Source organism: Chromobacterium sp. Rain0013 (assembly GCF_015291765.1).
In the GTDB taxonomy this organism is placed as follows: domain Bacteria; phylum Pseudomonadota; class Gammaproteobacteria; order Burkholderiales; family Chromobacteriaceae; genus Chromobacterium; species Chromobacterium haemolyticum.
Map to the genome: position 1 here is coordinate 56978 of NZ_CP031514.1, position 55332 is coordinate 112309.

General features: G+C 60.9%; 65 protein-coding genes (2 of these 65 only partly in view). 16 read left to right on the plus strand and 49 right to left on the minus strand.

Going from position 1 to position 55332, the window contains the following annotated elements:
• On the plus strand, positions 1-231 hold the 3' portion of the coding sequence (locus DXT74_RS00275) for a carbonic anhydrase (RefSeq protein ID WP_194427072.1). 405 nt of this gene lie to the left of the window's left edge; 231 of the gene's 636 nt are visible here — the last part of the coding sequence; the start codon falls outside the window, past its left edge; it ends in the stop codon at positions 229-231.
• A 41-nt stretch (positions 232-272) separates the two neighbouring features.
• The gene (cynS, locus tag DXT74_RS00280) at positions 273-743 is read left to right on the plus strand and encodes a cyanase (protein WP_043636276.1); all 471 of its coding nucleotides are present in this window, start codon (positions 273-275) and stop codon (positions 741-743) included.
• Positions 744-869: 126 nt separating this feature from the next.
• On the opposite strand, the gene tpx is transcribed toward cynS, so the two are convergent.
• The 9 genes from tpx to DXT74_RS00325 form a co-directional block, all read right to left on the minus strand.
• A complete protein-coding gene (gene tpx / locus DXT74_RS00285) occupies positions 870-1367 on the minus strand; it encodes a thiol peroxidase (protein WP_194427073.1) in 498 nt (165 codons plus the stop codon).
• Positions 1368-1464: 97 nt separating this feature from the next.
• Positions 1465-2292: an ABC transporter permease gene (locus DXT74_RS00290; protein WP_081555076.1), complete on the minus strand. Its 828-nt coding sequence runs from the start codon at positions 2290-2292 to the stop codon at positions 1465-1467.
• A 52-nt stretch (positions 2293-2344) separates the two neighbouring features.
• Positions 2345-3604: an ABC transporter permease gene (locus tag DXT74_RS00295; RefSeq protein ID WP_194427074.1), complete on the minus strand. Its 1260-nt coding sequence runs from the start codon at positions 3602-3604 to the stop codon at positions 2345-2347.
• Between the two features lie 61 nt (positions 3605-3665).
• Complete coding sequence (locus DXT74_RS00300; protein WP_196783804.1) at positions 3666-4700, minus strand: ABC transporter substrate-binding protein; 1035 nt, start codon at positions 4698-4700, stop codon at positions 3666-3668.
• 65 nt (positions 4701-4765) lie between these two features.
• Positions 4766-5794 (minus strand): ABC transporter substrate-binding protein, encoded by a 1029-nt coding sequence (locus DXT74_RS00305; RefSeq protein WP_194427076.1) that lies wholly within the window; start codon positions 5792-5794, stop codon positions 4766-4768.
• Positions 5795-6027: 233 nt separating this feature from the next.
• Positions 6028-6330, minus strand: coding sequence for a hypothetical protein (locus tag DXT74_RS00310; protein ID WP_114153117.1), 303 nt, complete (start codon positions 6328-6330; stop codon positions 6028-6030).
• 31 nt (positions 6331-6361) lie between these two features.
• Positions 6362-7465 carry an ABC transporter ATP-binding protein gene (locus DXT74_RS00315; RefSeq protein WP_043636300.1) on the minus strand — a complete coding sequence of 368 codons (1104 nt, stop codon included), beginning with the start codon at positions 7463-7465 and terminating at the stop codon, positions 6362-6364.
• Positions 7466-7611: 146 nt separating this feature from the next.
• Positions 7612-8241, minus strand: coding sequence for a response regulator transcription factor (locus tag DXT74_RS00320; protein ID WP_043636303.1), 630 nt, complete (start codon positions 8239-8241; stop codon positions 7612-7614).
• Positions 8238-10625, minus strand: coding sequence for a transporter substrate-binding domain-containing protein (locus tag DXT74_RS00325; RefSeq protein ID WP_196783805.1), 2388 nt, complete (start codon positions 10623-10625; stop codon positions 8238-8240). Before DXT74_RS00325 ends, DXT74_RS00320 begins: the two co-directional genes overlap by 4 nt.
• A gap of 30 nt (positions 10626-10655) precedes the next feature.
• Here DXT74_RS00325 and DXT74_RS00330 point away from each other — a divergent pair, with 30 nt between their 5' ends.
• Positions 10656-10880 carry a hypothetical protein gene (locus DXT74_RS00330; protein ID WP_194427077.1) on the plus strand — a complete coding sequence of 75 codons (225 nt, stop codon included), beginning with the start codon at positions 10656-10658 and terminating at the stop codon, positions 10878-10880.
• Between the two features lie 68 nt (positions 10881-10948).
• Entirely contained in the window at positions 10949-11497 is a 549-nt protein-coding gene (locus DXT74_RS00335; RefSeq protein ID WP_043636315.1) for a cupin domain-containing protein, read from the plus strand.
• Positions 11498-11647: 150 nt separating this feature from the next.
• Here DXT74_RS00335 and DXT74_RS00340 read toward each other — a convergent pair whose 3' ends face one another.
• The 3 genes from DXT74_RS00340 to DXT74_RS00350 all read right to left on the minus strand — a co-directional run bounded on the left by DXT74_RS00340 (position 11648) and on the right by DXT74_RS00350 (position 15841).
• A complete protein-coding gene (locus DXT74_RS00340) occupies positions 11648-13084 on the minus strand; it encodes a sodium:solute symporter family protein (protein ID WP_043594085.1) in 1437 nt (478 codons plus the stop codon).
• 319 nt (positions 13085-13403) lie between these two features.
• Positions 13404-14624: a DUF2399 domain-containing protein gene (locus tag DXT74_RS00345; RefSeq protein WP_081555069.1), complete on the minus strand. Its 1221-nt coding sequence runs from the start codon at positions 14622-14624 to the stop codon at positions 13404-13406.
• Positions 14625-14797: 173 nt separating this feature from the next.
• Positions 14798-15841 carry a GGDEF domain-containing protein gene (locus DXT74_RS00350; protein WP_052370458.1) on the minus strand — a complete coding sequence of 348 codons (1044 nt, stop codon included), beginning with the start codon at positions 15839-15841 and terminating at the stop codon, positions 14798-14800.
• A gap of 194 nt (positions 15842-16035) precedes the next feature.
• On the opposite strand from DXT74_RS00350, the gene DXT74_RS00355 reads away from it, so the two are divergent.
• The 9 genes from DXT74_RS00355 to kynA all read left to right on the plus strand — a co-directional run bounded on the left by DXT74_RS00355 (position 16036) and on the right by kynA (position 24149).
• Positions 16036-16551 carry a GNAT family N-acetyltransferase gene (locus DXT74_RS00355; protein ID WP_052370459.1) on the plus strand — a complete coding sequence of 172 codons (516 nt, stop codon included), beginning with the start codon at positions 16036-16038 and terminating at the stop codon, positions 16549-16551.
• Between the two features lie 104 nt (positions 16552-16655).
• Positions 16656-17048 carry a hypothetical protein gene (locus DXT74_RS00360; RefSeq protein ID WP_052370460.1) on the plus strand — a complete coding sequence of 131 codons (393 nt, stop codon included), beginning with the start codon at positions 16656-16658 and terminating at the stop codon, positions 17046-17048.
• 76 nt (positions 17049-17124) lie between these two features.
• Entirely contained in the window at positions 17125-18459 is a 1335-nt protein-coding gene (miaB, locus tag DXT74_RS00365; RefSeq protein ID WP_019102978.1) for a tRNA (N6-isopentenyl adenosine(37)-C2)-methylthiotransferase MiaB, read from the plus strand.
• Positions 18460-18513: 54 nt separating this feature from the next.
• Positions 18514-18831: a YciI family protein gene (locus tag DXT74_RS00370; RefSeq protein ID WP_317647295.1), complete on the plus strand. Its 318-nt coding sequence runs from the start codon at positions 18514-18516 to the stop codon at positions 18829-18831.
• 82 nt (positions 18832-18913) lie between these two features.
• Positions 18914-19900 (plus strand): PhoH family protein, encoded by a 987-nt coding sequence (locus DXT74_RS00375; protein ID WP_043636328.1) that lies wholly within the window; start codon positions 18914-18916, stop codon positions 19898-19900.
• Positions 19881-20387, plus strand: a complete 507-nt coding sequence (ybeY, locus tag DXT74_RS00380; protein WP_194427078.1) for an rRNA maturation RNase YbeY — start codon at positions 19881-19883, stop codon at positions 20385-20387. Before DXT74_RS00375 ends, ybeY begins: the two co-directional genes overlap by 20 nt.
• Before the next feature lie 3 nt (positions 20388-20390).
• Positions 20391-21242, plus strand: a complete 852-nt coding sequence (locus DXT74_RS00385) for an HlyC/CorC family transporter (RefSeq protein WP_019102982.1) — start codon at positions 20391-20393, stop codon at positions 21240-21242.
• A gap of 415 nt (positions 21243-21657) precedes the next feature.
• A complete protein-coding gene (gene lnt / locus DXT74_RS00390; RefSeq protein ID WP_052370464.1) occupies positions 21658-23142 on the plus strand; it encodes an apolipoprotein N-acyltransferase in 1485 nt (494 codons plus the stop codon).
• 164 nt (positions 23143-23306) lie between these two features.
• Positions 23307-24149 carry a tryptophan 2,3-dioxygenase gene (gene kynA, locus DXT74_RS00395; RefSeq protein WP_043636336.1) on the plus strand — a complete coding sequence of 281 codons (843 nt, stop codon included), beginning with the start codon at positions 23307-23309 and terminating at the stop codon, positions 24147-24149.
• A 44-nt stretch (positions 24150-24193) separates the two neighbouring features.
• On the opposite strand, the gene DXT74_RS00400 is transcribed toward kynA, so the two are convergent.
• The 4 genes from DXT74_RS00400 to DXT74_RS00415 form a co-directional block, all read right to left on the minus strand.
• Positions 24194-25831 carry a methyl-accepting chemotaxis protein gene (locus DXT74_RS00400; RefSeq protein ID WP_194427079.1) on the minus strand — a complete coding sequence of 546 codons (1638 nt, stop codon included), beginning with the start codon at positions 25829-25831 and terminating at the stop codon, positions 24194-24196.
• A 197-nt stretch (positions 25832-26028) separates the two neighbouring features.
• Positions 26029-27516: a CoA-acylating methylmalonate-semialdehyde dehydrogenase gene (locus DXT74_RS00405; protein WP_194427080.1), complete on the minus strand. Its 1488-nt coding sequence runs from the start codon at positions 27514-27516 to the stop codon at positions 26029-26031.
• A gap of 41 nt (positions 27517-27557) precedes the next feature.
• Positions 27558-28874: an aspartate aminotransferase family protein gene (locus tag DXT74_RS00410; RefSeq protein WP_043636346.1), complete on the minus strand. Its 1317-nt coding sequence runs from the start codon at positions 28872-28874 to the stop codon at positions 27558-27560.
• A 322-nt stretch (positions 28875-29196) separates the two neighbouring features.
• Positions 29197-31074: a methyl-accepting chemotaxis protein gene (locus tag DXT74_RS00415; protein ID WP_194427081.1), complete on the minus strand. Its 1878-nt coding sequence runs from the start codon at positions 31072-31074 to the stop codon at positions 29197-29199.
• Positions 31075-31346: 272 nt separating this feature from the next.
• Here DXT74_RS00415 and DXT74_RS00420 point away from each other — a divergent pair, with 272 nt between their 5' ends.
• From DXT74_RS00420 to DXT74_RS00430, 3 genes are read left to right on the plus strand one after another with little or no spacing between them, the layout of a single operon-like run.
• Positions 31347-32720, plus strand: a complete 1374-nt coding sequence (locus DXT74_RS00420; RefSeq protein ID WP_194427082.1) for a PLP-dependent aminotransferase family protein — start codon at positions 31347-31349, stop codon at positions 32718-32720.
• Between the two features lie 35 nt (positions 32721-32755).
• On the plus strand, positions 32756-33553 hold the full coding sequence (locus DXT74_RS00425) for an MOSC domain-containing protein (RefSeq protein ID WP_194427083.1): 798 nt from the start codon (positions 32756-32758) through the stop codon (positions 33551-33553).
• 51 nt (positions 33554-33604) lie between these two features.
• Positions 33605-34516, plus strand: a complete 912-nt coding sequence (locus tag DXT74_RS00430) for a glutaminase (RefSeq protein ID WP_194427084.1) — start codon at positions 33605-33607, stop codon at positions 34514-34516.
• A 112-nt stretch (positions 34517-34628) separates the two neighbouring features.
• On the opposite strand, the gene rplQ is transcribed toward DXT74_RS00430, so the two are convergent.
• The 33 genes from rplQ to rpoC all read right to left on the minus strand — a co-directional run.
• Positions 34629-35024 (minus strand): 50S ribosomal protein L17, encoded by a 396-nt coding sequence (gene rplQ / locus DXT74_RS00435; protein ID WP_019102992.1) that lies wholly within the window; start codon positions 35022-35024, stop codon positions 34629-34631.
• Positions 35025-35049: 25 nt separating this feature from the next.
• The gene (rpoA, locus tag DXT74_RS00440; protein WP_039755788.1) at positions 35050-36033 is read right to left on the minus strand and encodes a DNA-directed RNA polymerase subunit alpha; all 984 of its coding nucleotides are present in this window, start codon (positions 36031-36033) and stop codon (positions 35050-35052) included.
• Positions 36034-36056: 23 nt separating this feature from the next.
• Entirely contained in the window at positions 36057-36677 is a 621-nt protein-coding gene (rpsD, locus tag DXT74_RS00445) for a 30S ribosomal protein S4 (RefSeq protein ID WP_043594097.1), read from the minus strand.
• A gap of 18 nt (positions 36678-36695) precedes the next feature.
• A complete protein-coding gene (gene rpsK / locus DXT74_RS00450; protein WP_008955659.1) occupies positions 36696-37091 on the minus strand; it encodes a 30S ribosomal protein S11 in 396 nt (131 codons plus the stop codon).
• A gap of 19 nt (positions 37092-37110) precedes the next feature.
• Positions 37111-37473 (minus strand): 30S ribosomal protein S13, encoded by a 363-nt coding sequence (rpsM, locus tag DXT74_RS00455; protein ID WP_019102771.1) that lies wholly within the window; start codon positions 37471-37473, stop codon positions 37111-37113.
• 70 nt (positions 37474-37543) lie between these two features.
• On the minus strand, positions 37544-37657 hold the full coding sequence (gene rpmJ, locus DXT74_RS00460) for a 50S ribosomal protein L36 (RefSeq protein WP_011137711.1): 114 nt from the start codon (positions 37655-37657) through the stop codon (positions 37544-37546).
• A 261-nt stretch (positions 37658-37918) separates the two neighbouring features.
• Positions 37919-39238 carry a preprotein translocase subunit SecY gene (gene secY / locus DXT74_RS00465; protein ID WP_039755684.1) on the minus strand — a complete coding sequence of 440 codons (1320 nt, stop codon included), beginning with the start codon at positions 39236-39238 and terminating at the stop codon, positions 37919-37921.
• A gap of 11 nt (positions 39239-39249) precedes the next feature.
• Entirely contained in the window at positions 39250-39681 is a 432-nt protein-coding gene (rplO, locus tag DXT74_RS00470; RefSeq protein WP_043636363.1) for a 50S ribosomal protein L15, read from the minus strand.
• Between the two features lie 3 nt (positions 39682-39684).
• On the minus strand, positions 39685-39870 hold the full coding sequence (gene rpmD, locus DXT74_RS00475) for a 50S ribosomal protein L30 (protein ID WP_011137715.1): 186 nt from the start codon (positions 39868-39870) through the stop codon (positions 39685-39687).
• The gene (rpsE, locus tag DXT74_RS00480) at positions 39863-40381 is read right to left on the minus strand and encodes a 30S ribosomal protein S5 (RefSeq protein ID WP_043594101.1); all 519 of its coding nucleotides are present in this window, start codon (positions 40379-40381) and stop codon (positions 39863-39865) included. The genes rpmD and rpsE overlap by 8 nt, the downstream gene beginning before the upstream one ends.
• 13 nt (positions 40382-40394) lie before the next feature.
• A complete protein-coding gene (rplR, locus tag DXT74_RS00485; RefSeq protein ID WP_019104497.1) occupies positions 40395-40748 on the minus strand; it encodes a 50S ribosomal protein L18 in 354 nt (117 codons plus the stop codon).
• 13 nt (positions 40749-40761) lie between these two features.
• Positions 40762-41295, minus strand: coding sequence for a 50S ribosomal protein L6 (rplF, locus tag DXT74_RS00490; RefSeq protein ID WP_019104496.1), 534 nt, complete (start codon positions 41293-41295; stop codon positions 40762-40764).
• A gap of 9 nt (positions 41296-41304) precedes the next feature.
• Positions 41305-41700: a 30S ribosomal protein S8 gene (gene rpsH / locus DXT74_RS00495; RefSeq protein WP_019104495.1), complete on the minus strand. Its 396-nt coding sequence runs from the start codon at positions 41698-41700 to the stop codon at positions 41305-41307.
• Between the two features lie 14 nt (positions 41701-41714).
• A complete protein-coding gene (rpsN, locus tag DXT74_RS00500; RefSeq protein ID WP_081546296.1) occupies positions 41715-42020 on the minus strand; it encodes a 30S ribosomal protein S14 in 306 nt (101 codons plus the stop codon).
• A 4-nt stretch (positions 42021-42024) separates the two neighbouring features.
• Complete coding sequence (gene rplE / locus DXT74_RS00505; protein ID WP_019104493.1) at positions 42025-42564, minus strand: 50S ribosomal protein L5; 540 nt, start codon at positions 42562-42564, stop codon at positions 42025-42027.
• 10 nt (positions 42565-42574) lie between these two features.
• Complete coding sequence (gene rplX / locus DXT74_RS00510; protein WP_019104492.1) at positions 42575-42889, minus strand: 50S ribosomal protein L24; 315 nt, start codon at positions 42887-42889, stop codon at positions 42575-42577.
• Positions 42890-42898: 9 nt separating this feature from the next.
• The gene (gene rplN, locus DXT74_RS00515) at positions 42899-43267 is read right to left on the minus strand and encodes a 50S ribosomal protein L14 (RefSeq protein ID WP_019104491.1); all 369 of its coding nucleotides are present in this window, start codon (positions 43265-43267) and stop codon (positions 42899-42901) included.
• A gap of 203 nt (positions 43268-43470) precedes the next feature.
• Positions 43471-43734, minus strand: coding sequence for a 30S ribosomal protein S17 (gene rpsQ, locus DXT74_RS00520; protein WP_043594104.1), 264 nt, complete (start codon positions 43732-43734; stop codon positions 43471-43473).
• Position 43735: 1 nt separating this feature from the next.
• Complete coding sequence (gene rpmC / locus DXT74_RS00525) at positions 43736-43924, minus strand: 50S ribosomal protein L29 (protein WP_011137725.1); 189 nt, start codon at positions 43922-43924, stop codon at positions 43736-43738.
• A complete protein-coding gene (gene rplP, locus DXT74_RS00530) occupies positions 43924-44340 on the minus strand; it encodes a 50S ribosomal protein L16 (RefSeq protein ID WP_019101458.1) in 417 nt (138 codons plus the stop codon). Before rplP ends, rpmC begins: the two co-directional genes overlap by 1 nt.
• A complete protein-coding gene (gene rpsC, locus DXT74_RS00535; protein ID WP_043594108.1) occupies positions 44324-45025 on the minus strand; it encodes a 30S ribosomal protein S3 in 702 nt (233 codons plus the stop codon). The genes rplP and rpsC overlap by 17 nt, the downstream gene beginning before the upstream one ends.
• Before the next feature lie 10 nt (positions 45026-45035).
• Positions 45036-45365 carry a 50S ribosomal protein L22 gene (rplV, locus tag DXT74_RS00540; RefSeq protein WP_019099946.1) on the minus strand — a complete coding sequence of 110 codons (330 nt, stop codon included), beginning with the start codon at positions 45363-45365 and terminating at the stop codon, positions 45036-45038.
• Between the two features lie 9 nt (positions 45366-45374).
• Positions 45375-45653: a 30S ribosomal protein S19 gene (gene rpsS, locus DXT74_RS00545; protein ID WP_019099947.1), complete on the minus strand. Its 279-nt coding sequence runs from the start codon at positions 45651-45653 to the stop codon at positions 45375-45377.
• Positions 45654-45659: 6 nt separating this feature from the next.
• Complete coding sequence (gene rplB, locus DXT74_RS00550) at positions 45660-46493, minus strand: 50S ribosomal protein L2 (protein ID WP_043594111.1); 834 nt, start codon at positions 46491-46493, stop codon at positions 45660-45662.
• Between the two features lie 11 nt (positions 46494-46504).
• Entirely contained in the window at positions 46505-46813 is a 309-nt protein-coding gene (rplW, locus tag DXT74_RS00555; protein WP_019100830.1) for a 50S ribosomal protein L23, read from the minus strand.
• Positions 46810-47430: a 50S ribosomal protein L4 gene (gene rplD, locus DXT74_RS00560; protein ID WP_019100829.1), complete on the minus strand. Its 621-nt coding sequence runs from the start codon at positions 47428-47430 to the stop codon at positions 46810-46812. The genes rplW and rplD overlap by 4 nt, the downstream gene beginning before the upstream one ends.
• On the minus strand, positions 47430-48074 hold the full coding sequence (gene rplC, locus DXT74_RS00565) for a 50S ribosomal protein L3 (RefSeq protein WP_043594113.1): 645 nt from the start codon (positions 48072-48074) through the stop codon (positions 47430-47432). The genes rplD and rplC overlap by 1 nt, the downstream gene beginning before the upstream one ends.
• Positions 48075-48232: 158 nt before the next feature.
• Positions 48233-48544, minus strand: a complete 312-nt coding sequence (rpsJ, locus tag DXT74_RS00570; protein WP_011137734.1) for a 30S ribosomal protein S10 — start codon at positions 48542-48544, stop codon at positions 48233-48235.
• A gap of 15 nt (positions 48545-48559) precedes the next feature.
• Complete coding sequence (gene tuf / locus DXT74_RS00575; RefSeq protein ID WP_081555062.1) at positions 48560-49750, minus strand: elongation factor Tu; 1191 nt, start codon at positions 49748-49750, stop codon at positions 48560-48562.
• A 77-nt stretch (positions 49751-49827) separates the two neighbouring features.
• Positions 49828-51924, minus strand: coding sequence for an elongation factor G (gene fusA, locus DXT74_RS00580; protein ID WP_043594665.1), 2097 nt, complete (start codon positions 51922-51924; stop codon positions 49828-49830).
• Between the two features lie 27 nt (positions 51925-51951).
• On the minus strand, positions 51952-52422 hold the full coding sequence (rpsG, locus tag DXT74_RS00585) for a 30S ribosomal protein S7 (RefSeq protein ID WP_019103492.1): 471 nt from the start codon (positions 52420-52422) through the stop codon (positions 51952-51954).
• 109 nt (positions 52423-52531) lie between these two features.
• Positions 52532-52903: a 30S ribosomal protein S12 gene (rpsL, locus tag DXT74_RS00590; RefSeq protein ID WP_019103491.1), complete on the minus strand. Its 372-nt coding sequence runs from the start codon at positions 52901-52903 to the stop codon at positions 52532-52534.
• 208 nt (positions 52904-53111) lie between these two features.
• Positions 53112-55332: the 3' portion of a DNA-directed RNA polymerase subunit beta' gene (gene rpoC, locus DXT74_RS00595; protein WP_043594667.1), read on the minus strand. It continues 1976 nt past the right edge of the window; the window shows 2221 of its 4197 coding nt (coding positions 1977-4197); its start codon lies beyond the right edge, outside the window — the gene reads right to left on this strand; the stop codon is at positions 53112-53114.

Genomic DNA, 55332 nt, shown 5'->3' on the forward strand with positions numbered 1-55332 from the left:
CGCCGGCACGACGACGCCCGCCAGCGGCTGGACTACATGGTGAAAGAAAACGTCATCGCCCAACTGGCCAACCTTAAAACCCATCCTTCGGTGGCGCTGGCGACGCGCCAGGGCCGGCTGACCCTGCACGGCTGGGTCTACAACATCGAAACCGGCGCCGTCCTGGCCCTGGACCATGCCAGCCAGCGCTTCGTTTCCCTGGCGGATTTTCCGCTCACCCACGCCGCCTGAAAGCGGCGCGTCTCCCGCAAACCCAAAGAAAGGACCATCCCATGCAACACTCCAATATCCATCAGGACCTCCGTGTAGAACTGACTGCACGCGCCCTCGCCGCCAAGGCCTTGAAAGACCTGAGCTGGGAGCAAGTGGCCGCCGACACCGGCCTCAGCCTGGCCTATGTCACCGCCGCCGTGCTGGGCCAGCATGCGCTGCCCAAGCCCGCCGCGGAGCTGGTCTGCCAACGGCTGGGCCTGAACGCGGCCGACGCCTTGCAGCTGCAAACCATTCCCTTGCGCGGCAGCATTCCCGGCGGCATTCCCACCGATCCCACCATTTACCGCTTCTATGAAATGATCCAGATCTACGGCACCACGCTGAAGGCGCTGGTGCACGAGAAATTTGGCGACGGCATCATCAGCGCCATCAACTTCAAGCTGGACATCCGCAAAGTGGAAGACCCGGACGGCGGCGAGCGTGCGGTGATTACTCTGGATGGCAAGTTCCTGCCCAATAAACCCTACTAAGAACCTGATCAAAGTCTGCTGCGCTTCGTGAAGCATTGCACGAGGACATGGATACTGACCCCCATGGCTGGGCGCAAAAAAACCCGCCGACGCGATGTCGGCGGGTTTTGTCTGCGGCGGCGCAGCTTACAGCACGGCCAGCGCGGCGTCGTAGTTCGGCTCTTCGCCGATCTCGGCCACTAGCTCGCTGTGCAACACCTTATTGTCCTTGTCCAGCACCACCACCGCGCGGGCGGTCAGGCCGGCCAGCGGGCCGGAAGCCAGCTTGACGCCGTAGTCGGCGGCAAACTGCGGGTTGCGGAAAGTGGACAGGGTGACCACATTTTCGATGCCTTCTGCGCCGCAGAAGCGCTTCTGAGCGAACGGCAGGTCGGCGGAAACACACAGCACCACGGTGTCGGCCAGCTTGGCGGCGCGCTCGTTGAACTTACGCACCGACATCGCGCAGGTGGGGGTGTCCACGCTGGGGAAAATGTTCAGCACCTTGTTCTTGCCGGCGTAGTTGTCCAGTTTGACTTCGGCCAGCTCGGCGGAGGTCAGGGTCAGCGCCGGGGCTTGCTGGCCCTTGGCCGGCAGCGCGCCGGCCACTTCAACGGGATTGCCGCGCAAAGTAACGGTAGCCATGTGGGAATTCCTTATTTGGGTTCAGGGTGAGTGACTCCGCTAGTGTGCGGCACACTGGCCGAATTTCAACCCCTCCAAAAGTAGGGCCAAGCCCCCGTTAGCCCGCCGGCCGGCTGCGCAGCCGCTCGGAACGGCCGCGCAGCCACTCCAGCGTCAGCAGCATCAGCACTGAAAAGCCGATCAAGAGCGTGGCCGCAGCGGCGATGGCGGGGCTGAGGTTTTCGCGGATGCCGCCAAACATCGCCCGCGGCAGTGTCGCCTGCCCCGGCCCGGCGACAAACAACGTCACCACCACCTCGTCGAAGGAGGTGCCGAAGGCGAACAGCGCGCCTGAAATCACACCCGGCGCAATCAGCGGCAAAGTCACCTTGAAGAAGACCCGCAGCGGCGACGCGCCCAGGCTTGCGGCGGCGCGCACCAGATTGCGGTTAAAGCCCTGCAGCGTGGCGCTGACGGTGATCACCACGAAGGGCACGCCCAGCGCCGCGTGCAGCAGCACCAGCGTCAGATAGCTGTTGTCCATGCCCAAGGGCGCGAAAAACAAATAGCCGGCCACACCGACGATCACCACCGGCACCACCATGGGCGAGATCAATACCGCCATCAGCAGGCCCTTGCCGGGAAACTCGGCGCGGGTCAGCCCGATGGCGGCCAGCGTGCCCAGGGTCATCGCCAGCACGGTGGCCAACGGCGCGACGATCAGACTGTTCTGCAAGGCCCGCATCCATTCCGCCGAGGAGAAGAACTCCTGATACCAGCGCAGGGAGAACCCGTTGAGCGGATAAACCAGAAAAGCGCTGCCGTTGAAGGACAAGGGGATGATCACCAGCACCGGCAGCACTAGGAACAGCAGCGTCAGGCCGCCCAGCAAGCGGTGCAGGTAAAACCACAGCCGCTCTTCCGGCAAAGTGTGATGGCTTGGCATGGGTTTAGCTCTCCACGATTTGGGTTTGATTCAAGCAATGCCAGGAAGCGGTTTAGCCCAGCCGCAACCGCTCGCTGCCCACCAGCCGGTGGTAGACCGCGTACAGCAACAAGGTGGCCGCCAGCAACAGGCCGCCCAGCGCGGTGGCCATGCCCCAGTTGATGGTGGTGTTGGTGTAGAAGGCTACGAAATAGCTGACCATCTGGTCGTTGGGGCTGCCCAGCAAGGCCGGGGTGATGTAGTAGCCGATGGACAGGATGAACACCAGCAGGCAGCCGGCGCCCACGCCGGCCACGGTCTGCGGCGCGTACACCCGCCAGAAGCTGGCGAAGGGATGGCAGCCCAGCGAGACCGCTGCGCGCAGATAGCTGGGAGAGATGCCCTTCATCACGCTGTAAATTGGCAGAATCATGAAGGGCAGCAGTATATGCACCATGGCGATGTAAACGCCGACGCGGTTGAACACCAGCTGCAGCGGCTGTTCGATCAGGCCCAGGCTCAACAAGGCGGCGTTGATCAGGCCACCGGACTGCAGCAGCACGATCCAGGCGGCCACCCGCACCAGCACCGAGGTCCAGAACGGCAGCAGCACCATGATCATCAGCAGATTGCTGCGGCGGGTGGGCAGGCTGGCCAGCAGATAGGCCAAGGGATAGGCCAGCAACAGGCACAGCGAGGTCACCACCAGGCTCATCCAGAAGGTGCGGGCGAACACGCTCAGATAGATGCCCTGGTCCGGCATCGCGCGGCTGATTTCGCCCAGATCGTCGATGCGGTGGTCCAGCGCCGCCAGCAGATAGTAAGGGGTGTAGACGGACTGGTTGCGGCGTATCGCCAGCCAATAGGCCGGATCGCCCCAGCGCTCGTCCAGCTCGGTCAACGCCTGCTTGAACGAAGACGGCGCCGGCTCCAGCGGCAAGGCGCGCGCGGTTTTGCCCAACAGGCTGCGATAGCCGGGCACCTCCATGTTCAGCCGCTTGCCCAAGTCGCCCAGCGTCTGTTGTTCGCTGGCCAGCCGCACATCGTCGACGAGCGCGCGGTAGGCCGTTTCCGGCGGCAGCGACTTGCCGTCCCAAGCCGCCAGCGCCCGTACCGCCCGCGGCAGCGTGCCCGCCACTTCCGGATTGTCGACGCTGCGCAGCAGCAGCGCGCCGATGGGCACGATGAAGGTCAGCAGCAGGAACAACAGCAGCGGCGCCACCAATGCCAGCGACTTGAGCTTGCCCAGCCGCTCCGCCCGAGCCAACCGCGCCTTCAGGGGCAGCGGGGCCGGCGCGGACGCGCGGGAATGAGATACCGAGGAAGCGGTCATGGCTTGGACTCCGTCAAAACGGCCGCCGGAAGGCGGCCTCCGCTAAATTAAGGACGAGCGCTTATTTAGCCGCCCAGGCGTTGAAACGCTGTTCCAGGCTCTCGGCGTGATCGGCCCAGAACTCTAGATTGATCTTCAGCGCGTCCTTGATGTTTTGCGGCGCGGTGGGCAGATCCGGCAGCTCGCTCTTGTCCAGCAGCGGAATCGCCCGCTTGTTGCTGGGACCGTAGGCGATGTTCTGCGAATACACCTTCTGGTTTTCCGGCTTGCTGGCGAAGGCGATGAACTGATAGGCCTGATCGCGCTTGGGCGTGCCCTTGGGGATCGACCAGTAGTCGAAGTCGTAGAGATTGCCGTTCCACACCACTTTCAGATTCTTGCCTTCCTTGCGCGCCACCGCGATGCGGCCGTTGAAGGCGGAGCTCATCACCACATCGCCTGAGGCCAGGTATTGCGGCGGCTGGGCGCCGGCCTCCCACCACTGGATATGGGGTTTGAGCTGATCCAGTTTCTTGAAGGCGCGGTCCACGCCGGCCTGCGTGCCCAGCGCCGGATAAACATCCTTGGCCGCCACGCCATCGGCCAGCAGCGCGATTTCCAAGGTTCCCTTGGCCCCCTTGCGCAGGCCGCGTTTGCCCGGGAATTTCTTCACATCCCAAAAGTCCTTCCAGCCGGCCGGCGCGGTCTTCAGTTTGTCGGCGTTGTAGGCCAGCGCGGTGGACCAGACGAAGATGCCGATGCCGCAGGGCTGAACCGCGCCGGGCACGAAGTCCGCCTTATTGCCGATACGCGCGTAGTCCAGCCGTTCCAGCAGCCCCTCGTCGCAGCCGCGCACCAGTTCCGGCGACTCCACCTCCAGAACGTCCCAAGACACGCTCTTGGTGTCCACCATCGCCTTGAGCTTGGCCATTTCGCCGTTGTACTCGCCGCTGACCAGCTTGAGCCTGGCGCTCTTCTGGAACGGCGCGTAATAGGCCTTGGCCTGGGCGTCCTTATTGGCGCCTCCGTAGGAAATCACCGTCAAATCCTTGGCCGAGGCCGTGCCGGCCAAAGCCAGCGCGGCGCCCAGCAGGATGAATCCTTGTTTGACTGCCATCCTCATTCTCCTTGTTGACTGCATCATGACGCCGGTCCGGCCGGCGCGGCTTTCAATACGGGCGCTCAGCGCAGGGCCCAGGCGTTGAAACGCTGCTCCAGGCTTTCACCGTGATCGGCCCAGAACTCCAGATCCACCTTCACAGCGTTTTTCATGTTCTGCGGCGCGGTGGGCAGTTCGAGCTGCCGTCCCGGCGCCAGCAACGTCATCGCCTTGCGGTTGATCGGCCCATAGGCCATCTGTCGTGAATACGCCGCCTGGGTCTCCGGCCGGCTGGCGAAAGCGATGAAACGCCTTGCCGCAACGCCCTCTTGCGCCCCCTTGGGAACGGCCCAGTAGACAAAGTCATACAGGCTGCCGTCCCACACGATCTTCAAATTCCGGCCCTCTTGCTGGGCCGAGGCAATACGCCCGTTGTAGGCCGAACTCATCACCACATCGCCGGAGGCCAAGTATTGCGGCGCTTGAGCGCCGGCTTCCCACCACTGGATATGGGGTTTGAGCTGCGCCAGCTTCTTGAAGGCGCGCTCCACGCCAGCCGGCGTGGCTAGTATTCGGTAGATATCCTTGGCGGCGACCCCGTCGGCCAACAGCGCGATTTCCAAGGTGTATTTGGCGCCCCTGCGCATGCCGCGCTTGCCGGGATAACGCTTTACATCCCAGAAATCGGCCCAGCCGCGCGGCGCGGTCTTGAGCTTGTCCGCGTTGTAGGCCAGCACATTGGACCAGACGAAGATGCCGATGCCGCATGGCTGCAGCGCGCCATCGACCACCTCTGCGCGCCCGCCGGCCAGCGCCGGGTCCAGCCTTTCGAACAAACCTTCGTCACAGCCCCTTGCCAGCTCCGGCGCCTCAACCTCCAACACGTCCCAGGACACGCGCCGGGCCTCCACCATCGCCTTGACCTTGGCCATTTCGCCGTTGTATTCGCCAGCCAGCACCCTGGTGCCGGTAGCGCGCTGGAAAGGCTGGTAATAGGCCTGGACCTGGGCGGCCTGGTTGGCGCCGCCAAACGACACAACGGTCAGCGCCTGCGCCTGACAGGCCGCCAGCACGACGCAATAGGGGAATAAGAATTTGCGGTGGAGCCTCATGAACCGTACCTCCTTATATTTCAAGCCCGCCGGTTCCCGGCTTGAACCCGTCTTAGAGCGCGTTTACGAGCTGGCGAGCGAAAGCGAGACAAGGCGAAAATGACTGAGAAAGCGGAATGTGCGCTTGGTACATCAGCATTTCGAAGCCACGCTCACCGTGGGCGTCTCGCGAAGCGCAGCAGCGCTTAAACAGGTTCACAGCCAATCGACAACTCACGACAGAACCGAGGCCGTCAAAGCTTGTAGCCGGGATCGAGCCGGTCCAGCAGACGCAGCAGCGCCGCCGGCTCGACTTCAACCACATCCCACGACACGCTGCGGCTATCCACCATGGCCTTGATCTTCGCCATCTCGCCGTTGTATTCCGCCCCGATCACCTTGATGCCGGTCGCCCGCTGGAACGGGCCGTAATACGCCTTGTCCTGAGCGGACTTCCCCGCTCCGCCAAACGAGATCACGGTCAGCTCGGCAGCCATGGCTTCGCCCACAAGAGCCCACCCCAAGGCCATGGCCGCCAGCTTGATGCTTGTAGACATTCCCAGATCCTCCCTTGCAAAACACGCCTTGCTATTCGTGAGCCAGCGGATCAAGCGCGCGTACATGCTCCACCTGCCAGCCCAGCGACACTACATCGCCGACGGCGAGCGTGGCGTCCAGGTCGGCGATGGCTTGTTTGACGAAGAAATTGGGCTTGCCGCACACCTCCATGCGCACGCGCACGTGGTCGCCCAGATAGATGAATTCGGCCACCCTCCCGGAGAACCGGTTGTCGCAATGCTCGCTGTGGCCGTTGAGCAGAACGCGCTCGGGGCGAATGGATAGCGACACCCTGCTGCCGGCTTCGCCCACCTTCACCGCCAGCGCCGCCACGCGCTCTCCGCGCTCCAGCTCCACCAGGCAGCGCTCGCCGTCCTGGCTCAGCAAAGTGCCTTGCAGCCGGTTGTTCTCGCCGATGAAGTTGGCGACGAAGGCGTTGCCCGGCCGCTCATAGAGCTGGGCCGGCGCGTCGACCTGCTGGATTTCGCCCTGATGGAACACCGCCACCCGGTCCGACATGGTCAGGGCCTCGCCCTGGTCATGGGTGACGTAGACCACGGTCACGCCCAACCGCTGGTGCAGATGCTTGATCTCCATCTGCATGTGTTCGCGCAATTGCTTGTCCAGCGCGCCCAGCGGTTCGTCCATCAGCACTAGTTGCGGCTCAAACACCAAGGCCCGCGCCAGCGCCACCCGCTGCTGCTGGCCGCCCGACATCTGGCCCGGATAGCGGCCGGCAAAGGCGTCCAGCTGCACCATGGCCAACGCCCGCTTCACCTTGTCCTGAATGTCCGCCTTGGACACGCCGCGCACCGACAGCGGGAAGGCCAGGTTTTCCGCCACCGTCATGTGGGGAAACAAGGCGTAGTTCTGGAACACCATGCCGATGTTGCGCTTGTGCGGCGGCACGCGGTTGATGGAACGGCCGGCCAGCTGAATCTCGCCGCCGGTAGGGGTTTCGAAACCAGCCAGCATCATCAGGCTGGTGGTCTTGCCGGAGCCGGACGGCCCCAGCAGGGTGAGGAATTCGCCTTGGCGGATATCCAGATTCAGGTTTTTGACGATGAGGTTCTCGCCGTCATAGCTTTTCTGGATGTCGAGGAAGCGGACCAGCACATCGTTGGCTGCGGACATGGCGGCGGCACCTGGAAGTGAATGCGTACGCCAACCATGCTAGGGAGAGCGGCGCGCGCCCGCCATCAGCGGGCGGCGGATTTTGCCGTCGGGATAAACGGCGCTCGCTATAGGGAAATCCTTAGTGCGCCGCAGCAGGCCAAGCGTTAAAACAACTGGTGCTCGATCGCGTAACGCACCAGATCCGCCAGCGATTGCGCGCGCAGCTTCTGCATCAGTCTGACCTTGTGGGTGCTGACGGTCTTGGCGCTGATGGCCAGCAACTGCGCCACCTCGTTGACATTGGCGCCCTGCGCCAGGCGCTGAAACACCTGAAACTCGCGCTCGGACAGCTGAGCATGCGGCGGCCGCTCGTCGCTGAGGTTGACTTCGAACACCAGCCGGTCCGCCAGCTGCGGGTCGATGTAGCGGCCGCCGCCGGCCACTTTGCGGATCGCGGTCAGCAGCAGCGCCGGGTCGCTGTCCTTGGTGGCGTAGCCGGCGGCGCCGGCCTTGAGCGCGCGCGCCGCCATCTGCACCTCGTCGTGCATGGACAGCACCAGGATGGCCGGCGGCTGCGCCAGCGCCCGCAAGCGCGGGATCACGTCCAGCCCGCTCAGGCCCGGCATCGAAATATCCAGCAGCAACACATCGCAGACGGCGGCGCGCAAGGCGTCGAACACCGCGCCGCCGTTGGCGGCTTCGCCGACGACTTGCAAATCGTCGGCCAGGCCGATCAACTGCTTGATGCCTTCGCGCACGATGGTGTGGTCTTCCGCCACAATCACTCGAATCATGTCTCCTCCTCTCCTTCATCCGGCCGCAAAGGCAGCCGGGCCGTCAAACTGCAGCCCTGCCCCGGCGCGCTGGCGATCTCCAGCTCCCCTCCGAACATCAGCAGGCGCTCGCGCATGCCCACCAGGCCGTAGGAACTACTCGCCTCCCCCGGCCGCCGCTCAAAGCCTTTGCCGTCGTCGACAATGCTCAGCGTCAATTCCCCCGGTTGCGCCTGTAAATGCAGCGTCACCGTATGAGCCTCGGCGTGGCGCATCACATTGGTCAGCGCCTCCTGCAATACCCTAAACAGGCCCACCGCCTTGGCGTCGTCCAGCCGCAACGGCGTTTCCGGCACCAGCACCAGGCAGGGTATGCCGCTGCGGGCTTCAAAACGGCGCGCCTGCCATTCCACGGCCGAGGCCAGGCCCGCGTCCAGAATGGGCGGACGCAGCGCGGTGGCCACGTCGCGGACCAGGGCGAAAGTCTGGGCGATCAGCTTCTTGATGCTGGCCAGCCGCTCCGCCGCCGCGCCCTCCGGCCGCCCCAGGCTGAGTTCCAGCATCGAGGTTTCCAGCTTGAGCACGGTCAGCACCTGGCCCAGTTCGTCGTGCACCTCGCGCGCGATATGCGCTTTCTCCTCCTCGCGCACCGTTTCGAGGTGAGCGGCCAAGTCTCTCAACATGGCGCGCGACGCGCTCAGTTCCAGTTCATTGCGCTTGCCGGCGCTGATATCCCACAGGATGCCGTCCCACACCATGCCCGCCGCGCCGTGGCGGCGGGCGCGGGCGCGCAGATCAGCCCAGCGCTCAACGCCGTCGCGGGTCAGAATCCGGCCTTGCCAGCTCCAGTCGCTCTGCTCTCGCCAGGCCGCCCGCCAACTCTCGCGCAGGCCGGCGGCGTCTTCCGGATGCGCCAAGGCCAGCAAGCCCTCCGGCCGCGCCAGCAAGTCCGCGGCCGGGTAGCCGGTCAGTGCCAGGCTGGCCTCGCTGACAAAGGCCAGCCGCGGATCTTCCGCCGCGTCGCCGCTCTCCAGCCGGAACACCAGGCCCGGCACATTTTCAGCGATGCCCTTGAAGCGCGCCTCGCTTTCCCGCAAGGCGGCGCGCGCCTGCCGCTTCTCGGTGACATCATGCATAAAGGCCACCAGATAGTCGGCGCCGCCGAAGCGCAGAAAACTGAGCGAGACATCCACCGGCAAGCTGCCGCCGTCGGCGCGCAGACAATCGATTTCGAACTGCAACAGATCCCGGCTGCGCGCCCGGCTCCACAAATCCAGCCAGCCGTCCATGTCCAAGCCCGGCTGAAAACGCGACAGAGGCTGCCCCACCGCCTGCGCCTCTTCGCACGCCAGCATCGCCAGCGCGGCCTGATTGGCGTAACGCAGCCGGCTGTCCCAGTTCAGCCACAGAATGCCCACCGTGCTGTGATCCACCGAAAACTGCGTCAGCCGCAAGGCCTCGGCGCTGGCCTCCCGCTGCGCCAGCGCCTGGCGCGCAGCCGCCAGCGCCTGCCGCATCTGCCGCTGTTGCCTGCCCCGCCACAATAATGCGCCCGCCAAAGCCAGAATGAGCACGCCCAAAACCTGACTCAGCCACCGCCAAAACGGCAGACTGTCGCCCAAGGGCGTCGGCTCGGCCTGCACCCAGCGTGTGTAAAGATGACCGCGCTGCGACGCCGGCAACGCGCTCAATGCCCGGTCCAGCAACGTAGCCAATTGCGGCCAATCCTGTCGCGACGCCACCCGCAGCAGCCGGGTGGCGCCGCTGTCGCCCACCGCGCGCAAGGGCGAGAACTCGGGCTCCCGCAGCAGCTGGTTCAGTTGCGCCTCGTCCACCACCGCGTAATCCGCCCGCTGCTGCAGCACTTGCTGCAACGCGGAACGGTCCGAGCCGGCCGGCCAACGCCGCAACGCCGGATAGTTGGCGGCCAGGAAGGCCGCCGCCGCGCCCGGCTCAACCACCGCCACCCTTACGTTGCCCGGCAATTGCTCCAGCTCCAGCGCCGCCGCCGGTTCGCCCCGCCCAACCAGTTTGTAGGGTATGCGCAGGAAGGGGCCGGAAAACAGCCAGTAACGCAAGCCTGCCGGCGTTTGCTCCAGGCCGGGCGCGATATCCACGCTACCCGCCCGCGCCGCCGCGCTCAATTGCGTCTTGTTCGGATAGGCCGTCCAGGCCAGCTTGAGGCCCAACTCGGCAGCCAGCCGATTCATCAGCTCCACGTGCGCGCCGCTAATCGCTTGCCGGCGCGGGTCCAGCACCGCGTAGGGCGCTTGCGGCACCACCCCCACCCGCAACACAGGATGCCGGCTCAGCCAGTCCCGCTCCGCCGCCGACAGGCTCAGCGCCCAACTGGGCGACGCCAGCCACAGCGCCGCCAACCCCGCTATCCACAATAAGGCTTTCAATGCGTCCCTCCGGCGCGCCGGAGGGCGCGCATGACTCCATACTGTGACAGCGCGGCGGCACTGTCTAAAAAATCAAACGCAAAGCGGGAGAGCTTGTGGCAAGAGGCGCAGGCGACGGGCCTGGCGGACGGGCTGCAGGGAGAGAGAAAGGCCGATGGACGCAGCAAAATGGGGCTTGGCTTGGAAAATGCGCCGCGGCGGGCCAGAAAGCGCGAATTGCGCTGCATGGCCGGCGGCGACATCAGTATACTGTGACGCTATTCGAAAAATTGTCGAAAATACTAAGCAGAGGCCGACAAGGGCACGCCACCGAGGTTACAGGCATGGATATTGGATTACGCGTCAAACAAGTGCGTGAGCACTTCGCGCTGTCGCAGCGCGAGCTGGCGAAACGGGCCGGCATGGCCAACGCCACCATCTCGCTGATAGAACAAAACCGGGTCAGCCCGTCCATCAGCTCGCTATTGAAGCTGATCCAGGGCTTTCCGATGACGCTGACCGAGTTCCTGACCTTTGGCGAACCGCCGCCCAGCGATCCCTACACCTTCCGCCGCGACCAACAGCCGGATTTGGGCCGCGACGGCCTGAAGCTGCTGATCATCGGCGCCTCCAACCCCAACCGCCAGATGCGCATGCTGCGCGAGCTGTATTCGCCGGGCGCGGACACCGGCAAAGAGATGATCACTCATCCGGAGGGCGAGGAGTGCGGTGTGGTGGTGCGCGGCACGGTGGAACTGACCGTGGACGGCCACATCAGCATCCTCTCCGCCGGCGACGGCTATTACTTTCCCAGCACCCTGCCGCACAAATTCCGCAATGTCGGGCCGGACGAGGCGGAGATCATCAGCGCCAACACCCCTGCCAACTTCTGAGAACCTGTTCACGATCTGCTGCGCGTTGGCGATACGGCGTTGAAAATCGCTTCGAAATGCTCATGTACCCCTCGTACACTCAGCTTTTTCGCTCGTTTTCGCCTTGTCTCGCCCTGGCTCGCGACACTTTGAACAGGCTCTAAGGTCAGGTCAGAAGCGCCCCACTGCAGCCAACGCCCCGCGCCCCAAGCGCTGCGGCAGCAGGCTGCCGGCCACCATGCCGACAATGCTGAAGCCCAGGCCCGCCAGTTGCGGCGGCCAGAACGGGTCCGCCGGGCCGAACCAATCCAGCGCCAGCCAGCTGCCCAAGCCCAGCGCGATGGCCAGCAAGGCGCCCTGCGGCGTCGAACGCTTCCAAAACAAGCCGGCGAACAACGGCGCCACCGCCGACACCAGCGTCACCTTGTAGGCATTGCCCACCATCTCGTAGATGGTGGCGTCGGACAACAGCGCGAACACCGTGGTGACAATGGCCAGGCCCACCACGGTCAGCCGCATCGCCAACAGGAACTGCCGGTCCGACATCACCGGGATGAAACGGCTGAGCACGTTCTCGGTGAAGGTCACCGACGGCGCCAGCAAAGTGCCGGACGCGGTGGACATGATGGCGGACAACAGCGCGCCGAAGAACATCACCTGCGCGAACAGCGGCGTGCGCTCCAGGATCAGGCTGGGCAGAATCATCTGCGCGTCCTGCTGCATCCAGCGGCTGACCATGGTTGGATCGATCAGAGTGGCGGCAAAGCCGATAAAAATGGGCAGCATGCAGAAAGTCAGGTACAGGCCGCCGCCAACCATGGACGCGCGCGCCGCGACGTTCTCGTTCTTGGCCGACATCACCCGCTGGAAAATATCCTGCTGCGGAATCGAACCCAGCATCATGGTCAGCAAGGCGCCGACAAAGCCGACAACATCCTTGGGCGACAGGCTGGGAATCATGGTGAACTTGTCCTGCGCCGCCGCGTGCTGCAGCACCTTGACCGGGCCGCCGGCCATGTCGCCAATCAACCAGGTCAGATACAGCAAGCCAGCGACAATCACCGTCATCTGGAAGAAATCGGTCAAGGCCACCGACCACATGCCGCCAAACAGCGTGTACACCAGCACGATGCCGGCGCCCAGCAGCATGCCGGCGTTGGCACTGATCGCGCCTTGGGACAGCACGTTGAACACCACGCCCAGCGCGGTCAACTGCGCCGCCACCCACCCCAGGTAGGAGGCGATGATGCACAGCGACACAAACAGCTCCACATTGCGGCCGAAGCGCTGTTTGTAGAAGTCGCCTATGGTCAGCAGATTGAGCCGGTACAACGGCCGCGCGAACAGCAGCCCCACCAGCACCAGGCACATCGACGAGCCGAACGGGTCTTCGACGATGCCGGCGAAGCCCTTGTCGATAAAGGTGGCCGGAATGCCCAGCACCGCTTCTGAACCGAACCAGGTGGCGAACACCATGGCGGTGACGATGGGAAACGGCAGGCTGCGGCCGGCCACGGCGAAATCGCGGGCATTGCGCACGCGGGTGGCGGCATACAGGCCGATGCCCACGGACAACAACAAATAAACAACGACGAAGCCAATCAGCATGGGAATGATGTTCCTCTTCAGGCGGCGCGCGCACGCGCCCAAACGGCGGCCCAAAAGCAAGAGGCCGGCGGGGGCACCTGACACCCCGCCAGCCTCTCTCAATTCCTGAAAACCTTGATATCTTGCCTTTGCCATCAAGGGTTTGGGGGGCGATGATAACGCAGCTTTTTCTCGCTGTGTACCCATCGCCGGGCAGTTTTTTCACACCCGCCCCAATTTGCCCGAATGTCATTGCCGGCGCGTTGCCGCCGGTCCGTCTTTTCCGCTTGCCCCCGTCGTCGGAGCCGGATTCGCGCGGCTGTTTTCAGCGGACGGCCGCTCAGTCTCCCCAGTCCTCGATGAACAGCGCCTCTTGCTCCACTTTGCACTGTTTCTCCTGCATCTCCATCGCTAGGCCATGCAGCAAGGGGGGCAAGCCGCCGCCCATCAAACGCGCCAACTGCGCTTGGTCTGCTTCGCTCAAGGGCTGGGCGCCATTGGCCAGCGTCAGTTGCTCCGGCTGCATCCGCCACGGCGACCACGGCCGCCCGGCCTGCTCCGCCACTTGGCCGGCGGCCATGGCGACGGCGATGCCGGACGGAGCCAAATCGCAGGCAATCTGCACCGGCACCCGCAGCAGGGACAATAAGTGACGAACCGCCTCGCGCCAGCGCTGGTGCGGCTGGCCCGGCACCCAGAGGGTCAACACCGGCAGCGCCTGCTGGCTGAGCGTCTGGAATACGCTGAGGTTCTCCACGATGCGCACGCTGCGGATCGCGCCCTCCACCGCGCTCACGCTCATCAACGCCTCCGGCCCCAAGGCCACGCCTTGCTGAAGCAAGGCGGCGGACAACAGGCATTGCTGCCCGGCCCACAAACCCAGCGGCCCGGACAAGAAAACGTGCGGAGTGTGGGCGGCGATGCCGCAAGCTTCCAGATCCACGCCGAACTCCGCCAGCCACTGCCGGTCCGCGGCGCCGAAAGCCTTGCTGCGCCCCAGCGCGCGCTGCGAGAACTGACGCTCAGTGCCCCAACAACCGTCCAGCAGCCATTGGTCCAGCGCCTGGGCCAGTTTCAGACGGCGCTCCAGCGTAGAGGATTGCAAATGCGGACTCAGGCTTTCCGCCAGACCCAGCAGCCACGGATGGCGCGGCTGCCAGCCGCGCCACAGCTCCACCACTTCGGCCTGAGGCTGCGCGTCGGCCATGCCCAATAAGTGACGCAGGCCGTACATATCCAGCCACTGCACCCAGAACGGATGCAAAGGCTGGAAGCGCAGCCCGGTTTCGGCGTGCAGCTCTACCTCGCACCAGCCGGCCTCCAGCAAGCGGCGCAGCAGGTTCTCCGCCAGAGCCGGGCTGTCCGCCGGCGCCAGCAATGTGCTCCAGCGCGCGCGGTCGCGCCGCGTCTTGAGCCAACTGCGCACCATGTCCTGCTCGTCCGCGCTCAGCGGCAAGGGCCGCGGCGCGGCCAGCGGCGTCAGCAGCAGATTATGGCCGCGCGCGCCCAGCGGGGTGCGGCGGACGGAATCGGGGTCGATCTGGGACAACCAATGCGACATAGCGGACGACTCGATGAAAAGGCGGATGAGGAATAGACCATTTTTCCGCCAGAAATTCAATGCCGCCCGGTGATGGGGCGGCCGGCCGCGCCGGAAAGCCAGCCCAGACGAAAGCCTGTTCAGACCCTAGCGGGCTTGTGCAAGACTAGGCACTGTGGGCCGAGGACGGCCTCTCAAGCCGCTTGCCAGGCGATCACCCGATCGCGGCCGCTGGACTTAGCCTGATACAACGCCTGGTCCGCCCGGTGGAAAGCCTGCTGCAAGCCGCCGTTTCCCACCAGGCAAACACCGGCGCTGACCGTCACCTGCCCATGGGGGAAAGGGGCGGCGCGCACCTGTTGGCGGAAACACTCCAACCGCGCCTGGCCCGCCGCGTCGCTGCGCGCCGCCAGCAACACGCCGAACTCCTCGCCGCCAATGCGCCCGTAAATCTGATCGTGAAAGGTTTCGGCCAACAAGGCGCTGACTTCGCGTATCGTCTGATCTCCCACCGCGTGCCCGTGGGTGTCGTTGATGCGCTTGAATAGATCGATATCGATGATGGCCAGATAGAACGCGATGTCCTCATGCCCAAGCGCGTACTCGGCCTGCTGTAGAAAGGAGCGCCGGTTGGGCAGGCTGCTCAGCGAGTCGTAAAAAGCCTGCCGCTTCAGCTTGTTCAACAACAGATGGTTGCTGCGCAGGGTTTGCACCACCTGCAGATGGACCAACACCATGCCGCCGATGATGATGGCCAGAAAACCGAAGCCGTAAATCATCTCCTCGCCGCCCCAGCGCAGAAACACGCGCACGGGATCGAACACCAATAACAACAGCCCCCAAAAACTCAGGGTGTGCCATATATTGGACATGCTGATCGACATCACCAGCGCCGACACGCCCAGCGTCGGCAACAACAGATACTCGCCGTATCCTCCGGCATCCAGCGCGCGCTTCATCGCCAGGCAATACCCAATGGCGAACAACACCTGCCATAAGAGCAAGAGACGGCCGCGCCGCGCCGCAATCTGCAACAGGATCAATCCGCCCAAACCCAGGCCCACCGCCAGGAACAGCCACCCTGGCACCATGCCGCCGTACAGGCGGCGCACCAGCAGAAAGCCCAGCGCGCCCAACACTCCAACCCCCTGGAACCCCAGGCTGCGCCATTGAAAAGCGTCGATCAGATAAGCGTCGAAGTCTTGCTCCAGCGGCCGTACCGGCGCAGGTATCGTCATCGCATCATGCTCCCGCCCACACGCGTCTGATATCGCGTCTTGCTGTGGTATAGGCGCCTGAACCGCCCCCATGCAATCCTCTCCTGGGCCGGCTGGCCCCCCGCTCTCTCGGAGGCTATAATCGCCGCCTTCGACGCTGCGCGGCTCTGGCCGCGCGCTTTGCTTTTTGTCTTCCATGGATTGGCCCGCACCCGATGTCCGCAGTCTGTCGCCGGCAGGACGCCATTGTCCTGCGCCCGATGCAAGTTCAAGATTTTCCCGCCGTGCTGCAAGTTCAGCAACACTGCTATCCACCGTCGCTGATAGAAAGCCGCGACGCGCTGGCCTCGCGCCACCGGCTCTCCCCGGACACCTGCTGGGTGGCGGAGCGCCCCGGACAGGTACTGGGCTATGTGTTCGCCCACCCCTGGGCCGGCGGCCGTCCGCCCAGCCTGAACCGCCCGCTGGAGCAGTTGCCGGAAGCAGTCGACACCCTGTTCATACACGATCTGGCGTTGCACCCGGATGCGCGCGGCCATGGTCTGGGACCGCGCCTGGTGCAAACCGTGCTTGGCCAGGGCCGGCGGCGCGGACTGCGCCAGGCGCGGTTGGTAGCGGTTCAGGGCGCCGCGCGCTACTGGAAGCGCTTTGGCTACCAGCCCTGCGCGCGTGACGATTACACCCGCCAGGCCTATGGCGAAGGCGCGGTCGGCATGCAACGCGCCCTGTGAACGCCGGTCACATCGGCGCGCCAAAACGCCTATGCTGCAAGGAAGATTTGGCCAGCCTCTTGGCCAAGCTATGATAGAATCGCGCGCAACGTATTCAATTCCTTATGAAAATACTCATAGTCGCCCTGTGTGCGGCATGGCTCGCCGCCCCGGCCCTGGCCGGCCGTTTGCTGCCGATGGAACTGAAGGCCGGCACCGTCCGCGCCGCGGATGACGCCACCATCGAGTTCGTCAAGAAAGACCGCTCGTTGCTGGAAAGCCTGCTCGGCATTTTCATCCGCTCCGAACGCCAGTTCCCATTGGCGCCCGGCCTGCGCATCTTCGACGAGCACAACCGCTTCCTGCTGCGCGGCCAACTGGAAAGCCTGGAAGGCCGCCCGGTGGGCGTCACCTTCAATATGCAAGGTCAGATCAACCAGATCTGGGTGCTGCGCCCTGAGGAAGTGGAGATGCTGAAGCAAAGGGAAGCCGAAGCAGCCGCCCAACCGTCCCAATAAGCTCAGCCGCCCGTGGCGGCGCCTGTCGGGCCTGGCTCGCGGCGAATTGACAGAAACACGCTGGAATCTAGCTGCAATGAAAAAGGTATACATCAAGACGTTTGGCTGCCAAATGAACGAGTACGACTCGGACAAAATGGCGGATGTGCTGTCCGACTCCGAAGGCATGGTCAAAACGGACAATCCGGAAGAAGCCGACATCATCCTGTTCAACACCTGTAGCGTGCGCGAAAAGGCGCAGGAAAAAGTGTTTTCGGATCTGGGCCGCATCCGCCCGCTGAAAGAAGCCAAACCCGATCTGATCATCGGCGTCGGCGGCTGCGTGGCGTCGCAGGAGGGCGAGACCATCGTCAAACGCGCGCCCTACGTCGACGTGGTGTTCGGCCCGCAAACCCTGCACCGCCTGCCGGATCTGATCAAGTCGCGCCAATCCAGCGGCAGCTCCCAGGTGGACATCTCCTTCCCGGAAATCGAGAAATTCGACCATATCCCGCCCGCTAAGGTAGAAGGCGGCGCGGCTTACGTGTCCATCATGGAAGGCTGTTCCAAGTATTGCTCCTTCTGCGTGGTGCCTTACACCCGCGGTGAGGAAGTCAGCCGCCCCTTTGACGACGTGCTGACCGAAATCGCCGGCCTGGCCGCGCAGGGCGTCAAGGAAATCACCTTGCTGGGGCAAAACGTCAACGCCTATCGCGGCGCGATGTCCGATGGCGAAATCGCCGACTTCGCGCTGCTGCTGGAATATGTGCACGAGGTGCCGGGCGTGGAGCGCATCCGTTTCACCACCAGCCACCCGCGCGAATTCAGCCAGCGCATCATCGATTGCTACGGCAAGCTGCCCAAGCTGGTGTCCCATCTGCACCTGCCGGTGCAAAGCGGCGCCGACCGCGTACTGGCGGCGATGAAGCGCGGCTATACCGGCCTGGAGTACAAATCCATCATCCGCAAGCTGCGCGCGCTGCGGCCGGACCTGTGCCTGTCCTCCGACTTCATCGTCGGCTTCCCCGGCGAAACCGAGGCCGACTTCGAACAAACGCTGAAGCTGGTCAAAGACATGGAAGTCGACTTCAGCTACGTGTTCATCTACAGCCCGCGTCCGGGCACGCCGGCGTCCAATCTGCCGGACGATACCCCTCACGCGGAAAAAGTGCGTCGCCTGGAGGCCCTGAACGAGGTGATTGAGGCCAAGGGCTTCGCCATCAATCAATCCATGGTGGGCACCGTACAACGCGTGCTGGTGGAAAGCGTGTCCAAGAAAGACGCCACCATGCTGGCGGCACGCACCGCCAACAACCGCGTGGTCAACTTCGTCGGCCACCCGCGCCTGCTCAATCAGATGATAGACGTGCGCATCACCGAAGCGCGTCCGCACTCTCTGGTGGGCGAGGCGCTGATCGCGGAAACCGTCTGAGCATGATGTCCGCCCGCCATTTTTTTACGCCGGCCGCCGCGGGCGGGCGTATGCTTGGCGCTTTCCATCCAAGCTGACGCCGCCATGTTCATCGTTTCGCTAAGCTACATCGCCCCGCTGTCCGATATCGACGCGTTGCTGGAACAGCATGTCGCCTGGCTGCGGCAGGGCTACGCTTCCGGTTTGCTGCTGGCCTCCGGCCGCAAAACGCCGCGCACCGGCGGCGTGATCCTGGCGCGCGGAGACCGCGCCGAGCTCGAGGCCCTGCTGGCGCGCGACCCGTTCGCCGTCGCCGGCCTCGCCCGCTATGAAATCACTGAGTTCCACGCCAGCATGAGCGCGCCGGAACTGGATTGTCTGCGGAACATTTGATGAGCGCCGCAGCCTTAACCCTTGCCCATCCGCCATCCCGCCCCGCCGCGGGCCGCGCAGAACGACCCAGACTACGAGCCGCATGACTACATCGCACGCCGAACCCCTCAGCTTCAATCCCGTCGACAACGAACGGCTGGCCCGCCTGTGCGGCCCGCTGGACGAAAACCTGAAACAGATAGAAACCGGCCTGGACGTGACCGTGCAGCGCCGCGGAGAAAGCTTCCGCGTGCAAGGCGAACAGGCCAAGACCGCGGTGGAAGCGCTGACCCGGCTCTATCTGCTGGCGGAAAAACAGGAGCTGTCGATAGACGACGTGCAACTGTGCCTGGTGGAACTGCGCCGTCACGCGCCCAACGGCGCAACGGCCGCCGCCGAAGACGAAGACGCCCCCGTGCTCGTGACCCGTCGCGGCGATTTGCGCGGCCGCACGCCACGCCAGAGCCGCTACATCAAAGCCATTCAGCAACACGACATCACCTTCGGCATTGGCCCGGCCGGCACCGGCAAAACCTATCTGGCGGTGGGCTGCGCGGTGGACGCGATGGAGCGCGACACGGTCAAACGCATCGTGCTGGTGCGCCCGGCGGTGGAGGCCGGCGAGAAGCTGGGCTTCCTCCCCGGCGACCTGGCGCAGAAGGTGGACCCGTATCTACGGCCGCTGTACGACGCGCTGTACGATCTGATGGGTTTTGATCGCGTGACCCGGCTGTTCGAAAAGAACCTGATCGAGATCGCGCCGCTGGCCTATATGCGCGGCCGCACGCTGAACAACGCCTTCATTATCCTGGACGAGGCGCAGAACACCACGCCGGAACAGATGAAGATGTTCCTGACCCGCATCGGCTTCGGCTCCAAGGCGGTGATCACCGGCGACGTGACCCAGATCGACCTGGCCCGCCATCAGAAAAGCGGCCTGGTCGAAGTGGAGCGCATTCTGGACAAGGTGCGCGGCATCCATTTCCATCATTTCCAGAGCGACGACGTGGTGCGCCACCCGCTGGTGCAGAAAATCGTCGACGCCTACGACCAATACCAAAGCAAGCAAGATGAAAAGAGCCAAGCGTAACCCGCTGCTGGCGCGCCTGGCCGTGCGCCTGGAACTGAGCCTGGAGGTGCGCAGCCAAACCGCCGCCCTGCCGCGGCCCGCAGATTTGCGCCGCTGGAGCCAGGCTGCGCTGCAAGCCGGCGTCAAGCAGGCCCAGGTCAGCATCCTGATCGTGGACGCGGACGAAGGCCGTCAAATGAACCGCGACTACCGCGGCAAGGACTACGCCACCAATGTGCTGAGCTTCGCCCTCAACGAGGGCGACCCGGTGCCGGGCCTGCCGCTGATCGGCGATCTGGTGCTGTGCGCGCCGGTGGTGGAAAAAGAGGCCGCCGAGCAAAACAAGCCGCTGCAAGCCCATTACGCCCACCTGCTGGTGCACGGCATGCTGCATCTGCAGGGCTTTGACCACGAGCAAGACGACGAAGCCGAAACCATGGAAACGCTTGAAACCGTCATCATGCAAAGGCTAGGATATCCCGACCCCTATCGAGAGGAGCAGTTCTAAGAAATGGAAGACCCCAGTAAACCGCGGCCGACTTGGCTGGAACGCCTGTCCACCATGTTGCTGCGCGAGCCGGAAGATCGCGAAGAGTTGATCGAACTCTTGCACAACGCCTTCGAGCGCAACCTGCTGGACGCGGAAGCGCTCGGCATGATCGAAGGCGTGCTGGAAGTCAGCGAGTTGACCGTGCGCGACGTCATGATCCCGCGCAGCCAGATGAACGTGATCAGCTGCGACGACCCGATCACCCGCTTCCTGCCGATGGTGATCGACTCCGGACACTCGCGCTTTCCGGTGATAGGCGACAGCAAGGACGACGTGCTGGGCATTCTGTTGGCCAAGGAACTGTTGCGCTACTTCCACGCGCCGGCCAGCTTCGATTTGAAAGCGGTGCTGCGCCCGGCGGTGTTTGTGCCGGAATCCAAGCCGCTGAACGTGCTGCTGCGGGATTTCCGCGCCACCCACAATCACATGGCGGTAGTGGTGGACGAATACGGCGGCGTGTCCGGCCTGGTGACCATTGAAGACGTGATCGAGCAGATAGTCGGCGACATCGAGGACGAATACGACACCGAGGACGACGAGGAAGATATCCTGCCGGTGCGCGGCCATCAGCGCTACCGGGTCAAGGCGCTGACCGAGATCGAGGACTTCAACCATTACTTTGAAACCGATTTCGAAGACGACGACGTCGACACCGTCGGCGGCCTGGTGATCTCCCTGACTGGCCACCTGCCCAAGCGCGGCGAAGCGGTGGAAGCCGCCGGCCTGCGCTTCACCGTGCTGCGCGCCGACAACCGCCGCGTAGACACCCTGCTGGTGGAGCGGATTCAGGCCGGCGAGACCAGCGAAGTCTGAGACCCTGTTTATAATCGGCTGCGCGTCGAGGGGTGTTACACGGCATGGACGCTTTGGGAATGCGCCTGAACTCCGTGTACACTCCGCTTTCTCAGCCGCTTTCGCCTTGTTCGCTCCCGCTCGCCAGATCGAAAGCAGGCTCTAAGAACCTGTTCACGATCTGCTGCGCTGTGGCGATACGGCGTTAAAAACAAGCTCAAAATGCTCATGTACCACGTGTACATTCCGCTTTTTCGCTCGTTTTCGCCTTGTCTCGCTCTTGCTCGCGAGATCGTGAACAGGCTCTAAAAACCATCTCCAGACGCGGGAGGCCGGATTGGGCTTGGTGCCCGCGCCTCCCGCTCCTAAGATGAATATCAGCTATTTGACAATCCGTCGGCCGGCTTTTGCCAGCCGGCTTCGCCTGATGCCTACCATGCGCACTTTACTGGTCCTGCTGGCAGCCGCCTTGGCTGGCAGCCTCACACTGTTCGCCTTCGCCCCCTACCGCTTGTTCTGGATCATGCCGCTATCGCTTGCGGCGCTGGCGGACCTGACCCAGCGCCACCCGCAACGCGCGTTCTGGATCGGCTATGTCTGGGGCCTGGCCGCCTACACCAGCAACTTCAACTGGATCTACAACAGCCTGCACGACGTGGCCGGCTTGCCAGTCTGGATCGCCTTGCCGCTGGTGCTGTTGCTGCCGGCCTATCTGGCGCTCTACCCGGGCCTCGCGATGTGGCTGAGCGCCCGGGTCACCGCCAAGCCTTGGCAACGCTGGCTGCTGGCCTTTCCGGCCCTGTGGGAACTGGGGGAATGGCTGCGCGGCTGGGTGCTGACCGGTTTCCCCTGGGCCGCCGCCGGCTACTCCCAGATCACGGAGAGCCCGCTGGCCGGCTACACGCCGCTGGGCGGTTCCCACTTAGTCACCTACCTGGTGGCGTTGTCCGCAGGCGCGCTGGCGCTGATGGTGCACAGCGGCTGGAAAATGCGCGCCGGCCTGCTGATCGCCGCGCTGGCGGTATGGGGCAACGGCTTCTGGCTGAAAAGCATTGAATGGACCTTGCCTCAGGGCAAACCCATCAGCGTGGCGCTGGCCCAAGGCAATATCGCCCAGGAACTGAAATGGTCGCCGGAAAACCTGGAAGAATCCCTGCGCGTGTATTACCAGCAAGTGGCCACCGCCCGCGCCGACCTGATGCTGCTGCCGGAAACCGCGCTGCCGCTGTTCCTCGACGACCTGCCGTCCGGCTACCTGAGCATGATGGAAGGCCAGGCCCAGCGCGCCGGCATGGCGCTGGCCACCGGCGTGCCCCGCCGCACCAACGACGGCCGCGGCTATTTGAACGCAGTGGTGGCGCTGACCACGCCGGGCCAGCCGTATTTCGCCAAGGATCATCTGGTGCCGTTTGGCGAATTCATCCCGGTTCCCAGCCTGATAGGCTGGATCTACCAGTTCATGAACATGCCGATGTCGGGCTTCAGCAGCGGCGGCGCCAATCAACCGCCACTGGCGCTGGCCGGCGAGAAAATCGCCTTCAACGTTTGCTATGAAGACAGCTTCGGCGAGGAGCTGATAGGTCCCGCCTCCCAAGCCAGCATCATGGCCAACGTCAGCAACCTGGCCTGGTTCGGCAAGAGCGTGGCGATGAGCCAGCACCTGCAGCTATCCCAGGCGCGCGCGCTGGAAAACGGCCGCTACATGCTGCGCGCCACCAATAACGGCATGACCGCCATCATCCGTCCGGACGGCGAAATCGCCGCGGTGGCGGCGCCCTACACCCGCCAGGTGTTGCAAGGTTTCGCCCAGGGCCGCCAGGGGCTCACCCCTTATATGCGCCACGGCAACGCCCCGGTCTTGATAGGCTGCGCGGCGCTGCTGCTGTTGGCCATCTTGCTGGGCCGCAAACACCGCCCTTGAGCGTTGCCGCCGTCCCCTTGAGCGCGCGCGATGTTTCCTCACCGGAACATCGCGCGTTTTGACATTCAGCCCCGGATTCCCGATCATCATTCGCCGGCGGCGCGAACCGGCCCGTGCCGGAACCACACCAAGAAACACCACGCCGCCTCAACAAGGGAAAAACCATGAACGAGAGAAAACTGGAAGCCGGGATCGTCACCAACTTTTCCGAGCGCATGAGCTACGGCGGTTATCTGTGCCTGGATGAGCTGCTGGCCTGCCAGAAACCGCTGTCCAACCCGCCGCACCATGACGAGCTGCTGTTCGTGATCCAGCACCAGACGTCGGAATTGTGGATGAAATTGATGCTGCACGAATTGCAGGCCGCGGTGCGCTTCGTCCAGCAGGACACGCTGGGCCCCAGCTTCAAATGCCTGGCGCGGGTCAAGCAGATCCAACGTCTGTTGTTCGAACAATGGGCGGTGCTGGAAACGCTGACGCCGTCCGAATACATGGAGTTCCGCGACGTGCTGGGCAACTCCTCCGGTTTCCAGTCCCACCAATACCGCTCCATCGAATTCCTGCTGGGCAACAAGAACCAGGCAATGCTCAACGTGTTCGCCCACGAGCCGGACAAGCATGCCGCGCTAAAAGCCATCCTGGAAGCGCCCAGCCTGTACGACGAATTCCTGCGCCATCTGGCGCGCCGCGGCCTGCCGGTGCCGGCTTCCAGCCTGGAACGCGACTGGTCGCAGCCCTATCAGCGCAATCCGGAGCTGATCCCGCTGTTCAAGAGTATTTACGACCATCCCCAGCAGCACTGGGAAGCCTATGAGATGGCGGAAAAGCTGGTGGACGTGGAGGAATACTTCCACCTGTGGCGCTTCCGGCATATGAAGACGGTGGAACGGGTCATCGGCTTCAAACAGGGCACCGGCGGCTCCAGCGGCGTGCGCTTCCTCAAGCAGGCGCTGGAGCTGACCTTTTTCCCGGAGTTGCTGGACGTGCGCACCGAGATCGGCCGCTGACGCGACGGGGAAAACGGCGGCGGCCCGGGCCGCCGCGTCGCCTCTCAACAGCGGAAGCGCGACACCAGCCCGCGCAGACTGCCGGCCAGCTGGCTCATGTCCGCCAGCGCCGCCGAGGCGGTGGACGCCGCCTGCGCGTTCTTGCTGGAGCTCATCGCAATCTGCTCGACGTATTGAGCGATATCCTGACTGGCGGTGCCCTGCTCCTTCAGCGCGTGTGAAATATCGTTGACCACGCCCAGCACCCCGCCAGCGCTCCGGCTGATCTCTCCCACCGCCTCGCCGCCCTGCTCGGCCAGCTCCAGGCCGTTCTTGGCGCGCCGCACCGCCTCTTCCATCGAGCCGTGCGATTGGGTCGAGCTTTGCTGAATCTCGGCGATCATGCCGGCAATCTCCTCGGTAGCCTGAGCGGTGCGCTCGGACAACTTGCGCACCTCGTCCGCCACCACCGCGAAGCCGCGGCCCTGCTCGCCGGCGCGCGCGGCTTCGATCGCCGCGTTCAGGGCCAGGAGATTGGTCTGATCGGCAATATCCTTGATCACTTGCATGATGCCGGAAATCACCTGCGCCTTATCCACCAGCTCGTTGATGGTGCCGGCGGCCAGCTCCACCGACTCATTAATGCGGCGCATTTCCGCCACCGCGCGCGAAATCACCTCGCTGCCCTGCTGCGATGATTCGCCGGACTGTTCAGACAGGCTTCTGGCGTCCTGGGCGCGGTCGGAAATATGGTTGATGCTGACCGTCAGTTCTTCTATCGACGCCGCCATCGAGGTGGCCGCCTCGCTCTGCCGTTCCGAGCCGTTCGCCACTTCGCTGGCATGGCTGCTAACATCCGCGCTCATCTCCGACACTCGATTGGCCGCGGCGGCGATTTCGCCCACCAGCTGCCGCAACTCTCCCTGCATGCTTGCCACATTGGCCAGCAGGCTGTCGCGGTCTCCCGCCTTCACCGGCACCGCCATATCCAGCTGGCCGGCGGCAATGCGCTTGACGATGTCCACCGTGACCGCCGGCTCGCCGCCCAACTGGCCCAACACGCTGCGCATGATGTAAGCGCCCAAGCCCGCCAGCAGCAACAGGATCACGCCCACCTCCAGCGCCAGATTGAACAGCGATTTGTGATAAGCGGCCGCCACGTCGTCCAGATAAATGCCGGTGCCCAGCACCCAGCCCCAGCCAGGAGAGGTCATCAAATAGGAAATTTTGGGCTGCGGCGCGTCAAAACCCGGCTTGTCCCAGACATAGCTGGCGTAGCCCTTGCCGCCGCCGGCGCTCAAGGCTTGATCGAACAGCTGGCCCATGTCCCGGCCGCTCCCCTCCTTGACCCCGTGCAGATTTTTGCCGATCAAGGCCGGCTTCACGCCGTGGGCGACGTAGGTCAGCCCTTTGTCGAAGGCGAAGAAATACTCGCGCTCGTCGTAGCGCATGCTGCTCAAGGCCGCCGCCGCCAAGTGCTTGGCCTGCGGCTCGCTCATCTTGCCGTCCGCCGCCATTTTCTCGTAAGACGTCACCAGTGCCGCCGCGGACTCCACCAGATTGCGCGTCTTGTCCTTGCGGTCCTGCAACATGGCGTCCCGCTCCCGCATCACAGAGAGCACGCCTATCGCCGTCACCAGCAGCGCCATCGCCACCAATAGCAAGAGCAGCCGGCCGCGCAGGCTCATTGTTGTTTTATTCATCTCCATCTCCCCACACCTTGTTAACTTATTCTAGACAGTGCTCATCGCTCTTTTGATGCGAATAATCACAGTTTGAGACATTTCGATGAAAAACATCAATAGCATAAAAAAACCCGGATCGCTCCGGGTTAAACTGGACGCGAGCATGCATGCCCGCATCCAGAGTCGTCATTCCTCTGCTTTTAGTTCGCCAACGCTCACTTCATCGTCGGCATCACAAATTCGGCGGTCATCTTGGCCGGCCAGCGGCTGGTCACCGTCTTCATCCGAGTGTAAAAACGCACGCCTTCCGGACCGTGCATATGATGGTCGCCGAACAACGAGGCTTTCCAGCCGCCAAAGCTGTGGAAAGCCATCGGCACCGGAATCGGCACATTGATGCCCACCATGCCCACCTGAATGCGGTGGCTGAACTCGCGCGCGGCGCCGCCGGAGCGGGTGAAGATGCTGGTGCCGTTGGCGAAGGGATGGGCGTTGATCAGGCTGACCGCGCTGTCGAAGTCCGGCACTCTCACCACGGCCAGCACCGGCCCGAAGATTTCCTCCTTGTAAATGGTCATCTCCGGCGTCACATGGTCGAACAGGCAGCCGCCGAGGAAAAATCCGTCCTCGTGACCGGGATGGCTGTAGCCGCGGCCGTCCACCACCAGTTGCGCGCCTTCGACCACGCCCTGATCGACATAGCCGGTCACCTTGTCCAAATGCTGGCGCGTCACCAACGGCCCCATTTCCGCCGCCGCGTCGTCGCCCACGCCTATCTTCAGATTGCGCGCGCGCTCGGCCAGCCGTTCCACCAGCGCGTCGCCGATATCGCCCACCGCCAGCACCACTGAGATCGCCATGCAACGCTCGCCGGCCGAACCGTAGGCGGCGCCGATCAGCGCCTCCACCGCGCCGTCCAGATCCGCGTCCGGCATCACCACCAGGTGGTTCTTGGCGCCGCCCAGCGCCTGCACCCGCTTGCCATGGCGCGCGCCGGTTTCGTAGATGTACTGGGCAATGGGCGTAGAGCCGACGAAGCTGAGCGCGGCGATGTCAGGATGGACAAGCAAGGCGTCCACCGCCTGCTTGTCGCCGTGCACCACGTTGAATACTCCGGCCGGCAAGCCGGCCTGCTGCAGCAGTTCGGCCAATAGCAAGGCGGCGGACGGGTCGCGCTCGGACGGCTTGAGAATGAAACAGTTGCCGCAGGCCAGCGCCACCGGGAACATCCACAACGGCACCATGGCCGGAAAGTTGAACGGGGTGATGCCGGCCACCACGCCCAGCGGCTGACGCATGGAATGGCTATCGATGCCGCCGCCCACCTGCTCGGTGAACTCGCCTTTCAGCAGCTGCGGAATGCCGCAGGCGAACTCCACCACCTCCAGGCCGCGGGTAACCTCGCCGATGGCGTCGGACACCACTTTGCCGTGCTCGCTGGAAATCAGCGCCGCCAGCCGCTGCTGGTTTTGCTCCAGCAACTCCTTGAACTTGAACATCACCCGCGCCCGCTTCAGCGGCGAGGTTTCCGCCCAGGCCGGGAAGGCCTTGCGCGCCGCCGCCACTGCGGCCTGGACCTCGTCCTGGCTCGCCAACGGCACGCGGGCGGCGACGCTGCCCAGCGCCGGGTTGTAGACATCGCCAAAGCGGCCGCTGCGGCCTTCGCAGCGTTCGCCGCCAATGTAATGAGGAATGGTCTGCATATTCGTTCCGATGGGTATGGGTTGGGTATTCGGCGCCGCGCTCATTCGCAGGCGCGCAAGGCGGAGGCAATGGTCTCGAACAGCCGGTCGATCTCGTGCTTCTCAATGATCAGCGGCGGCGAAACCGCCAGGATGTCGCCGGTGAAGCGCACCAGCACGCCTTGTTCCCAGCACTTGAGGAAAACATCGAAACCGCGCTGTCCAGCCGCGCCCGCCCGGCTGTCCAGTTCAATGCCGGCCACCAGGCCCAAATTGCGGATGTCCTTGACGTAGGGCTGGCCGCGCAAAGCGTGCGCGCGCTCCTCGAAATAAGCGGACAGGCCGGCGGCGCGCTCGAACAATTGCTCGTCGCGGTACAGGTCCAGCGAGGCGATCGCCGCGGCGCAAGCCAGCGGGTGGGCGGAATAGGTGTAGCCGTGCGGGAACTCGATCATGCGCTCGCCGGCGGCGGCCATGAAGGCGTCGTGGATCTCCGGCTTCACCAGCAAGGCGCCCATCGGCACCACGCCGTTGGTCAGGCCCTTGGCGCAGGTGATGATGTCCGGCAACACGCCGAACTTGTTGGCGGCCCAATCCGCGCCCAAACGGCCGAAACCGGTGATCACTTCGTCGAAAATCAGCAGGATGCCGTAGCGGTCGCAGATTTCGCGCAAACGCCGCAAATAGCCCTTGGGAGGAATCAGAACGCCAGTGGAACCGGCCATCGGCTCGACAATGACGGCGGCGATGGTGGACGGATCGTGCAGGGTCAGTATCCGGGCTTCCAATTCGTCCGCGAATTCTGCGCCGTGCTCGGGCTCGCCGCGGCTGAAAGCGTTGCGGGCAAGGTCGTGAGTGCTGCGCAGATGGTCCACCGCCGGCAAGGACACCGGGAAATGCTTGCGGTTGCCGGCCATGCCGCCCACCGAGATGCCGCCGAAGTTGACGCCGTGATAGCCCCGCTCGCGGCCAATCAGTTTGACGCGGGCGGCGTCGCCGCGCACGCGGTGATACGCCACCGCCATCTTGAGCGCGGTGTCCGCCGCCTCCGAGCCGGAACCCACGAAGAACGCCTTGCTCAAGCCCTTGGGCGCCATCGCCACCAGCTTGTCGGCGGCCTCGAAAGCCTTGGGATGCGCCATCTGGAACGGCGGCGCATAGTCCAGCGTCGCCACCTGCCGCTGCACTGCCTCGACGATGGGCTTGCGGTTGTGGCCGGCGGTCACGCACCACAGGCCGGCGCTGCCGTCCAGGATCTTTCGGCCCTGGTCGTCGGTGTAATACATGCCGTCGGCGCTCACCAGCATGCGCGGCGCGCTCTTGAACTGGCGGTTGGCGGTGAACGGCATCCAGAACGCGTCCATCTGCGGCTGATTCATCGTTGTCTCCCCTGGCTCTTGGCCGAATGATGACAACTAATCTAGCCGCGGCACCAATACAATTACAGGTACAGTTGGCGCGAATTTGCACAGCCCCGTATCGGCAAAATCGCCAGTACAGTCCAAAACCAAGAAAAAACCCGGCCGTAGCCGGGTTTCCTGTATCGCGCCAATCAACTCAGAGCCTGTTCACGATCTCGCGAGACAAGGCGAGACAAGGCGAAAACGAGCGAAAAAGCAGAATGTACACGCGGTACATGAGTATTTTGAACTCGTACTCACCATGCAACAGCCATGACGCGCAGCAGATCGTAAACGGTTCTCAGACGCGGAAGCTGGAGAACAGCTGCCGCATGTCCTTGGCCGCCTGCGACAAATCGTTCAAGGTGTCGTGCACGGTCTGCAGGGCGCCGTCGCTGTCGACGATGCGGCCGTTGATCTGTTCGGTGCTCTGCGCAATCAAAGTGGTGGCCTTATGCTGCTCGCTGGTGGACAGGGTGATCTCGTTCATCTTGGCCATCACCTCTTGCATCGCCTGCTGGATCTGCTCGATACGCTGCACCGCGCTGTCGGTCAGTTCCACGCCGTCGTCCACCGAGTTGACGGTGCGCTGCATATTGGTCACCGCCTGGCTGGTTTCCTCGCGGATGGTGCTGACCATGCTGGAAATCTCCACCGTGGCCTGGCCGGTGCGCTCGGCCAGTTTGCGCACTTCGTCCGCCACCACCGCAAAGCCGCGGCCCATTTCCCCTGCGCGCGCCGCTTCAATCGCCGCATTCAAGGCCAAAAGGTTGGTTTGATCCGCGATATCCTTGATCACATTGGTGATGCCGCTGATCTGCTGCGAGCGCTGATCCAGCGACACCAACATACCGGACAAGCCTTTCACTGCCTCCACCGTGCTGTTCATCTCACGAGAGATGCGCTGCATTTCGTCCGCGCTTTCACTGGATACGGTACCGGTGTGGTTGACCAGAGAATCCGCCTCGCGCGCGGCGTCTGCGATATGGGAAATGCTAACGGTGATTTCCTCCAGCGTCGCGGCGTTGGAGCTGGACACATCGGAAATCTGCCGAGAGTCGCGCGCCACCTGATCCACGGTGCTGGCCACGCTCTGCACGCCGTTGGTGACGTTTTCCGCCTCGGTTCGCACCGCCACGAACATGCTTTGCAAGCGATGGATGAAGCTGTTGAACGCGGTAGCGGTCTCGGCAATCTCATCCTGGCCCTGCACTTCGATGCGGCGGGTCAAATCGCCTTCGCCTTTGGAGATTTCCAGCATCGCATTGCGCAAGCGGCCCAAGCCGGCCAGCATCTTGCTCAGCATCACGCTGGCCACCGGGATCAGCACTATCACGCACAGCGCGCCCAGGCCCACCACGGTCAGCAGCAGTTTTTCCAGCGGCTCGCTGACCACGGACTTGTCTATCATCACGCCCAGCAGCCAGTTAGTGCCCTCCACCGGGTCGACTTGCACCAGCTTACTCTCGCCGTTGACTTCAATTTCCTCCATCGCGCTGCTGGAGGACAACTGCACCAGCTTCTCGCCGGTCAGCGCCGGCACTTTTTCCGCCAGCGGCTTCAGTGTCAGCGTGGTGTCCGGGTGCGCGATCACCTTGCCGGCCTTATCCACCAGGAAAGCGTAGCCGTTGCCGCGCAGCTTGGCGGACAGCACGGTTTTGACCAGATCGTCGATGAAGATGTCGCCGCCCACCACTGCTTTCAGCGTGGAGCCGTCGAACACCGGCGACACGAAAGTCACCACCAGTTTCTTGGTGTCGAAATCGACGTAGGGATCGGATACGCCCGGCTTGCCGCTGGCCTGAGCCTGCTGATACCAAGGACGCGCCACCGGATCGTAACCCGCCGGCTGCGGCTTGAAGTCGGAACGGATCATTTTGTGGTCGGCGGTGCCGATATAGGTCATGTCGTAGCCGCCGGCCTGACTCAAGCGCGCCAGCATCGGCATAGGCTCTGGCGTTCCCACCACCGGATTGCCGGCAATCACCACCTTGACCTTGCTGCCATACCAGTCCTTGACCAGATTGGCGTAACCGCGCGAGGTGCTGGACAGCTCATTGTCCACGCCCTGGACAATCTCGTTGCGCATCTGGGTATACACCAGGGTCGTAATAATGGCGCCCAGCAAAACCAGCAACACCGCAATGAATACAATCAACTTTACACGCAAAGAGCGCATTTCCGTCCTCCATCCCCAATTCGACTTAGCCTGCCGCGATTGCTTGTCAATCCACGACAAAGCACTGTTATGATCATTCTCGATGCCGGTAGGCTCTGTTTTTGTCTTAGCCGCTCCGTCCGCAAAGCTCAACAAAAAAAACCTACAGATTGACGGCTGCGACATGCCATCCGGCTTATGACGAGATATTTATCACAAGCTGTTCTCAACGGACAGGCCCAATATCAACGATGCTCAAATAATGCGCAATGACTAGCCTGAATCTTATGCCCATGGATGGCATTACATTGGTTGAAAACATCGTCAATTCAGCTATTTCAGCCATCCAATGCGGCCAGTGGCGCAAAGGCGCAAAAATCCCATCTATTCGTAGAATGGCCGGGGAGCTGGGCGTCAGTCCTTTCACCGTGGTTGAGGCCTACGATAGGCTGGTGACTCTGGGCTACCTGGCCGCGCGGCCAGGCTCGGGCTTTTACGTGGAGGCTAGACGGGAAAGCCGGCCGCCCGATCTGCCGGCAGCCCCTCGCGTCTGGCCGGTGGACGAATACTGGCTGCTGCGCAAGATTTACCAGCAGGACGCCAATACCCTGTTCGCCGGCTGCGGCTGGCTGCCTTCCCACTGGTATGACGCCGAAGCTCAGCAAAAAGCACTGCGGCAGCTGGCTCGCGACGCCGTCGCCGCTCCCGGCTATGGCGACCCAAAAGGCTTTCTACCCCTGCGCGAGCATTTGGCCGACCGCTTGGCCGAACGGGGCATCCAGGCTCGCGCCGACGACATCGCGCTGACTCAGGGCGCCAGCCGTGCGCTGGACATGGCGGCCTGCGCGCTGCTGCAAGCCGGAGACACCGTGCTGGTGGACGATCCCGGCTATTGCAACCTGCTGTCCTGCCTGGCGTTTCGCGAGTTCAAACTGGTGCCCGTGCCTTGGACCGAACATGGCCCCGATCTCGAGCAGTTGCGCGCGCTGCTGCTCCAGCATCGGCCGCGGGCCTTCTTCACCAACCCCTGGCTGCAAAACCCCACCGGCGCCAGCTATTCGCCGTCCGTCGCTCACCAGGTGCTGCGGCTGGCAGAGGAGTACGACTTCCTCATCGTGGAAGACAATGTTTCCGCGGACTTCGCCGGAGACCGCCAACCCGCGCTGGCGGCGCTGGACGGCCTCAAGCGCGTGCTCTACATCGATAGTTTCTCCAAGTCGCTGTCGCCGGGCCTGCGCGTGGGCTATCTATGCGGCCCGACCGAACTGCTTGAGCGCATCGTCCATTACAAGATGATGTCCGGGCTGACCTCGCCGGAGCTGAACGAAAGGCTGGCGCTGGAACTGGTGTCAGAGGGCCGCTACCGCCGTCAGCTGGAGCGGCTGCGCGCACGGTTGGCCGAAGCCCAAGCGCAATGCCAGCAACTCTTTCTCGAACACGGCTGGCAGTTATTCGCGCGGCCGTCCAACGGCCTGTTCCTGCTGGCGCGGCCACCCGGCGAACTGGACGCTAGACAGCTGGCCGAACAGGCGCAGCAACACAAGATCCTCCTCGCGCCCGGCCATCTATTCCGCGCCTACGGCATGCCCTCCGACTGGCTGCGCTTCAATGTCGCCTTCAGCCAGGACCGTCGGCTGTGGGATTTTCTGAGTTGCCCGCCACAGTGATAACATGCGGTAACCACAGCCTAGCGGAGCCCTTCATGCAACTTGTCGAAATGTTCGTCCATCCGTTGAAATCCTGTCGCGGCCTTTCCTACAGCCGCGCCTTCGCCGGCAAGCAGGGCCTGCTGCATGACCGCGAGTGGCTGCTGGCGGGCGAGAACGGCCGCTTCTTCACCGCCCGCTCCCACCCGCAGCTAGTGCGCGTGGAGGTGGACCTGATTCCCGGCGGCGCGCTGTTCAAATTTCCAGGCAAGGCACCGGTGCTGGCAATGAGCACTCAATACCAGCAAGAAGCGCCGGCCACAGTATGGAAGGACAACTTCGCCGCCTATCACGGCGACGCCGCGGTCGATCATTGGTTCAGCGAGGTACTGGACGAACCCTGCCAGCTGCTATGGCTAGGCATGCATTCCAATCGCCGGCTGAAGGACAGCGAACACGCGATGTCCTTCGCCGACGGCTATCCTTATTTACTAGTGAATCAGGCATCACTGGATGCGCTGAACGATGAGCTGGATCAGCCGGTTACTCTGCGGCATTTCCGCCCCAATCTGGTAGTCAATGGCGATTACGCCTGGGAAGAGGACGATTGGAAAGTCGTGCAGATAGGCGATGTGGTGTTCGATGTCGCCAAGCCCTGCACTCGCTGCGTGCTGACCACCGTAGACCCGGATACCGGCATCAAGTCGCCGGAGCAGCAGCCTTTGCGCACGCTGGTCAGCATCCGCACCTTGCCGGAAGGCGTCTGCTTCGGCCTCAACTTGGTGCCTCGCAATGAAGGCCTGCTGGAATTGGGCGCTGAATTCAGCGTGCTGGAAACCCGCTACGCGTTTTGATTTTCCAACGCCGGCCCCCGGCGTTTTGACTGATTTATGCTGAATAGATTAATGAATCTGCAAGACTTACTCGATCAAATCCACGACGAAGTTGTCGCCTACTACGGCCAAGGCCGCGTCGCAGACTACATCCCGGCGCTGGCCGAAGTGCCGCCACGCCAATTCGGCATGGCCATCACCACCTTGGACGGCCGCCATTTCCGCTGCGGCGACGCCGCCGTCCCCTTTTCCATCCAAAGCATTTCCAAAGCCTTCATGCTGGCGCTCACGCTGGAGGCCGACGGAGACTCCTTATGGAGCCATGTAGGCAAAGAACCGTCCGGCAACCCGTTCAATTCGCTGGTGCAGCTGGAATACGAGGACGGCGTTCCTCGCAATCCCTTCATCAATGCAGGCGCGCTGGTGGTCACAGACCGCGCCATCAGCCATTTTGAAGACGCCCACGGCGCCTTGCTGACCCGCTTGCGCCAAGAGTCGGGCAACGCCACGCTATGCGGCAATGCCCGCGTTGCCGAATCCGAGCGCGCCCACGGTCATCGAAACGCAGCGCTGGCGCACTTCATGAAAAGCTACGACAACCTCGACAACGAGGTGGAGACCGTACTGCAGCAGTATTTCAACAGCTGCAGCATCACGATGAACTGTGTGGAGCTGGCCAATGCAGGCTTATTCCTCGCCAACCACGGCATCACCCGCGACGGCTTGCAATCGCTAAGCCGCAGCCAGGCCAAGCAAATCAACGCGGTGATGCTGACCTGCGGCACTTACGACGCCGCCGGCGAGTTCGCCTACCGCGTCGGCCTGCCAGTGAAAAGCGGCGTTGGCGGCGGCATGCTGGCCATCATACCCGGCAAAATGAGCATCGCCGTGTGGAGCCCGGAACTGGATAGCAAGGGCAATTCGGTGCTGGGCCTGGAAGCGTTGGATCGCTTCACCACACGCACAGGCCTCTCGATTTTTTAAGCCATCCCGCCAGCTGGCGCCGGATAAGAAAAAACCCGCTCAAGGGCGGGTTTTCTTTTCCGGCAATGAAAAAAGCCAGGCTTGCGCCTGGCTTTTTTCTCAACTTCGTCGATTACTCGGCGGAGTTGTCTTCAACCGCTACGGCATCTTCCGCACGGTCCACCAGCTCTACCAGAGCCATCGGGGCGTTGTCGCCCTTGCGGAAACCGTACTTCAGGATACGCACATAACCACCATTGCGGGCGGAGAAGCGCGGGCCGAGAACGTCGAAGAGTTTAACCACGATATCGCGGTCACGAGTGCGGTCAAACGCCAGACGACGGTTGGCGAGAGACGGCTTTTTGCCGAGCGTAATCAACGGCTCGGCCACACGACGCAGTTCCTTGGCTTTCGGCAGCGTGGTCACGATAACTTCGTGCTTCAGCAGCGAATTCGCCATGTTGCGCAGCATCGCCAGACGATGGCTGGTCGTGCGGTTCAGTTTACGATTACTGTAACGATGACGCATTGTTAATGTCCTTTTATCTCAAACCTTACGGCTTTTCGAGGCCAGCAGGCGGCCAGTTCTCGAGTTTCATCCCGAGAGTCAGGCCTTTGGAAGCGAGAACTTCCTTGATCTCGTTCAGCGACTTGCGGCCGAGGTTCGGAGTCTTCAGAAGCTCGGTTTCAGTACGCTGGATCAGATCGCCGATGTAATAAATGTTCTCAGCTTTCAGGCAGTTGGCCGAACGAACCGTCAGTTCAAGATCGTCTACCGGACGCAGCAGGATCGGATCGATCGGCGGCGCCTTTTCAACGACTTCTTCAACCGCTGTGCCTTGGAGATCGGCAAAGATCGACAGCTGATCCATCAGAATACGGGCAGCGTTGCGCACTGCCTGTTCCGGCTCGATCACGCCGTTGGTCTCGATATCGAGAACCAGGCGGTCGAGGTCGGTACGCTGCTCAACACGGGCGCTTTCCACAGCGAAGCTCACGCGGCGAACCGGCGAGAAGGAAGCATCCAGTTGAATGGTACCGATGGAACGGTTGTCTTCATGATTGGATCGAACCGACACCGGCTGATAGCCGCGGCCTTTTTCGATCTTGATCTCCATGTCGATCTTACCGCCAGAAGAGATGTGACAAATCACGTGGTCCGGATTGATCACTTCCACATCGTGCGGCAGTTCGATATCGCCAGCCAAGACAGCGCCTTCGCCGTCCTTTTTCAAGGACAACACAACACTGTCACGACCATGCAGCTTAAGCACTACGCCCTTGAGGTTGAGGAGGATGTCTACGACATCCTCGCGCACGCCATCAAGTGCGGAATACTCATGCAAAACGCCAGCGATAGTCACTTCGGTCGGAGCATAGCCCGGCATCGACGACAGCAGAATCCGGCGCAGCGAATTACCCAGAGTATGAGCGTAGCCGCGCTCGAACGGCTCCATCGACACACGAGCGTGAGTGGCGGAAACCGGCTGAACGTCGATAAGACGAGGTTTCAGAAATTCCGAAGCGCTGTTTTGCATAGTCATTCCCTAAGAGCTAGCGATTACTTGGAGTAGAATTCCACAACGAGTTGTTCGTTGATATCGCTAGACAGTTCGGAACGTTCCGGAGCGGATTTGAAAGTGCCTTCCATTTTCTTGGAGTCAACCAGAACCCAAGACGGGAAGCCACCCTGCTCGGCCAGAGCCAGACCTTCTACGATACGGGCCTGTTTCTTGGCTTTTTCACGGACGGACACTACGTCACCGGCTTTAACCTGGTAGGACGGAATGTTCACAACCTGGCCGTTCACAACGATAGCCTTGTGGCTAACCAGCTGGCGCGCTTCGGCGCGAGTGGAGCCAAAGCCCATGCGATATACAACGTTATCCAGGCGGGCCTCGAGCAGCTTCAGCAGGTTTTCACCCGTGGAGCCTTTGCGACGCACAGCTTCCGCAAAGTAATTGCGGAACTGACGCTCGAGTACACCGTAAATACGACGGATTTTCTGCTTTTCACGCAGTTGCACACCGTAGTCAGACAGGCGGCTCTTACGAGCGCCATGCTGGCCCGGAGGGCTATCCAGTTTGCACTTGGAATCCAGTGCACGACGCGCGCTCTTCAGGAAAAGGTCGGTGCCTTCACGACGAGCGAGCTTACACTTAGGGCCGATATAACGTGCCATGTTCTCACACTCTCCGAATTAGATACGACGTTTTTTGGGCGGACGGCAACCGTTGTGCGGTACCGGCGTCACGTCGGAGATGCTGGTGATCTTGAAACCCAGCGCGTTGAGTGCGCGAACAGCGGATTCACGACCCGGACCCGGGCCCTTGATACGAACTTCGAGGTTCTTCACACCGTATTCTTGGGCAACTTTACCAGCGTGCTCTGCTGCTACCTGAGCAGCAAAGGGTGTACTCTTGCGCGAGCCCTTGAAACCAGCGCCGCCAGAGGTAGCCCAAGACAATGCATTGCCTTGACGGTCGGTGATCGTGATGATGGTGTTGTTGAACGAAGCGTGCACGTGCACGATGCCTTCGCTAACAGACTTGCGCACTTTCTTGCGTACACGAACTGCTGTGTTTGCTTTAGCCATTATCTGTTGTTCCTATTAATTACTTCTTGCCGGCGATCGCCTTACGCGGCCCCTTGCGGGTGCGAGCGTTAGTGCGAGTGCGCTGACCGCGGCACGGCAGGCCACGACGATGGCGGAAGCCGCGATAGCAGCCCATGTCCATCAGACGCTTGATGCTCATGGTGACTTCGCGACGCAGATCACCTTCAACGGTGAACTTGGCGACTTCGTCACGCAGAGCTTCCATTTCAGCGTCAGTCAGATCCTTCACTTTCGTGGAAGGGTTCACGCTGGCAGCAGCACAAATCTGCTGGGCGCGAGTCTGACCGATGCCGAAAATTGCCTGCAGGCCGATAACGGCATGCGCATGATTGGGGATATTTACCCCTGCAATACGGGCCATACTCTTTCCTTAAGCCTTAAGACCTTGAAAAGTTTGCGATTGTAACACGCAAATCCAGGTCTAACAAATGTTAGCCTTGTTTTTGCTTGTGACGCGGATCCGTGCAAATCACGCGAACTACGCGATTGCGACGAATGATTTTGCAGTTGCGGCAAATCTTCTTTACCGAAGGCTGTACTCGCATGTCAGTTCCTTTCAATCCTCTAAAAGAGCAAGTGCGTTATTTCGCACGGAACACTATCCGGGACTGGCAGGACCGAGGAGAAACCCCTCGCCCCAAACCGCAGTCAGATTGGATGCGAATGCCTATGCAATCGCACCCCGTCTGAAGTGCCCGGTTACCACGTGTCCATTCACAAGCAAAACTCCGAAGCGGACTCCGGAATTTCGCACTGCATCTGGATGGTGTCTTCCTTAGCCAATAACCCAGCGCAAGCTCAAGTTGTCAGCGCGTGAGCGCGTTGCCTTTGAAGTTGGCCTTCTTAAGCAAGCTCTCGTACTGATGCGACAGCACGTAAGACTGTACCTGCGCCATGAAGTCCATGGTTACCACCACAATGATCAGCAGCGATGTGCCGCCGAAGTAGAACGGCACGTTCCACTTCAAGATCAGGAATTCCGGCAACAAGCAGACCAGTGTGATGTAGATCGCACCAATCAGCGTCAGCCGCAGAATGATCTTCTCGATATATCGGGAAGTCTGCTCACCAGGACGAATACCCGGGATGAAGGCGCCGCTCTTCTTCAGGTTGTCAGCCGTTTCCTTCGGGTTGAACACCAACGCCGTGTAGAAATAGCAGAAGAAGACGATGGCCGCCGCATACAGCAGCACGTAGATCGGCTGACCGGGATGCAGTTTGTCTGCGATGCCCTTCAGCCAGCCCATGTGCTCGCCCTGACCAAACCAACCGAGAACGGTGGCCGGGAACAGGATGATGCTGGACGCGAAAATCGGCGGAATCACCCCCGCCATGTTGAGCTTGAGCGGCAAATGCGTGCTCTGGCCCTGCATGACGCGATTGCCCACCTGCCGTTTGGCGTAGTTCACCAGGACTTTGCGTTGGCCGCGCTCGGCGTACACCACCACATAAGTCACCACGATCACTCCGACAAACAACACGACGGCAAACAGGATAGGCAAAGAACCCTGACTGGTTAGAGTCAAGGTCTTGCCGATCGCAGCCGGAACGCCAGCGGCGATACCTGCGCAGATGATCAACGAAATGCCGTTGCCAATCCCGCGCTCGGTGATCTGCTCGCCCAGCCACATGAGGAACATGGTGCCGGTTACCAGCGATACGACTGTCGTCAGGTAGAACTCCCACTGCGGAGTCACCACCAGGTTAGGCTGCTTGTACAGCATCACCGCAATGCCGAAACTTTGGAAAGTCGCGAGCAAAACGGTGGCGTAACGTGTGTACTGGGTTATCTTACGACGTCCCGCATCGCCCTCCTTCTTCAGCTGCTTGAGGCTCGGAAGAACCTCGGAGGCAAGCTGAAGAATGATGGAGGCGGAGATGTACGGCATGATGCCAATGGCAAACACCGTAAACCTCGAGAGGGCGCCGCCCGAAAACATGTTGAACATGTCGAGCAGGCCCGTCTGCGATGAGTGGAACAACTTCGCTAGCTCGGCAGGGTTGATACCCGGAACCGGAATGTGAGCACCGATGCGATAAACGATCAGGGCACCAATCAGGAACCAGATTCGACGCTTGAGATCACCAAACTTATTGGCATTTGCCACTAGAGAAGTATTCGCCACAGATTATTGCCTTATTCTACGCTGCCGCCGGCAGCTTCGATGGCGGCGCGAGCGCCGGCAGTTACGCCAACGCCGCGCAGTTTTACTGCGCGCTCAATCTTGCCGGACAGCACCACCTTGGCGGAATTCGCCTGGATGGAAGCCAGACCAGCTTGCTTGAGAGAGAGCAGGTCGATTTCATCAACCGGCAGCAGGTTCAGTTCGGACAGGCGAATCTCGGCAACCTTGCCTGCGTTCAGCGACTTGAAGCCGCGTTTCGGCAGACGACGTTGCAGCGGCATTTGACCGCCTTCGAAACCAACCTTGTGGAAACCACCTGCACGGCTCTTCTGACCTTTGTGACCGCGGCCACAAGTCTTGCCCAGGCCGCTGCCGATGCCACGGCCTACACGGCGCTTGGCATGCTTGGCGCCGGCACCCGGCTGTACAGTGTTCAGCAGCATCTCTTAGCCCTCGAATTTCAACAAGTAGCTGATCTTGTTGATCATGCCACGGTTTTCAGGGGTATCGAGCACTTCAACAGTCTGGCGAATTTTCTTCAGACCCAGACCACGGGCGCAAGCCTTGTGAGACTCCAGGCGACCGATCAGGCTCTTTACCAGAGTGACCTTTACAGTCTTGGCGTTACTCATGGCTCACCCCCAGGATGTCCTCGACGCTCAGGCCACGCTTGGAGGCGATTTGCGCCGGGGTGTTGATGTTGCTCAGACCATCCAAAGTTGCACGCACCACGTTGTACGGGTTGGTGGAACCATGAATTTTTGCCGAGACGTTATGAACACCCATAGCATCAAAGATAGCGCGCATCGGGCCGCCGGCTTTCACACCGGTACCTTCTTTAGCGGGCTGGATGAATACAGTAGTAGCGCCGTGCTTGCCAACCACAGTGTGGTGGAAAGTGCCGTTTTTCAACGGAACCTTAACCATATTGTGGCGAGCTTGTTCCATTGCCTTTTGTACGGCAACCGGAACTTCCTTGGAACGGCCCTTACCCATGCCGATTCCGCCATCGCCATCACCTACCACGGTCAAGGCGGAGAAAGCCATGATACGGCCGCCTTTAACCACTTTGGTGACGCGGTTGACGCTGATCATTTTCTCGACCAGACCGTCGCCACGATCTTCCGTTTCGTGTTTAGCCATTCTTCACTCCGAATTAGAATACGAGACCGTGTTCGCGAGCGGCGTCAGCCAGCGCTTTCATACGACCGTGGTATTTGAAACCAGAGCGGTCGAAAGCGACTTTCTCGATGCCAGCGGCTTTTGCTTTTTCAGCAATGCGCTTGCCGATCACGGCTGCAGCTGCCACGTTGCCGCCGTTTTTGAGATCAGCGCGTACGTCGGTTTCCAGCGAAGAGGCGCTGGCCAGTACTTTGCTGCCAGTCTCATCAACGATCTGGGCATAAATGTGGCTATTGGTGCGATACACAGTGAGACGCACCATCTTGAGCTCCGCGATCCGGGCACGGGTTTTACGTGCGCGGCGGAGTCGAGCTTGTTTCTTGTCCATATCAGTGCCTCAGTTACTTCTTCTTGGTTTCTTTCAGAACCACAACCTCATCAGCGTAACGAACGCCCTTGCCTTTGTACGGCTCGGGAGCGCGGTAAGCGCGGATTTCGGCAGCCACCTGGCCAACGCGCTGCTTGTCAGCGCCTTTGATCAGGATCTCGGTCTGACTCGGGGTCTCAGCTTTAACGCCTTCAGGCATTTGATGAGCCACCGGGTGGGAGAAACCCAGAGACAGGTTCAGGGTGTCGCCTTGGGCCTGGGCACGATAGCCCACGCCTACCAGCTGCAGCTTCTTCTCGAAGCCTTTGGACACGCCGGTCACCATATTGTTCAGCAGCGCGCGCAGAGTGCCGGACATGGCACGAGCGAACTTGCTGTCGTTCTTAGCGGCGAATGTCAGTTGGCCGTTGTCCAGCTTGACATCTACCTCTTCGCACAGAGCGGTGCTCAGGGAGCCCAGGGCGCCCTTCACAGTCACTTCTGCAGCGCCGAATTTCACTTCGACGCCAGCCGGGATGACTACGGGATTCTTAGCTACGCGAGACATTTGACCCCCTTAAGCCACGACGCACAGCAACTCGCCGCCGATGCCGGCCGCGCGCGCTTTGCGATCAGTCATAACGCCTTTGGAGGTGGACAGGATAGCCACGCCCAAGCCATTCATGACTTTCGGGATTTCGGTGGAGCCCTTGTACACACGCAGGCCAGGACGGGAAACGCGGTCAATGCGCTCGATCACCGGACGGCCAGCATAGTACTTGAGCTGGATATCGAGAACAGGCTTCTTCTCTTCGCCGGCAACGGCGAAGTCTTCGATGTAGCCTTCTTCTTTCAACACCTGCGCCAGCGCAATTTTCAGCTTGGAAGACGGCATGGAAACAGCCACCTTGGAAGCCATTTGGCCGTTGCGGATGCGGGTCAACATATCGGAAATAGGATCGTGCATGCTCATTTATGTGTCTCCTATTACCAGCTGGCCTTCACAACCCCCGGAATCTCGCCCTTCAGAGCGATTTCACGGAGTTTGTTACGACCCAGACCGAATTTGCGGAATACGCCACGCGGACGACCGGTAATGGCGCAGCGACGACGCTGGCGAACCGGGGAAGCATTGCGCGGCAGCTGCTGCAGTTGCAGGCGAGCTGCAAAGCGCTCTTCTTCCGAGAGGCTTTGATTGTTGATAGTCGCGATAAGGGCTTCGCGCTTGGCAGCAAATTTTGCAGCCAGCTTGACACGCTTCTCTTCGCGCTGAATCAGTGCAAGTTTTGCCATGTGCTTAACCCTTGAACGGGAACTTGAACGCGGCCAGCAAAGCGCGGGCCTCTTCGTCAGTCTTCGCGGTGGTGGTAACAGTAATGTTCATACCACGCAGAGCATCGATCTTGTCGTACTCGATTTCCGGGAAGATGATCTGTTCTTTAACGCCCATGTTGTAGTTGCCGCGGCCGTCGAAAGACTTGGCGGAAACACCACGGAAGTCGCGAACGCGCGGCAGCGCGATCGTCACCAGGCGGTCCAGGAACTCGTACATGCGTTCGCGACGCAGAGTTACCTTGCAACCCACCGGGTAGTGATCACGAATCTTGAAGCCTGCGATGGATTTGCGAGCGGTGGTGACAACCGGCTTCTGGCCGGCGATCTTTTCCAGGTCGCCCACGGCGAAATCCATTACCTTTTTATCGGCAACAGCTTCGCCCACACCCATGTTCACAGTGATCTTCTCAATGCGCGGGACTTGCATGATGGACTTGTAGCCGAACTGTTTCATCAGTTCAGGCACTACGGTGTCTTTGTAGAAATCGTAGAGACGTGCCATGTTTTGTTCCTTACGCGCCAATGACTTCGCCGTTGGACTTGAACACGCGTACCTTGCGGCCGTCTTCAAGAATCTTGAAGCCTACGCGGTCAGCCTTTTGGCTTGCCGGATTGAAAATGGCGACGTTCGATGCGTCAACAGGCATGGTCTTTTCAACGATGCCGCCGGCCACGCCACGCACCGGATTCGGCTTCTGGTGTTTCTTGGCGACATTCACGCCTTCAACAACCAGTTTCTCGTCCAGAACGCGCAGAACGGTGCCGCGCTTACCTTTGTCTTTGCCGGTGATTACTACGACTTCATCACCCTTGCGAATTTTGCGCATGCGATCTCCTTACAGTACTTCAGGAGCCAGCGAAACGATCTTCATGAAGCGCTCGGTACGCAGTTCACGCGTAACAGGCCCGAAGATACGAGTGCCGATAGGCTCAAGCTTGTTGTTGAGCAGGACGGCGGCGTTGCCGTCAAACTTGATCAACGAGCCATCCGGACGACGCACGCCTTTGGCAGTGCGAACCACAACCGCGTTGTAAACGTCGCCTTTTTTGACGCGTCCACGCGGTGCAGCATCCTTGATGGTCACCTTGATGATGTCGCCTACGCTTGCATAGCGACGCTTGGAACCGCCCAATACTTTGATGCACATAACGTGACGCGCACCTGTATTGTCAGCGACCTCAAGCATGGTCTGCATTTGGATCATGTGATGATTACCTTTCTAATCCAACTTTATCCGTCACTCTCACCTGCCGGTTTCTCGCATAAGAGCAAGACCAAACAGACGAAACGCCACAGAAACTGTGGCGTATCCAACGGCCAGTTTTGGACCCCGTAAGGGCGGAACTCCTACCCGATAGGGGTAGGAAGATGGCCATTATACAGGGAGCTTTCGCCCCCTGCAAGTCTTTACACCTGGCGGGATTTCTCTACCAGGGCAGTTACCACCCACGTCTTGGTCTTCGAGAGCGGACGGGACTCGCTGATAACAACGATATCGCCGGCCTTGAACTCGTTGTTCTCGTCGTGCGCGTGGAACTTCTTAGAACGACGGATAATCTTGCCGTAGATCGGGTGCTTTACTTTGCGCTCGACCAGTACGGTCACGGTTTTATCCATCTTGTCGCTGACTACGGTACCGGTCAGCGTACGTACCACTTTGGTTTCGCTCATCTTAAACTGCCTTTTCTTTCAGAACGGTGCGCACGCGAGCGATGTCGCGACGTACTTTCTTCAGTTCAGAGGTCTTGGCGAGTTGCTGAGTGGCGTGCTGCATGCGCAGAGCAAACTGGGCCTTCAAGAGGCTAAGCAGTTCCGCCTTCAGCTCGTCAACAGTTTTGGCTTTCAGTTCGGACGCTTTCATTACTGACCTACCTGTCTAGTTACAAACACAGTGGCGATCGGCAACTTGGCTGCGGCCAGACGGAAAGCTTCACGAGCGAGTTCCTCGGAAACACCATCCATTTCGTACAGCATCTTGCCAGGCTGGATTTCGGCCACGTAGTACTCCGGAGAGCCTTTACCCCCGCCCATACGAACTTCAGCAGGCTTGGAAGTAATCGGCTTGTCCGGGAAGATGCGGATCCAGATGCGGCCGCCACGCTTGATGTGACGGGTCATCGCGCGACGCGCAGCTTCGATCTGGCGCGCGGTCAGACGACCACGACCAACCGCCTTCAGACCGAAATCACCAAAGCTCACTTTGTTGCCACGAGTAGCGATACCCGTGTTGCGGCCTTTATGCTGTTTACGGTACTTGAGTCTAGTTGGCTGCAGCATTTCGAGCACCCTTTCTCGATTTCTTCTCGGTCGCTACCGGAGCCGGTTGAACTTGACCCGGCTTGAGCTCGCCCTTGTATACCCATACCTTGATGCCGATGATACCGTAGGTAGTTTTGGCTTCGGAGGTAGCGTAGTCTACGTCTGCGCGCAGGGTATGCAGCGGCACGCGGCCTTCGCGGTACCATTCGCTACGAGCGATGTCGATACCGTTCAGACGGCCGGAGCTCATGATCTTGATGCCTTGAGCGCCCATGCGCATTGCGTTTTGCATAGCGCGCTTCATGGCGCGACGGAACATCACGCGCTTCTCCAGTTGGGAAGCGATGCCGTCGGCGATGATTTGAGCGTCCAGTTCCGGCTTGCGAACTTCTTCGATGTTCACATGCACGGGAACGCCCAGGCGCTTTTGCAGTTCTTGCTTGAGCAGCTCGATGTCCTCGCCTTTTTTACCGATCACAACACCCGGACGGGCGCTGTGAATGGTGATGCGGGCGGACTTAGCCGGGCGCTCGATGGTCACACGGCCAACCGAAGCGTGACCCAGACGCTTTTTCAGGAATTCGCGAACTTCGATATCCTGCTTCAGCATTTCCGGGAAGTTCTGCGAATTCGCGAACCACTTGGAAGACCAGTTTTTGTTAACGGCAAGACGGAATCCCGTCGGATGAATCTTCTGACCCATTTCTTACCCCTTAATTGCCAACGGTCAACGAGATGTGGCAGGTCTGCTTTTCGATGCGATTGCCACGACCCTTAGCACGGGCGGTGAAACGCTTCAGACTAGCGCCTTTGTCAACAAAGATGCCGGTGACACGCAGGGTGTCAATGTCGGCGCCTTCGTTGTGCTCGGCGTTAGCGATGGCAGATTCCAGCACTTTCTTGATGATTACCGCGCCCTTCTTCGGGGAGAAGGCCAAGATATTCAGAGCCTGATCAACGGACTTGCCGCGGATCAGATCGGCCACCAGGCGGCATTTTTGTGCCGACAGGCGAACGCTTTTCAGATTTGCAGATACTCTCATCGCTTCACCTTATCTCTTCTTCGCCTTCTTATCGGCCGCGTGGCCTTTGAAGGTACGAGTCAGCGAGAATTCGCCCAGTTTATGGCCGACCATGTTTTCGGAAACATAAACAGGCACATGGGTGCGACCGTTGTGCACAGCGATGGTCAGACCAATGAAATCCGGCAGGATGGTCGAACGACGAGACCAAGTCTTGATCGGACGCTTGTCGCTGGTTGCCCGCACCGCATCTACTTTTTTCAGCAGATGCAGATCAACGAACGGGCCTTTTTTCTGCGAACGTGCCATTGTCAATTACCCTTTTTTGGAATAGCGACGGCGTACGATCATATTGTCGGTACGCTTGTTGCGACGGGTACGGAAGCCCTTAGCCGGAGTGCCCCACGGGCTAACCGGCACACGGCCTTCGCCAGTACGGCCTTCACCACCACCGTGCGGGTGGTCAACCGGGTTCATGGCAACGCCACGAACGGTCGGACGGATACCGCGCCAGCGAGTAGCGCCAGCCTTGCCCAGCTTGCGCAGGGAGTGCTCTTCGTTACCCACTTCACCAACAGTCGCTCGGCAATCAACGTGCACCAGGCGAATTTCGCCCGAACGCAGACGCAGTTGAGCGTAAGCGCCTTCGCGAGCCAGCAGCATCGCGGATGCGCCAGCGGAACGAACCATCTGAGCGCCCTTGCCAGGCTGCATTTCCACGCAGTGGATAGTGGTACCCACCGGGATGTTGCGGATCGGCAGAGCGTTACCGGCCTTGATCGGGGCTTCCGCGCCGGACAACAGCTCAGCGCCGGCTTTCACACCGCGCGGGGCGATGATGTAGCGACGCTCGCCATCGGCGTAGCACAGGAGAGCGATGTGAGCGGTGCGGTTCGGATCGTATTCGATGCGTTCCACTTTCGCCGGGATGCCATCCTTGTTGCGACGGAAGTCGATGATGCGGTAGTGCTTCTTGTGGCCACCGCCACGATGACGCGTGGTGATGTGACCATTGTGGTTACGGCCACCGGTGGAAGATTTCTTTTCCAACAGGGCGGCGTGCGGAGCACCTTTGTGCAGGTCAGGGTTTACTACCTTGACAACGGCACGGCGGCCCGCGGAAGTCGGTTTTACCTTAACGATAGGCATGCTCTATCTCCTTACTCCGCTGCGGCCGGGGTAGCGGTCAGATCAATTTCTTGACCTTCCACCAGGCTAACGTAGGCCTTTTTCCAGTCACTGCGACGACCGATGGAACGGCCAAAGCGCTTAACCTTGCCTTTGACATTCACAGTGGAAACGCCTTCAACTTTTACGTTGAACAGCATTTCAACCGCGGCCTTGATTTCGGGCTTGGTCGCGTCTTTGGCAACGCGGAACGCCATTTGCTGGTTCTTCTCAGCAATCATGGTGCTCTTTTCGGAAACGATGGGAGCAAGAATTACTTGCAACAGACGTTCTTGGTTCATGCCCACTGCTCCTCAAGTTGCTTCACAGCGTCGCGAGTGATCACGGTCTTCTTGAAGCGCAACAGGCTGTACGGATCAGCTTGAACCGCTTCGATAACCAGCACGTTCGGCAGGTTACGCGAAGAGAGATAGAGGTTTTCGCTCAGTTCGCCAGTGATGAACAAAGCCTGTTCCAGGCCCATCGGCTGAACGGTGCCAACGAATTCTTTGGTCTTCGGGCTTTCAACGTTCAGCTCGTCAACCACGATCAGACGCTCGTCGCGGACCAGCTGCGACAGAATCGCGGCCATGCCTGCACGGAACATCTTGCGGTTAACTTTCTGAGTGAAGTTCTCGTCCGGCTTGTTCGGGAAGGCACGGCCACCACCACGACGGTTCGGGGTGGAAGTCATACCGGCACGAGCGTTACCAGTACCTTTCTGACGGAAAGGCTTTTTGGTCGAGTGCTTCACTTCAGCACGGGTCAGCTGGGCGCGGTTACCGCTACGAGCATTCGCCAGGAATGCGGTAACAACCTGATGCACCAGGGCTTCGTTGTATTCGCGGCCGAACAAAGAGTCGGACACTTGCAGGCTGCCAACAGCCTTGCCTTGGGTATTGATTACATTCAATTCCATCACGCACCCGCCTTCACGCTAGGACGAACGACTACGTCACCGTTCTTGGCGCCAGGAACAGCGCCTTTAACCAGAATCAGTTGACGCTCGGCATCGACACGAACGATTTCCAGGCACTGCACGGTGCTCTTGACGTTACCGTATTGGCCCGCCATGCGCTTACCCGGGAAAACGCGGCCCGGATCTTGCGCCTGACCGATGGAACCCGGCGTGTTATGCGAACGCGAGTTACCATGGGAAGCACGGTTGGAAGAGAAGTTGTGACGCTTGATCACGCCGGAGAAGCCTTTACCTTTGGAGGTGCCGGTTACATCAACCAGTTGACCAACGGTGAAGATCTCAACAGCGATGGCATCGCCCGGCTTGAAGCTGGACAGATCGGAGGCGGTCAGCGGAAACTCGACCAGACCCAGACCTGCTTCAACGCCAGCCTTGGCGAAGTGGCCCGCGGCAGCCTTAACAACACGGCTGGCCTTTTTGGAGCCATAGGTAACCTGCACGGCATTGTAGCCGTCGGTTTCAGCAGTTTTGATTTGCGTGACGCGGTTAGCGGACATGTCCAGCACAGTTACCGGGATGGTTGCGCCATCTTCGGCAAAAATGCGGGTCATGCCGACTTTGCGACCGACAAGACCTAAACTCATGTTTATTTCCTTTTTCAGGCGCCGATTACGATTGACCGGCATAAAAAACACGACAGAAAAAACAAAAACGGACTCGCCAAAATGGCGAGTCCGCTAATGTATCACAGAAAATTCAAGAATCGCAAGAACTTAGCTCGCAAACCCTTGAACTTAAGCGATTACTGCAGCTTGATTTCCACATCCACACCGGCCGGCAGATCGAGCTTCATCAGAGCGTCGACGGTTTTGTCGGTCGGGTCCACGATGTCCATCAGACGCAGGTGAGTGCGGATTTCCAGCTGATCGCGGGAAGTCTTGTTCACGTGCGGGGAGCGCAGAACGTTGAAACGCTCGATTTTGGTCGGCAGCGGAACCGGGCCTTTAACAACGGCGCCGGTGCGCTTGGCGGTTTCAACGATTTCCTGAGCGGAGCGATCGATCAGGTTGTAATCGAAAGCCTTCAGGCGGATGCGGATTTTCTGGCTAGACATTAGATTCTCCGATCCTTAAGCGATGATCTTGGCAACAACGCCGGCGCCGACGGTACGGCCGCCTTCGCGGATGGCGAAACGCAGACCTTCTTCCATGGCGATCGGAGCGATCAGCTCAACGGTGATTTCCACGTTATCGCCCGGCATTACCATTTCAACGCCTTCCGACAGGGTTACTGCGCCCGTTACGTCGGTGGTGCGGAAGTAGAACTGCGGACGGTAGTTCGCGAAGAACGGGGTGTGACGGCCACCTTCGTCTTTGCTCAGCACGTACACGGAAGCGCCGAACTTGGTGTGCGGGGTGATGGTACCCGGCTTGGCCAACACCTGGCCACGCTCAACGTCTTCACGCTTGGTGCCGCGCAGCAGCACGCCAACGTTGTCGCCGGCTTGACCTTGGTCCAGCAGCTTGCGGAACATTTCCACGCCGGTGCAAGTGGTCTTCGCGGTTGCCTTCAGGCCCACGATTTCCAGCTCTTCGCCGACTTTAACAATGCCGCGCTCTACGCGACCGGTTACCACGGTGCCGCGACCGGAGATCGAGAACACGTCCTCGATCGGCAGCAGGAACGGCTTGTCGATGGCGCGTTCCGGAGTCGGAATGTAGGAATCCAGAGCAGCCGCCAGCTTGAAGATGGCCGGTTCGCCGTATTCGGACTGGTCGCCTTCCAGCGCCAGACGAGCGGAGCCGATCACCACCGGGGTGTCATCACCCGGGAAGTCGTAGGAAGACAGCAGATCGCGAACTTCCATTTCAACCAGTTCCAGCAGCTCAGCGTCGTCCACCAAGTCGGCCTTGTTCAGGAACACGATGATGTACGGAACGCCAACCTGACGGGACAGCAGGATGTGTTCGCGGGTTTGCGGCATCGGACCGTCAGCGGCCGAGCACACCAGGATAGCGCCGTCCATCTGGGCAGCACCGGTAATCATGTTCTTAACGTAGTCGGCGTGACCCGGGCAGTCTACGTGAGCGTAGTGACGGGACTCGGTTTCGTATTCTACGTGAGCGGTATTAATGGTAATACCGCGAGCCTTCTCTTCCGGCGCGCTGTCGATCTGGGAGTAGTCTTTGGCTTCGCCACCGAACTTCTTCGACAGAATAGTGGTGATAGCAGCGGTCAGAGTGGTTTTACCATGGTCCACGTGACCGATGGTGCCTACGTTTACGTGCGGTTTGGTCCGCTCAAACTTTTCTTTTGCCATTTTGCAAAAATCCTTAATTAAAGAACATTAGATCGGGACTGGCCAAGCCCTTACGGCTCGGCCAGCCTCAGCGCGCATTACTTGCGAGCGGCCATTACGGCGTCGGCAACATGCTTCGGAGCTTCGGAGTAGTGCTTGAACTCCATCGAGTAGGTCGCACGACCCTGGGTAGCGGAACGCAGGTCGGTCGAGTAACCGAACATCTCGGCCAGCGGTACTTCGGCCTTGATCTTCTTGCCACCCAAACCATCGTCATCCATACCCTGAACGATGCCGCGACGACGGTTCAAGTCGCCCATCACATCGCCCATGTACTCTTCCGGAGTTTCCACTTCCACCGCCATCATCGGCTCGAGGATACACGGACCGGCGCGGCGCATGGCTTCTTTGAATGCCAGGGAGCCAGCCAGTTCGAACGCGATCTGCGAGGAGTCGACGTCGTGGTAGGAACCGAAGGTCAGACGCACGGTAACGTCAACCACCGGGAAGCCGGCGAGAATACCGCTGGACAGGGTGTTCTGAATACCCTTGTCCACGGACGGGATGAATTCACGCGGAATCACGCCACCCTTGATCTCGTCGACAAACTTGTAGCCATTACCCTCGCCGGACGGCTCCAGGGTAATAACCGCGTGACCGTACTGACCCTTACCACCGGACTGCTTGACGTGCTTGCCGTCAACATCGGTAACGGTTTTGGTAATGGTTTCACGGTACGCCACTTGCGGAGCGCCAACGTTGGCTTCAACGCCAAATTCGCGCTTCATGCGGTCAACCAGAATTTCCAGGTGCAGTTCGCCCATACCGGAAATAATGGTCTGGCCGGATTCTTCGTCGGTACGCACGCGGAACGACGGGTCTTCCTTGGCCAGGCGGTTCAGGGCAACGCCCATCTTCTCCTGGTCGGCCTTGGTTTTCGGCTCAACGGCAACGTGAATCACCGGCTCCGGGAACTCCATGCGCTCCAGGATGATGTTGGCGTTCAGGTCGCACAGGGTTTCACCCGTGGTCACTTCTTTCAGGCCGATGGCGGCGGCGATGTCGCCGGCACGCACTTCTTCCAGCTCGATACGGTCGTTCGCCATCATCTGCACGATACGGCCGATACGCTCTTTCTTGCCTTTGATGGAGTTCAGCACGGTATCACCGGACTTAACCACACCAGAGTAGACGCGGAAGAAGGTCAGCTGACCGACGTACGGGTCGTTCATCAGTTTGAACGCCAGAGCCGAGAACGGCTCGTCGTCGGAAGCGTGACGTTCCGCCGGCTTGCCGTCGGTCTCACCAGCGATGGCCGGGATGTCGATCGGCGCCGGCAGCAACTCAACCACGGCGTCCAGCATGCGCTGTACACCCTTGTTCTTGAACGCGGAGCCGCACAGCATCGGCTGGATTTCGCACTTCAGGGTACGCTCGCGCAGACCGGCGATGATTTCTTCCTCGGTCAGCGTCTCGCCGCCCAAGTACTTGTCCATCATTTCTTCGCTGGCTTCAGCCGCGGCTTCAACCATCTTCTCGCGCCATTCTTCGGCCACGGAAACCAGGTCGGCCGGGATCTCGCCGTATTCGAATTTCATGCCCTGGGAAGCTTCATCCCAGATAATGGCCTTCATTTTCAGCAGATCAACCACGCCGGTGAAGCCGTCTTCAGCGCCGATAGGCACTACGATGGGCACCGGGTTGCCGCGCAGGCGAGTTTTCACCTGTTCAACCGCACGGAAGAAGTTGGCGCCTTGACGGTCCATCTTGTTCACGAAAGCGATACGCGGAACTTTGTACTTGTTAGCCTGACGCCATACGGTTTCAGACTGGGGCTGAACGCCGCCCACCGCGCAGTACACCATCACCGCGCCGTCCAGCACACGCATGGAACGCTCTACCTCAATGGTAAAGTCCACGTGTCCCGGGGTGTCGATGATGTTGAAACGGTGCTCGGGGAACTGCATCCCCATACCCTTCCAGAAGGTGGTCACAGCAGCGGAGGTGATGGTAATGCCACGCTCCTGCTCTTGCTCCATCCAGTCGGTGGTGGCAGCGCCGTCATGAACCTCGCCCAGCTTGTGGTTCACACCGGTGTAAAACAGAATACGCTCGGTAGTGGTCGTCTTACCGGCGTCAATGTGAGCGGAGATACCGATGTTACGGTAACGCTCAATGGGGGTTTTCCTTGCCACGATCTACACCTTAAATAGTGGGTCTGCTTAGAAGCGGAAGTGCGAGAAGGCTTTGTTGGCTTCTGCCATGCGGTGCACTTCGTCACGCTTCTTCATCGCGCCGCCACGGCCTTCGGCCGCGTCGAGCAATTCACCAGCCAGGCGCAGGTCCATGGACTTTTCGCCGCGCTTGCGCGCAGCGTCGCGCAGCCAACGCATGGCCAGAGCCATACGACGCGACGGACGTACTTCAACAGGAACTTGATAGTTGGCACCGCCTACACGGCGGCTTTTTACTTCAACAACCGGCTTGGCGTTGGCCAGAGCGGTGTTGAATACTTCCAGGGCATTCTTGCCGGATTTCTTTTCGATCTGCTCCAAAGCACCGTAAATGATGCGCTCTGCAACGGATTTCTTGCCATCGATCATGACTACGTTCATGAACTTGGACAGGTCCTGGGAACCGAACTTCGGATCCGGCAGGATTTCGCGCTTGGGGACTTCTCTGCGACGTGGCATGTTACTTCCTTAGATTATTCAGTTGAGCTTTGGCTCATGACTACCCAATGGAGCAGTCACTTACTAGACGACCCTGAGTGTTGATCAGGCCGCCTTGAGAGCACCCCAATTACTTAGGACGCTTGGCGCCGTATTTGGAACGAGCCTGTTTACGGTCTTTAACACCTGCGGTGTCGAGGGAGCCGCGAACGGTGTGGTAGCGAACACCCGGCAAGTCTTTTACACGACCGCCGCGGAGCAGCACTACGGAGTGTTCCTGCAGGTTGTGGCCTTCACCACCGATGTAGGAAATCACTTCGAAACCGTTGGTCAGACGAACCTTGCACACTTTACGCAGAGCCGAGTTCGGCTTCTTCGGAGTGGTGGTGTAGACACGGGTGCACACGCCACGCTTCTGCGGGCAGGCTTCCAGCGCAGGCACCTTGCTCTTCGCCTTGATGGCGACGCGGCCTTTGCGAACGAGTTGGTTAATGGTTGGCATTACTATCAGTTCCTAGTTGAAGCTCTCCAACGGCAACACGCCGCCAGAAAGGACGGAGGATTATATTTTAGTCAACGTCCCACCGTCAATGAAAACAACGCCGCCCTATCACCTTAACCGTTGATAGGGCAGCGTTTTTTCAACACTTTGCGTCAGGGCCGTCCGCAGGCGGGCAATTCCGCCTCTTTTCGGCCAAGACGACTAAGCGTTATTCGTTGCTGTCGAGCGCATCCGCCGGAGCGATATCGAAGAACTGGGCTTCGGCCGCTTCCAAGGTGTGCTGTGTCGAACCACGACGGGTGCGGTGGTAAGCCAGACCGGTACCCGCCGGGATCAGACGACCGACAATCACGTTTTCCTTCAGGCCGCGCAGGTCGTCCTTCTTGCCCATGATGGCCGCTTCGGTCAGCACGCGAGTGGTTTCCTGGAAGGAAGCCGCGGAGATGAACGAGTCGGTGGACAAGGACGCCTTCGTGATACCCAGCAGCACGTTTTCGTACTGCGCAGGCTCTTTGCCTTCCGCCAGCATCTTGTCGTTCATTTCCAGCGCGTCGGCGCGCTCCACCTGTTCGCCCTGGATGAAGTCGGTATCGCCGCTGTCGGAGATAATCACGCGACGCAGCATCTGGCGAATGATCACCTCGATGTGCTTGTCGTTGATCTTCACGCCCTGCAGACGATAAACCTCCTGCACCTCTTGGACGATGTAGCGGGCCAGCGCCTCGATGCCCTGCAGACGCAGGATGTCGTGCGGGTCCACCGGACCGTCAACGATGGATTCGCCGCGATTCACCACTTGACCATCGTGCACCAACACGTGCTTGTCTTTCGGGATCAGGTTTTCGTAACCGTTGCCTTCCAGATCGGTGATGATCAGACGCTGCTTGCCCTTGGTGTCCTTGCCGAAGGAGATCGTACCAGTCACTTCCGCCAGCATGCCGGCGTCTTTCGGCGAACGCGCTTCAAACAGCTCGGCCACGCGCGGCAGACCACCGGTAATATCGCGGGTCTTGGACGATTCCTGCGGGATGCGGGCCAGCACTTCGCCCTTGCCCACTTCCTGACCGTCGCGCACCGTAATAATGGCGCCCACCTGGAAGGTGATCGATACCGAGGCTTCGGAACCGGCCAGCTTCACTTCGTTGCCGTTGTCGTCCAGCAGCTTCACCAACGGACGCAGCATCTTGGACTGCGAACCCGCGCGGCGCTTCGGATCGATCACGACCAGCGTCGACAGACCCGTTACTTCGTCGGTCTGCTTGGCAACGGTGTTGCCCTCTTCCACGTTCTCGAACTTCACGCGGCCAGCGTACTCGGTGATGATCGGACGGGTATGCGGATCCCAAGTGGCCAGCACGGCGCCAGCCTTGATCTGCAGACCGTCAGTCACCATCAGCGTCGCGCCGTACGGCACTTTGTGACGCTCGCGCTCGCGGCCCATATCATCGTGAATCACCACTTCGCCGGAGCGGGTGATGACGATGAGTTCGCCCTTAGTGTTCGCCACGTAGCGCATCTGGCTGGAGAAGCGCACGGTGCCGTTGGACTTGCCCTCTACCTGGCTAGCGGCGGCGTTACGAGAAGCCGCGCCACCAATGTGGAAGGTACGCATGGTCAGCTGGGTGCCCGGTTCGCCAATGGACTGGGCGGCGATCACACCGATGGCTTCGCCGGCGTTGACGCGCTTGCCGCGCGCCAGGTCGCGACCATAGCACTTGGCGCACAGACCGTAGCGGGTGTCGCAAGTGATGGCGGTACGCACCTTCACTTCGTCGATGCCCAGGCTGTCTACTACGTCCACCAGATGCTCGTCCAGCAAAGAACCGGCTTCGATCACGGTTTCACCGGTAGACGGATCCACCAGATCGATCGCGGCCACGCGGCCCAGGATGCGGTCGCGCAACGGTTCGATCACGTCGCCGCCCTGCAGCACGGCCTTCATGGTGAAGCCGTTGCTGGTGCCGCAATCGTCCTCGATCACCACCAGATCCTGGGTCACGTCGACCAGACGACGAGTCAGGTAACCGGAGTTCGCGGTCTTCAAGGCGGTATCCGCCAGACCCTTACGCGCACCGTGAGTGGAAATAAAGTACTGCAGTACGGTCAGGCCTTCGCGGAAGTTCGCGGTAATCGGCGTTTCGATAATCGAGCCGTCCGGCTTGGCCATCAAACCCCGCATACCGGCCAGCTGCTTGATCTGGGCTGCGGAACCCCGCGCGCCCGAGTCGGCCATCATGTAAATGGAGTTGAAGGACTCTTGATCGACTTCCTTGCCTTCGCGGTCCAGGACCTTCTGCTTGGACAGCTCGTCCATCATCGCCTTGGCGATCTTGTCGCCGGTACGGCCCCAGATGTCCACTACCTTGTTGTAGCGTTCGCCCTGGGTCACCAGACCTTGACGATACTGCTCTTCAATCTCTTTGACTTCC

Coding starts and splice junctions, on each gene's coding strand:
- DXT74_RS00335 (WP_043636315.1), top strand. CDS start 10,949: ATGGATATTGGATTACGCGTCAAACAAGTGCGTGAGCACTTCGCGCTG.
- rplN (WP_019104491.1), bottom strand. CDS start 43,267: ATGATCCAAATGCAGACCATGCTTGAGGTCGCTGACAATACAGGTGCG.
- rplB (WP_043594111.1), bottom strand. CDS start 46,493: ATGCCTATCGTTAAGGTAAAACCGACTTCCGCGGGCCGCCGTGCCGTT.
- cynS (WP_043636276.1), top strand. CDS start 273: ATGCAACACTCCAATATCCATCAGGACCTCCGTGTAGAACTGACTGCA.
- rpsQ (WP_043594104.1), bottom strand. CDS start 43,734: ATGAGCGAAACCAAAGTGGTACGTACGCTGACCGGTACCGTAGTCAGC.
- tuf (WP_081555062.1), bottom strand. CDS start 49,750: ATGGCAAAAGAAAAGTTTGAGCGGACCAAACCGCACGTAAACGTAGGC.
- rpsD (WP_043594097.1), bottom strand. CDS start 36,677: ATGGCACGTTATATCGGCCCTAAGTGTAAGCTCGCTCGTCGTGAAGGC.
- rplO (WP_043636363.1), bottom strand. CDS start 39,681: ATGCTGCTGAACACTGTACAGCCGGGTGCCGGCGCCAAGCATGCCAAG.
- DXT74_RS00355 (WP_052370459.1), top strand. CDS start 16,036: ATGTCCGCAGTCTGTCGCCGGCAGGACGCCATTGTCCTGCGCCCGATG.
- DXT74_RS00400 (WP_194427079.1), bottom strand. CDS start 25,831: ATGAATAAAACAACAATGAGCCTGCGCGGCCGGCTGCTCTTGCTATTG.
- ybeY (WP_194427078.1), top strand. CDS start 19,881: ATGAAAAGAGCCAAGCGTAACCCGCTGCTGGCGCGCCTGGCCGTGCGC.
- rpsL (WP_019103491.1), bottom strand. CDS start 52,903: ATGCCAACCATTAACCAACTCGTTCGCAAAGGCCGCGTCGCCATCAAG.
- rpsE (WP_043594101.1), bottom strand. CDS start 40,381: ATGGCTAAACACGAAACGGAAGATCGTGGCGACGGTCTGGTCGAGAAA.
- DXT74_RS00425 (WP_194427083.1), top strand. CDS start 32,756: ATGCAACTTGTCGAAATGTTCGTCCATCCGTTGAAATCCTGTCGCGGC.
- rpsM (WP_019102771.1), bottom strand. CDS start 37,473: ATGGCCCGTATTGCAGGGGTAAATATCCCCAATCATGCGCATGCCGTT.
- rplW (WP_019100830.1), bottom strand. CDS start 46,813: ATGAACCAAGAACGTCTGTTGCAAGTAATTCTTGCTCCCATCGTTTCC.
- rplQ (WP_019102992.1), bottom strand. CDS start 35,024: ATGCGTCATCGTTACAGTAATCGTAAACTGAACCGCACGACCAGCCAT.
- DXT74_RS00410 (WP_043636346.1), bottom strand. CDS start 28,874: ATGAATCAGCCGCAGATGGACGCGTTCTGGATGCCGTTCACCGCCAAC.
- miaB (WP_019102978.1), top strand. CDS start 17,125: ATGAAAAAGGTATACATCAAGACGTTTGGCTGCCAAATGAACGAGTAC.
- rpmC (WP_011137725.1), bottom strand. CDS start 43,924: ATGAAAGCGTCCGAACTGAAAGCCAAAACTGTTGACGAGCTGAAGGCG.
- DXT74_RS00350 (WP_052370458.1), bottom strand. CDS start 15,841: ATGACGATACCTGCGCCGGTACGGCCGCTGGAGCAAGACTTCGACGCT.
- rplD (WP_019100829.1), bottom strand. CDS start 47,430: ATGGAATTGAATGTAATCAATACCCAAGGCAAGGCTGTTGGCAGCCTG.
- rpsK (WP_008955659.1), bottom strand. CDS start 37,091: ATGGCTAAAGCAAACACAGCAGTTCGTGTACGCAAGAAAGTGCGCAAG.
- tpx (WP_194427073.1), bottom strand. CDS start 1,367: ATGGCTACCGTTACTTTGCGCGGCAATCCCGTTGAAGTGGCCGGCGCG.
- DXT74_RS00290 (WP_081555076.1), bottom strand. CDS start 2,292: ATGCCAAGCCATCACACTTTGCCGGAAGAGCGGCTGTGGTTTTACCTG.
- rpsG (WP_019103492.1), bottom strand. CDS start 52,422: ATGCCACGTCGCAGAGAAGTCCCCAAGCGCGAAATCCTGCCGGATCCG.
- rpsJ (WP_011137734.1), bottom strand. CDS start 48,544: ATGTCTAGCCAGAAAATCCGCATCCGCCTGAAGGCTTTCGATTACAAC.
- DXT74_RS00430 (WP_194427084.1), top strand. CDS start 33,605: ATGAATCTGCAAGACTTACTCGATCAAATCCACGACGAAGTTGTCGCC.
- DXT74_RS00320 (WP_043636303.1), bottom strand. CDS start 8,241: ATGATTCGAGTGATTGTGGCGGAAGACCACACCATCGTGCGCGAAGGC.
- rpmJ (WP_011137711.1), bottom strand. CDS start 37,657: ATGCGAGTACAGCCTTCGGTAAAGAAGATTTGCCGCAACTGCAAAATC.
- DXT74_RS00295 (WP_194427074.1), bottom strand. CDS start 3,604: ATGACCGCTTCCTCGGTATCTCATTCCCGCGCGTCCGCGCCGGCCCCG.
- rpsN (WP_081546296.1), bottom strand. CDS start 42,020: ATGGCAAAACTTGCACTGATTCAGCGCGAAGAGAAGCGTGTCAAGCTG.
- DXT74_RS00330 (WP_194427077.1), top strand. CDS start 10,656: ATGACTCCATACTGTGACAGCGCGGCGGCACTGTCTAAAAAATCAAAC.
- DXT74_RS00420 (WP_194427082.1), top strand. CDS start 31,347: ATGGATGGCATTACATTGGTTGAAAACATCGTCAATTCAGCTATTTCA.
- rpmD (WP_011137715.1), bottom strand. CDS start 39,870: ATGAGTAACGCCAAGACTGTAAAGGTCACTCTGGTAAAGAGCCTGATC.
- DXT74_RS00305 (WP_194427076.1), bottom strand. CDS start 5,794: ATGAGGCTCCACCGCAAATTCTTATTCCCCTATTGCGTCGTGCTGGCG.
- DXT74_RS00375 (WP_043636328.1), top strand. CDS start 18,914: ATGACTACATCGCACGCCGAACCCCTCAGCTTCAATCCCGTCGACAAC.
- rpoA (WP_039755788.1), bottom strand. CDS start 36,033: ATGCAAAACAGCGCTTCGGAATTTCTGAAACCTCGTCTTATCGACGTT.
- rpsS (WP_019099947.1), bottom strand. CDS start 45,653: ATGGCACGTTCGCAGAAAAAAGGCCCGTTCGTTGATCTGCATCTGCTG.
- DXT74_RS00300 (WP_196783804.1), bottom strand. CDS start 4,700: ATGGCAGTCAAACAAGGATTCATCCTGCTGGGCGCCGCGCTGGCTTTG.
- rpsC (WP_043594108.1), bottom strand. CDS start 45,025: ATGGGTCAGAAGATTCATCCGACGGGATTCCGTCTTGCCGTTAACAAA.
- rplP (WP_019101458.1), bottom strand. CDS start 44,340: ATGCTGCAGCCAACTAGACTCAAGTACCGTAAACAGCATAAAGGCCGC.
- rplE (WP_019104493.1), bottom strand. CDS start 42,564: ATGGCACGTCTCTACGATTTCTACAAAGACACCGTAGTGCCTGAACTG.
- lnt (WP_052370464.1), top strand. CDS start 21,658: ATGCGCACTTTACTGGTCCTGCTGGCAGCCGCCTTGGCTGGCAGCCTC.
- rplV (WP_019099946.1), bottom strand. CDS start 45,365: ATGAGAGTATCTGCAAATCTGAAAAGCGTTCGCCTGTCGGCACAAAAA.
- rplR (WP_019104497.1), bottom strand. CDS start 40,748: ATGGACAAGAAACAAGCTCGACTCCGCCGCGCACGTAAAACCCGTGCC.
- DXT74_RS00315 (WP_043636300.1), bottom strand. CDS start 7,465: ATGTCCGCAGCCAACGATGTGCTGGTCCGCTTCCTCGACATCCAGAAA.
- rplF (WP_019104496.1), bottom strand. CDS start 41,295: ATGTCTCGCGTAGCTAAGAATCCCGTAGTCATCCCGGCTGGCGTCGAA.
- rpsH (WP_019104495.1), bottom strand. CDS start 41,700: ATGAGCATGCACGATCCTATTTCCGATATGTTGACCCGCATCCGCAAC.
- DXT74_RS00360 (WP_052370460.1), top strand. CDS start 16,656: ATGAAAATACTCATAGTCGCCCTGTGTGCGGCATGGCTCGCCGCCCCG.
- DXT74_RS00345 (WP_081555069.1), bottom strand. CDS start 14,624: ATGTCGCATTGGTTGTCCCAGATCGACCCCGATTCCGTCCGCCGCACC.
- DXT74_RS00405 (WP_194427080.1), bottom strand. CDS start 27,516: ATGCAGACCATTCCTCATTACATTGGCGGCGAACGCTGCGAAGGCCGC.
- kynA (WP_043636336.1), top strand. CDS start 23,307: ATGAACGAGAGAAAACTGGAAGCCGGGATCGTCACCAACTTTTCCGAG.
- DXT74_RS00385 (WP_019102982.1), top strand. CDS start 20,391: ATGGAAGACCCCAGTAAACCGCGGCCGACTTGGCTGGAACGCCTGTCC.
- rplC (WP_043594113.1), bottom strand. CDS start 48,074: ATGAGTTTAGGTCTTGTCGGTCGCAAAGTCGGCATGACCCGCATTTTT.
- rplX (WP_019104492.1), bottom strand. CDS start 42,889: ATGCGCAAAATTCGCAAGGGTGATGAAGTCGTAGTAATCACCGGCAAA.
- DXT74_RS00340 (WP_043594085.1), bottom strand. CDS start 13,084: ATGCTGATTGGCTTCGTCGTTGTTTATTTGTTGTTGTCCGTGGGCATC.
- DXT74_RS00310 (WP_114153117.1), bottom strand. CDS start 6,330: ATGTCTACAAGCATCAAGCTGGCGGCCATGGCCTTGGGGTGGGCTCTT.
- DXT74_RS00415 (WP_194427081.1), bottom strand. CDS start 31,074: ATGCGCTCTTTGCGTGTAAAGTTGATTGTATTCATTGCGGTGTTGCTG.